This is a genomic window from Moorena bouillonii PNG (assembly GCF_001942495.1).
GTDB classification, from domain to species: domain Bacteria; phylum Cyanobacteriota; class Cyanobacteriia; order Cyanobacteriales; family Coleofasciculaceae; genus Moorena; species Moorena bouillonii.
In genome coordinates, this window is the sequence record NZ_MKZS01000001.1 from 6,535,201 (window position 1) to 6,592,871 (window position 57,671).

Consider the following 57,671-nt stretch of genomic DNA (forward strand, 5'->3'; position numbering starts at 1 on the left):
CCGATCAAATTAGAAGTACCCATTGTGCTTGACCTAGCTGTCGCTGCTAAGCGTAAGTGCTTTACTAAGTATGAGGAAATGGAGATCGAAGAGAACGGATCGGTTCCTGAGTCAGCTGAACAAACCACTTAGTCTCTTTAGTTACTTTTGACGGCTGGCTTTTAAAATCTGGGCATAAATTAAGTCCTATATTTCCTCTTTATCCTCCATTCTGAGCTCAGGATGGAGGACTTGTTATTTATTGGATAATTACAGCCCCGTAGGGTGGGTTAGGCGGCGAGTATTTTAAAAGCTCACCTTTCCACAGATCTGTCCGCCGTAACCCACCAATAGTCAGCGACTTAAGCCGTGATTAGATTGACTTGATCAAGAGTAAATTATCCCGTAATATCATCAGTTTAAAAAAGGTACCCTCAAGGGTACTGCCAAGGCAGAGCTAGATTTGACATTATATAAATGTGTTGATTGAAATTAATTACAGCAAGAGGTAAAACCCATGCCTTACAAATACGATAAACCCTGTGTGTTCCAAGTTCCGATCAAATTAGAAGTACCCATTGTGCTTGACCTAGCTGTCGCTGCTAAGCGTAAGTGCTTTACTAAGTATGAGGAAATGGAGATCGAAGAGAACGGATCGGTTCCTGAGTCAGCTGAACAAACCACTTAGTCTCTTTAGTTACTTTTGACGGCTGGCTTTTAAAATCTGGGCATAAATTAAGTCCTATATTTCCTCTTTATCCTCCATTCTGAGCTCAGGATGGAGGACTTGTTATTTATTGGATAATTACAGCCCCGTAGGGTGGGTTAGGCGGCGAGTATTTTAAAAGCTCACCTTTCCACAGATCTGTCCGCCGTAACCCACCAATAGTCAGCGACTTAAGCCGTGATTAGATTGACTTGATCAAGAGTAAATTATCCCGTAATATCATCAGTTAAAAAAAGGTACCCTCAAGGGTACTGCCAAGGCAGAGCTAGATTTGACATTATATAAATGTGTTGATTGAAATTAATTACAGCAAGAGGTAAAACCCATGCCTTACAAATACGATAAACCCTGTGTGTTCCAAGTACCGATCAAATTAGAAGTACCCATTGTGCTTGACCTAGCTGTCGCTGCTAAGCGTAAGTGCTTTACTAAGTATGAGGAAATGGAGATCGAAGAGAACGGATCGGTTCCTGAGTCAGCTGAACAAACCACTTAATCTCTGACAATAATCTTTGACGGCTGGCTTTAAATTAGTTCATAGAAATTAGTTCCTCGAATCCCCCTAGACTTATCAAGTCAGGGGGATTTTCTTAACCAGTCTCTTGCTAAGCTTAACGTAAGCATATGCGCTACGCGCACGCGTGCGCGTTCAGCCGTCAGCTGTCAGCCGTCAGCTTAAATAAACCTCGCACGCGTGCGCGTTCAGCTTTCTGTAACTCAGATTAAACGAATGCTGACCTGTTTTATTCTTAACGGTTTCCTCCTTAACCCTGCCGATAGCGCATATGCTTTTCACGTAGCGTGGCCAAAGGCCTTTAGCTGATAGCTGATAACTGATAGCTGAACGCGTAGCGTGCGCGTAGCGCATATGCTTACAAGTTAACTAAAAGGTACCCTTAAGGGTACCGCAACCTGTTAGTAAATTATGAGACCATTGGGAGAGATTAACACTACCTGCAAAACTACCTGATGGAGGGCAAATCATGCCTGACGAAAATATCCACGAATCCGCTTACAACTGTGAGTTTGAGATTCCGATCAATTTTTTAGTTCCCTTCTCATTCAAGCCCACATTTGCTCCACAAAAGTGTACTTTCCAACTTTGCAATCACCCTGGTGCTAGTGCCAGTCCACCACCCTATGGCTTGCGTCTTGATGGACTGCTCACTGGTAATCCCAGAGATATCTATACCTTTGATTTTGAGTACGAGGGGGCAGAGGTATTCCTCGACTACACCAGCACAGGTGAGATCCGCATCTACGGAAAAGCCTTTGGTGGACAAAAACAAGGGAGGAATTACAAACAAGGGACAACTGACTACTGGGATATCAACTTTACTTACAAAGTTGTGGGACATAAAGACAACGATGCCTATGTCACGGAGAAAGCCTATGGCAAGTACAACATTGGCATGGGTAAGGGGACAATCAAGTCTAAGAAGTTCAAGTCCTTTGATTTAGTAGACTACTTCGGTAAACATGAATACTCCTTCCGGTTTGGTGATGATACGGAGCACCGGGGCTATAAAGGTATCTCTGGCTGGGGCTGGCTGAATCATAGTGGTGCCAAAGATGGTATCTATGAGCACCTAGATTACTCTGACTGGCTATTCGTTGCTAAAATTCCTAAACTATCCATGGCTAAATGGAAGATGATCTGCTGGAGTGGCTTAGCCAGTGCAGTCTGGTCTGAGGATGATCATAAGAAGTCCGATTATTAGCGATTATTTATAGCGCCGCGCCCAGTGTGGGGAGATGGGGAGATGGGGAGATGGGGAGATGGGAAGTGTGAGAAGTGTGGGAAGTGTGGGAAGTGTGGGGAGATGGGGAGATGGGGAGATGAAGAGATGGGGAGATGGGGAGATGAAGAGATGGGGAGATGAAGAGATGGGGAGATGGGGAGATCAGCAACTGACTCCCCAAGACGGCGCTATCTCCCGACTCCCGACTCCCGACTCCCGACTCCGGACTCCGGACTCCCGACTCCCGACTCCCCACTTTGAAGCTCCCTAAAACCAATAATGACTAACCACTAACAAATTTCTTGATCTGTTCCAGTTTGTCTTTGTAGGGAGCATAGCGCAACTGCAAATCCAGCCAGAAGGACTTCTTCAGCACGCTTTTTTGGTGAGAAAAGGTATCAAAACCAGCTTTACCATGATAAGCACCCATGCCACTATCACCAACTCCACCAAATGGTAAGGAAGGAACATTTAGATGCATAACTGTTTCATTCAAGCAAACAGCACCAGCAGAGGTCTGTTGCAAAACCTGCTGTTGCTTTGATTTGTCTCTGGAGAAAAAATATAGGGCTAAGGGTTTTGGTCTTTGGTTAACTATCCCAATCGCTTCATCTAAATTACTGTATTCAATCACAGGTAGAATCGGACCAAAGATTTCCTCTTCCATCACTTTATCCTCTAAGGAAATATTGTCGATGACCGTTGGAGCAATATAGCGGTCTTCTGCATTAGTTTGTCCACCAATTATAATCTCACCATCGTTGAGTAAGCTACTCAAACGCTGATAATGTTTATCACTGATAATTCGAGCATAATCTGGACTTGTGGCGGGATCATCTCCATAAAATTTATGGATACAGGCTTTGATTTCCTGGAGTAAATCAGATTTAATCTCCCGATTGACCAGCAGATAGTCTGGTGCAACGCAGGTTTGACCGGCATTGATAAACTTACCCCAAACAATTCGTTTTGCTGTAGTCTCTATCGGCACATCTGTCTCCACAATGCAGGGACTTTTACCCCCCAACTCTAGGGTGACTGGGGTTAGGTGTTTGGCAGCAGCAGTCATGATAATTCTGCCAACTTGGGTGCTGCCAGTGAATAAGATATGGTCGAATTTTTCTGCTAACAGTTCCTGACTGGTTTCTACTCCCCCTTCCACTACAGCAATATAGCTAGGGTCAAAGTTTTTCTGGATAATCTCTGCGATCGCACCAGAGGTGTGAGGGGAGATTTCAGAGGGTTTGATCACGCAACAGTTTCCGGCTGCGATCGCACCCACTAAAGGAGCAATGGCTAGAGCAAATGGATAGTTCCAGGGACTGATAATCAGTACTACTCCCAAGGGTTCGGGATAAATTTGACCCGAGCCTGGAAAATTTGCCATTGAGACCGGGACTCTTTTGGGCTTGACCCAGGATTTAATATGCTTGAGGGTGTGATCAATTTCCTGCACCAGGATAATTTCGGTAGCATAAGATTCAAATTCCGCCTTGTGCAGGTCGGCTTTCAAGCCTTCTAAAATGGCAGCATCATTTTCTAAAATAACTTGCTTGAGGCGCTTGAGTTGGGCGATCCGGAATGCCACATCTTTGGTTTTACCGGTGCTGAAAAAATTGCGCTGCTGAGCCAAAATATCTTTGACTTGACTGGTTTGTAGTTCAAGCATCTTAAAATTTAACCCCTGAACGGAAAAAAAAAATCATTTTCTTCTGGTTCAAGGTTAGCAATTATTTGATAGGATAGTTTATTGCTAAAGACTTGCAAGAGTTGAATCAATTCAGCTCCCTGAAACCATTAAGTACATGACTTACCCATTGCCCCCTAAATCCCCCAACTTTGGGGGACTTTCGTGACTTTGTCCCCCCCAGATTTGGGGGGTTAGGGGGGCAAAACCAACGAAACTTCGTAAGTCCTAAAGTAATCATTACGTCTGAAAACTCCCGATGCCACTAAAAATTTCAGCACTATTGAGCGGTAACAAACCATGGCATCGTCTGGGTTTGCCTGGTTGGACAGTCTCGGTAATTGCGATCGCACTCCTAATTTGCGCACCAGTCCTATTTGTGCTGGGCAGTATGTTCTCCGATTCTTCAGAAGTATGGAGTCATTTAGTCTCCACTGTCTTAGGCAGTTACATTGCCAACTCCGTTTGGTTAATCCTAGGTGTAGGTAGTGGAGTATTAATCCTTGGGGTTTCAACAGCATGGCTAGTAACCATGTGTCGCTTCTGGGGAAGCCGGGTGTTTGAATGGGCGCTACTACTGCCTCTGGCAGCACCAGCCTATTTACTTGCCTATACTTACACCAATATGCTGGACTTTTTTGGACCCGTACAGACCTGGCTGCGGCAGCTGTTTGGCTGGACTAGCGTGCAGGATTATTGGTTTCCCAATGTCCGGTCTCTGTGGGGTGCGATCGCAATGTTGTCTCTAGTACTCTATCCCTACGTTTACCTGATCACCAGGGTAGCGTTCCTAGAGCAATCCGTGCGTACCCTAGAAGCTGCTCGTTCCCTCGGATGCAGCCCTTGGCGTGGCTTCTTCACCGTGGCTCTACCCCTAGCTAGACCAGCGATCATGGCAGGTTTGGCCTTAGCACTGATGGAAACCCTAAGCGACTTTGGGACAGTAGAGTATTTCGGTGTCAGTACCTTCACGACAGGGATATATCGTACCTGGTTAGGTATGGGTGAGAGGTCAGCCGCTGCTCAACTAGCCGCCTGTTTGCTACTATTCATAATTGTTTTAATTCTACTAGAACGCTGGTCTCGTAAGCAATCTCGCTACTATGAGACTGGCAGTAGTTACCAACCAATCAAGCCATTTTCACTAACTGGGGGTCGAGGTATCCTCGCGCTGTTAGCCTGTTTGCTTCCTATTGCTCTTGGATTTTTAGCACCCGCAGCATTTTTGCTGCACATGACCATTAAAAATGCTGAGGAAACCTTAGATGATAATTTTTTGCAGCTAGCTACAAATAGTTTACTATTAGCCATTACAACAGCTGCCATTGCCATGGTCTTAGCATTAGTCATGGCTTATGGGCAACGTCTAGTGCCCAAACTAGGGATGCGCTTAGCAGTACGCACTGCTGCCATGGGTTACGCTATCCCTGGTTCAGTGATTGCAGTTGGTGTCTTAATGCCCTTAGGTCAGTTGGACAATACCATTGACAGCTGGATGCGGGCAACCTTTGGCTTATCCACTGGTTTACTTTTCAGTGGCACTATCATTGCTTTAGTATACGCCTATCTTGTACGCTTCCTAGCAATTTCATTTAATACCGTTGAATCCAGCCTAGGTAAGATCAAGCCTAGTTTAGATGATGCCTCTCGCAGTCTCGGTTATGGACCTACGCTGACCCTAATTAAAGTTCACGCCCCATTAATGTGGGGAGGATTGTTGACAGCAGCCATGTTAGTGTTTGTGGATGTCATGAAAGAGTTACCAGCAACTCTGATCATGCGACCGTTTAATTTTGACACCCTGGCAGTACGAGTTTACCAGTATGCCTCCGATGAACGATTAATACAGGCATCAGCACCAGCCTTAGCGATTGTTTTAGTAGGAATTATTCCAGTAATTTTATTGAGTTTAAAGATTGCTAAATCTCAGAAATAATTTTAATGCAGAATTCTAAATTCTAAATTCTAAATTCTAAATTATTCATGGTGTTGGAATCAAAAAAAAGGGAACAGGGAACAGAGAAAAGAGGAGTTTTTGCTTTCTGCGCGCTACTCCCGACTCCCTACTCCCTACTCCCTAATACGACAGTACTTCACCTAATTTACAACTGTTATACCCAACCAGCAATATCCATCAGTTGAACTGCTGTAGCACTATTGGGACCATATTGGGAAACACTGGTTGGATCTTCCTTAAAAGGAAAACCAAAGCCCGCAAGTACCGGATCAATCGGTGTTCCAGGAACCACTGGATATTCGCTATTAGCTTGAGCAAAGAAGGTCTGAGCCGTAGGGCTAGTTAGATACTCTAAGAATTTGATAGCATTTCCTGGATTAGGAGCTGTTTTCACCAAGCCGCCACCACTGATATTAATGTGGGCACCCCGGTTTTGCTGATTGGGGAAAAATACACCAACTTTCTTGAATATCGCCTGCTTGGCAGGTTCATCGGATTTAATATAGCGAGGTAGATAATAAGTATTTGCGATCGCAATATCTGCAATCCCAGCAGCAACCGCTTCAATTTGGGCTCGATCATTACCCTGAGGCTTGCGAGCAAAGTTACCCACAAAGCTCTCGACCCATGATTTTACTGCTGGTACACCCAGGCTAGCAATCAGTGACGCCACCAGAGACTGATTATAGACGTTGCTCGATGAGCGGATAGCAATGCGACCTTGCCATTTGGGATCAGCCAAATTTTCGTAGGTTGACAGATCCGCAGGGTTGACTCTGTCTTTGTTATACATAATCACCCGCGCTCGCTTAGTGAAGCCAAACCAGTGATTGTCAGGGTGTCGCAGGTTAGCGGGAATCTTGGAGTTGAGTTCCGATGAATTAACCGGGGCAAAAATACCAGCCTGGTCAGCTTTCCACAGACGACCAGCGTCAACAGTGATTAAGACATCAGCAGGGCTATTGGCTCCCTCACTTTTAATCCGTTCTATTAATGGATTTGCTTTCCCCTCAATCAGATTCACTTTAATACCAGTGATGCGGGTGAAGTTGTCGTACAAGTCATCATCCGTCTTGTAGTGACGAGAGGAGTAGACATTGACTACCTCATTCTGGGCGACTGCTCTACGAGGTTTACCCAGTTCACCCAAGGTGTAAGCCGCCATGGCTGTACCACCTGCTAGTAAGATATTTCTTCTATTGATGTTCATCAGCAACTACTACTTTCTCTCCTTAGGATTATCGCTAAACTTATGCAGTAGGTATGGTAATCCAGCACCTGAGTTACCATACCTACTGCTATCGAAATAAATTATCGATTAGTTTGGGAATTTTGTAAACTACCTTAGACGGTCGAATGCCAGATAAATCCTTTCAATTACCTGATTTGACTATATACTTGACCCTATAGTAGATGATTAGGTCAGTGTGTAGAAGAGGAACTTTACTCATTATAATAGAATATTTTTAATGGCTTATCAGAAATTTATCCAAAAATTTTTCAGAGGAATAGAGCTGAAAGTTATAGCGCTGCACCCAGGATGGAACTTCCGCCCTTAGGAAACAGGGACTGAAAAACCTTTTGAGATAAAGGGTTTAGCAATTCTTCGTGCCTGAAATTTGGCAACACCCTTACCAGCCTTACTACAATTGATAAGATTTAGCGGCTACTGACTACTGAGCGAGTCGGGAGTCGGGAGTCGGAGTAAGAATGTGGGGAGTGGGGGGAGTGGTAAAAAATCCGGCGTTGCTTAATAATGGAATGATTTTAAAAGTTTTGTGCAATGGGCATCTTGCCGTAGAATGGGCATCTTGGTGGAACGGGCATCTTGGTGGAACGGGCATCTTGCCGTGGAATGGGCATCTTGGTGGAACGGGCATCTTGCCCGTTTCCTCTCCGCGCGGGCAGGATGCCCACTCTACTCCTATTCATTCAAAGATTCAGCAACACCAAAAATCCTGTGTACCTCACTCGTGATGAGAATTGCGATATCTCAAGTTTAGTTAATAACTTCGTTTATGACCGCTTGTTTTTTGTTATTTATTATTAACTGAAGTGTGTTTTATATCACCGATATGATAACGTTTATGATAACGTTTATAGTCACATTATAGGGTTTTAATTTGAGATGTGAAACTAGGATTCATGGAAAAAGCGATGCAAGGCGATATAGCATTTATAAAAATATCATGAAAACCAATGCTAATTTCTGATCACATCAAAAACTCTTTGGATCTCTTTCCTACTGCTCCCTACTCCCTACTCCCTGCTCCGAAGCTCCGAACGCGCCCCGCGTGGCCCACGGCCTCAGCTCCCTGCTCCCTTTCACCATCAATCCTATGTTTACATCTCAAATAAAAATGCTATAGCGTTTTTCCTAGCTATGAGGTACACAGAATTTTTGCCCTATTCCCTATTCCCTGTTCCCTATTCCCTGTTCCCTATTCCCTACCTATTTCGTGAGCGCTGCCCTATAACCCGTCGCCGAGTCTGAAACCACATAGAAATACCTGTAATTGCTAAGGTTAATAAACCAAAGGCATTGAGAAAGGGATAAATCATTTGTAAGTTAATGGCACCAAATTTTCCTTTGTGCAGATCCAAAAGCCAAATAAATTCACTACTTTTATCAGTAAGAACTGCCACCTGAAACAAGGAACCTGTAATCACAGTCAACAACACTGGCAATACCATAATTGGGGCAAACCAAGCGTGCAATTGACGTAAACGGAATCTATTAATAGTCATAGTAATTATCAATTATCAGGGCACTTTAAGTACAAATATCTGGGTTGTAGGGAGCAGGGAGCAGGGAGCAGGGAGCAGGGAGCAGGGAGCAGGTAATAGGCAAGAGGCAAGAGGCAAGAGGCAATAGGGAAAAAATAATGTGTAGGTCATAGCTATGATAAACGCTATCTAATAGTAATATAATAGTAATCTAAATTCTAGAGAGTAGCTCAATGAATTGTGATAATTTTTGATTCCCTACTCCCTACTCCCTACTCCCTACTCCCTACTCCCTTTGTTATAGTAATAGTATTAGAATAATGGTTGCCAAGTTTTGCCGCTATCTTTAGATTGTAAAATTCCATTCTGATCATTAGCAGCGTATAAAAAATCGGGATTAGACGGGGCGATCGCCATATACAAAAATAAGTCTCCTGTTTCTGCGCTTATGGCTTCCCAAGTCTTACCCCCATCGGTACTTTTAAAGAATCCTCCGGAATCTTCTGAAAGGATGTGAAATCCATAAATTACTGTTTTTTCTGCTTCGGATTTCAGAGCCAGACTAGCAACCAGTGACTCTTGAGAATTGGGGACTAAAATCCAGCTTTTTCCACCATCCCTACTCTCAAATAATCCCAGAGTTGTAGCGGCAAACACCTGATCAGGATTGCGCGGGTCAACTACTAAGTTATGGGGATTATCTTCCAGTCCCTGGGCTGGTAATTGATTCCAGGTTTTGCCACCATCCTTTGAAACCAACAAGCCTTGTTTTCCAGAAACCGCCCATCCATAAATTACTTTGGGGTTAGCTGGTGCGATCGCTAAACTCAGAAAATCTACCCCAAGCAGGGATTGGAGCTGCCAATGTTGCCCTTGATTGTAGCTAGTCAGAAAACCGAGCTTGCCTCCTGATGGTGGATGTAAGCTAGCATAAAAGCGTCCGCTATCCTTGGGATGAGCCACAAAGCTGGTGAAATTAGAACGAGTTTTGCCAACTTGCAGCCATTTCCCTGCTTCAGAACGCTGGAGTAACCCATGATGGGTGGCTACGTAGAGGATTTCTGGATTCTCTGGACTGACAGCCATAGCGTGAATATTAGTCTTCTGCCACCAGTTATCAGGAGCATCACTAAGAATAACGTTGTTATTAGTGACATCATTGGTCACTCCTGTTATGGTTGACTGAGTGATATTGGTTTTAATTGTGGTGGGTTGACAACCCATCACCGTAATAGCGACAATACTGTAAATAAACCAATTTTTAACCATATCGTTTATCTCTACATTCATCTATACATCAATTGCTTGATTGAAGCGGGTACAAGTGGCCCTACCACCAGTAATCCTAAGATGAATTCTCCCAATCCCACGGGTGGACTGGTAATTTCAAATCTGGTAGTTAACGTTTTACTATCCACTGTTGCTGCTTCGGAAACTGTAGCGGTTGCCACAGGAAGAGTTATTGGTACTGATACAGATTCTAGACCAAGCCGGTTTGATGATGATGGCGTAGTTGCTGCTCCTGGGGTTTGTTTAGCTATGGTTGTTGGTTAGAATGTCCGGTGTGGGCAAACAAAGGTTCTTTAATGTATTATAGGTCTGGTGTATAACTCCATTATTTGGGAGTTGTCGGTCAGGAGTGGCGAGCTACAATATCTTAAAATATTAGTTAGACATTCCTTGTCTTTCTGTATCCCTTAGGATACAAGCCATGATCGAAATCCGGCAGACCGAAGCTTATTCCAAGTGGTTCAGTGGCTTGCGCGATCGACAAGCAAGGGCACGTATTGATATTCGTATTCGTCGTTTGTCGATGGGCAACCCCGGTGATGTGAAACCAGTGGGAAGAGGAGTTTCGGAACTGCGTATTGACTATGGACCTGGCTACCGGGTGTATTTCTTGCACCGTGGGAGTTGTGTCCTGGACAATAATTTTCCCGACATAGTTGACATTTCCCGACATTTTCTTTGATGATGTAAGTGTAACAACCAAGGCACGCGCTAATGAATGGATCAGTCAACTATGTCCCTCCAAGGGTCGCTGCCGCTAGACTTGGGGTCAGTACAAAAACACTCGAAAGATGGCTCAATGAAGGCAAGATACAAGGTATCAGAACCCCTGGAGGTCAAAGACGATACGACCTGGACTCGGTCGTCTCTATTCCTTGCACAAAAACAACAACAGACAACAGGGCGACAATTCTATATGCAAGAGTTTCAAGTCGCTCTCAAAAAAATGACCTTGAGCAACAAGTACAGTTTCTTAAGTCTCGTTACCCAGACGCAGAAATCATTCGAGATATTGGAAGTGGACTCAACTTCAGCAGAAAAGGTCTTCGTACCTTACTGGACAGAGTTCTCGACGGTACTTGCAAATATATTGTCGTTGCCCACAAAGATAGGCTTTGCCGTTTTGGGTTCGATCTTGTCTCATGGTTGTGCTCTAAATTCGAAACTAAAATACTGGTTCTCGACGAAAAGAACCTCAGCCCAGAACAGGAGATGGTTGAAGATGTTCTGGCAGTCATCCACGTCTTCAGTTGCCGATTGTACGGACTTAGGAAGTACAAGCTGCATATTATTAAAGACTGTGAGTTACCAAGTTTACCCAAGCAAAGAACTTGAGGATATTTGGAAGAAATGGATGGCCGCTGTTCGTCAGGTGTATAACATTTCTATTGAACAATTAAACAAGAACCAAGGTTATACAAAAGTAGGAAAAAAAGGGGGAAAATATGGTTTTAGAACTTGGTTAAAACAATCGGGACTTATCCCACAATGGTGTAAAGACCTAAATGTCTCCAAAATTCTAGACAACGCTTCCATGGAAGCTTATCGCGCTTGGAAGGAAACGGCTAAACTGCCCTTATTTGTGGGAAAAGGGAAGAAACGCAAACCATTACCACAAGCTGGACTAAAGATAGCTAAATTTCGCAGTGTACGGGATCATAAACAGACAATCCAGTTTGATCCTACGGCTTACAAGGCTGGCAGATGGATGGTTTCTACGACCAAGCATTTACCAAAACCCGAATTCAAAGGTCATGACTTCTGTATACTTACCGATGGTGCTACAGAACTTACTTATAACAAGGGTCGGTGGTTTGCGCACTTTCCTGTAGAATTTGACCTTGAGCCTACTGAAACTAAAAAAGTGATAGCTCTAGACCCCGGAGTCAGAACCTTCATGACTGGTTTTGACGGTACTGAATTCCTGGAGTTTGGCGACAACGATTTTCAGCGAATAGCTAAACTTTGTTCGCATTTAGATAAATTAAAAAGTAAGCATGATAAATCGAAAGGACATATATACAAACATCGTCGATACAAGTTAAAAGCAGCGATGGAAAAGCTTAGGACTAGGATTAAAAATCTTAGAGCTGAACTACACAAACAAGTAGCTTCCTATTTAGCAAGGAACTACGATGTGATTGTTTTACCAACTTTTAACACATCACAAATGGTTCCACGAAAGAAGCGAAAGTTAAAGACTAAAACAGCTAGAGCGATGATGACCTGGGGATTTTATCAGTTCTCTCAAATATTGGAACACTTGTGTAACCGTTATGGTTCCAAGTTAGTGAGAATAACTGAAGAATACACATCTAAAACTTGCACAAAATGTGGCCATATTCATAGAAAACTTGGTAGTTCTAAGAATTTTTTGTGTCCACATTGCGGTTATGAGATCCCCAGAGATTTTAATGGAGCCGTCGGGATTTTCCTGTTCGCGTAGCGTCGGCTTTGCCGAAAGGCGATGTGGGATAACACCTTCCTCAATGCAGTTGGGGATGTAGTACTCAGCTTTTCTGACTCGGAAGATATCCCAGATCTCGAAGATGTCACGATTTGTCCGGGTTAAAAGTATCAGTACCTTGATAATCCTCCTTGCAGGTGGTGACAAGCGCACCCAAGACCGGGACATCAAGACAGCCCTAGATCTAGCACAAAAGTTATAGGAGATGGTCATGACCAACATCAAAACCCATCCCTGGGATGTGGCAGAACATCTGGAGACCAAAGAAGATATGGCTGCCTATCTTGAAGCTGCTCTTGAAGATGGGGATCCTGCGTTGGTCGTGGCTGCTCTAGGAGATATTGCTCGTTCCAAAGGAATGAGACAAATTGCTCGCGAAACCGGTCTCGGCCATGAAAGTCTTGATCAGGCGTTGTCGATGGAAGGTAATCCAGACTTGGCCACTGTTCTCAAGGTAATACAGGCACTTGGTCTACGGTTGCGGGCTACTCCAATATGAAGTATTGCATTATAAGATGGGTTTACCCTGGATCAGGCACGAGATAATAGGTCTTGACCCTGCAGCTTGCTTATTTCCATGGAAACCACCACTCAAGATATGCGTTCGCGTAGCGTCGGCTTAGCCGAATCGCTTCCATTGCCCCCTGGTAATGTCTGTTTACCCATTATCGGTGAAACGATCAGCTTTTTAACCGATCGAAATTTCCACAAAAAGCGGTTAGACAAGTATGGGCGCATCTACAAAACCCACATTTTTGGTAGCAGTAGAGTGGGCATCCTGCCCGCTCGCAAATATTGATAACAGGCAAGATGCCCGTTCCACCAAGATGCCCATAGCACCTATCGGGTCAAACCGTAAAAATGGGATGCACTCAACCGGGATTGATGATCGTGATATTTTTGGCATCATGGAAATAACTCCTTTTTAGGAGGGAGGAAAGCTGCGCTGGTCGTGGTTAACAGTTATTACCAGCGCAGCTATTAGTTTCAGTCGTCACCTTCTATACTATACATAACTATTCCAAAAAATGCAAGGGTTAATTAAAATTATTTACATTTATTTACAACTATTTTTTTTAGCCATTTATGAACTAAATTATGTATACTATTTATAGTATTTTTTATTGGATACTTTTTATATAGCAGACAATAGTTAAGTTTTAAAAAACGGTTTATCTGATAGAACATCTAAGCTTTTTTTGAGTTAAATTGGATATTAATCAGTTATCATAAAAAACTCACACTCTATCTCCAAAATCCGGACTTACTGCTCCCTTTACTAAAGTACATCGCCGAATGGATAAATGCTTTAAAATAGTTAACTATCAATATAATTCAATAAATAATCATCATGAATTGGAGAGAATACATTGATTCCAATCCCAACATTTTATTAGGTAAGCCAGTCCTTGCTCACGTGTTTGAGATTGGTGAAGAAGAAGATTTTGACGAGGAAATTAAACTAACTCGTCAGAATCTGGAACTGATGAATTTTCGCCATGGAACGTTCCGCTAATGTCAAACCTGGTGCAGGTATCTCCATCGAAGAGATTAGGCAGCACCTTGATGAATAATTCTGGTGTATAACTCCATGATTGAGGAGTTGTGCGTCAGGAGTGGTGACATCAAGACAGCCCTAGATCTAGCACAAGAGTTATATAGCAATCCGTGTAGGAATTGAGATAATTTTGATGCCATATTCCCTACTCCCTGTTCCCTGTTCCCTGTTCCCTTCCAGTAGGCATTTCAAAATAAGATGGGTTTACCCTGGATCAGGCACGAGATAATAGGTCTTGACCCTGCAGCTTGCTTATTTCCATGGAAACCACTACTCAAGATATGCAATCGCTTCCATTGCCCCCTGGTAATGTCTATTTACCGATTATCGGTGAGACCATCAGCTTTTTAACGGATCGAAATTTCCACAAAAAGCGGTCAGAAAAGTATGGGCCCATCTACAAAACCCACATTTTTGGTAGTCCTGCGGTGACGATGAATACTGCAGAAGCGAATCAATTTCTGTTTACGAATGAAAATCAGTATGTTGCTTCTATCTGGCCCAAAAGCACGCAAATCTTACTTGGAGCCGCCTCACTGGCCAACCAAACGGGAGTTTTCCACCAGAAGCGCCGTAAGTTAATGTCCCAGGCGTTTCAACCGAGAGCATTAGCTAGTTATATTCCCACCATGGCCAACATTACTAGCAATTATCTCAAGAAATGGGAAGAGATAGGAACCTTAACCTGGTATCCTCAACTGCAGGACTATACCTTTGAGATCGCTAGTACCTTGCTGATGGGAACTGATGGCGGTTCCGAAACCCCTCTGGCTCAACTATTTAATAACTTTTCTGAGGGAGTGTTCAGTATCCCGATCTCTCTACCTTGGACAAGGTTTGGTAAAGCCTTGCGTGCTCGTCAAGGATTGCTGACCTATATCGAAACCATTGTCCAACAGCGACAGCAACAGAAAAATCCCGGAGAGGACGCCTTAGGATTATTGTTAAAAGCCGAGGATGACCAGGGGAAGTCCTTGAGTTTGGATGAAATCAAAGACCAAGTGCTTCTGTTGTTGTGGGCAGGCCACGAAACCTTAACCTCTGCGATCGCATCTTTTTGTCTGTTGACAGCGCAGCATCCAGATGTTCTTGCCCATCTCCGTGCTGAACAACAGCAGTTTTCTGGTTCAGAACCCCTAACTATGGAACATCTCAAGCAGATGACGTATCTAGAGCAAGTGCTCAAAGAAGTGCTGCGCATAATTCCTCCTGTTAGTGGTCTTTTTCGGAAGGTTATTCAGTCTTTTGAATTTAATGGTTACTTGATTCCTCAAGGTTGGACTGTACTGTGCCAAATTACCCAAACCCACAAAGATCAGGAAGTTTATCGAGATCATCAACGCTTTGACCCAGATCGGTTTGGTCGAGATCGGACAGAAGATAAACAAAAAACCTTTGGATATATCCCCTTTGGTGGTGGTTTACGGGAATGTTTAGGCAGGGAGTTTGCCAAATTAGAAATGAGGATTTTCGCGGCTCAATTGCTCCGGGATTATGAATGGAAATTAGTGCCAGGTCAAGATTTAGAAATGGTGGTGATTCCAACTCCCCATCCCCGGGATGGACTTAAGGTTAAGTTTAGCCGTAAAGTAGGCTCTTAAGGTAAGCATTCAGCCGTCAGCCATCAGCTTATTTTATTCAAAAACTATTCCCGTAGCGTAGCCACAGGCCAAAAGCTGATATAGCGCTACGGGAAAGGCAAGAGGCATGCATGCAAGAGGCAAAGGTGCGCTTGATCCATTAAGAATTAAATTCGCTACGGGTCGCACCTTTTGCTGCTTGTATCAATGTCAAACACCTTAATGCTTAGTGCTATATCATCACTTTCTTAAGTTAAGCTTAAATCTCAGGTTATTTAGACTTGATGTGGTAATACAATGTAGTTTGTGTGCTTAAAAATGGCTAGTCTTGCCTAACCATTGCCATGGAGTGATCCAACACTGAAGATTTTAGTTTCACTGATGATCAATTCAATGTCGAAAGCTGACCATAGCCTTTCTACGAAAAATTCCGGTGATTTATGGTATTCAGAGCAAGAACTTTTGGCTCCATATTTATATCTCGAAAAAGATGGATACCTGGTTTATGTCATGGGTGTTAATGACCAGACTAAAAATTGGACTGAACAGGTTCGCGAAGTGCATAAAATGCACTTAAAAAAAGCAGGATATGATGGATTTAGTAATCGAATCGACAATGAATATCATTTAGTAGGAACCTATTTTTTTGTCATCAAAGACAATGAAATAGTACTAACATCACGAATTAACGATAGAACCAAGTCGAGTAGGTTCCCTTTTGAAATGGGGCAAAGACCTAATGGTGAACATTACGTTTTTCAAGACAAGATTCCGGCAGTCGATATCAATACATACAGCGTGATGCTCAGACACTACAGGCGAGCCATGCCATTACTATTAGCAGCTTTTGGTAAATATATTGATGACTTAGGAGCTAAAAGGGCTTTCTGTTTGGTTGATCGTGAAAACAAAGTTACTCAGAGGATGTATCATGATGATTTCCACTTCTTATACTCAACTACATTTGAGGAGCCGATAGTGTTCCCTTCTTTCCTCAATGGATTGAACCAGCAGCCAGTTGAATGGAAGATGATGGAATGGAATGAACAAACGATTAAGTATTATTCTGAATTGCACCGAATGATAACTATAGAAACGAAATAAAGCACCTAATAGTAAGTATTTATATGGCGGTGGTGCCCAGAAAACATCGTAAGGATTCAGTTCAATAGCTGTAAGTATATCCCTGACGTATTGTTCAATAATTTGCTGAATTTGAACTCAGCTGGTAATGCCATCGATGTAGCACAAAGATTATTTTGTGAAGGCAAAAAATTAACGAGACTATGGTAGTATAGTTTTGTCAGCTAAAGGTTTAGAAGTTCTTTATGCTGAACAGTAGCAATGCTGTTGTGTAGTAGTAATTTACCTAGCCTTGAAGCTACCTTGGTGAATTGCACCAGTCAAATATTACTTTTTTATTGATGGAGATTAGCCAACATGCTTACTGAATTTCAAACCAAGAAATGGACGCATTTGTTTAATATTTATGATACTAATAATGATGGTGTTGTAACCAAAGAAGACTTTGAGATTAAAGCCCAGACAGTGGCTAAATTACATAATCTTGAGCCAGGCTCAGCTGATTATGACAAGATGTATGCCGAAGTCATGGCTGATTGGGATCATCTCCAAAAAGATGTAGATAAAAACAATAATGGTGAAATTAGTTTAGATGAGTGGCTCGAACATGGTTACACTCGCATTACCAGCAACGAAATGTACGAGACTGTAAAAAAAGAAGCTGATGAGGTTTTCGAGCTGTTTGATCAGAATGGAGATGGTGTTATAAGTCCTGAAGAATTTTCTAATTTGATCAAAGCCTGGGGAGTTAGCGATGAAGAATTAGAGATTGCTTGCTCTAAGCTAAATCTGAAAGCAGGTAACACTTTGTCTAAGGATCAGTTTAAAGACTTACTTGAACAATTTCACAAAAGTGATGACCCAGATTCTCCTGGTAATTATCTTTTCGGTTCTTTCTAAGTTCGATTATTTGATATTATAGATATCGTAGGGTGCGTTAGGCGAAGCCGTAACGCACCATTATTTTTTGTTCTACAATCTAAGCTCGATTATTTGATATTATAGATATCGTAGGGTGCGTTAGGCGAAGCCGTAACGCACCATTATTTTTTGTTCTACAATCCCCTCTCCCCAAATGAGGTGCATCTCAATGCATGCTGTTTGACCCAGTGGTGCGTTACGGGCCGCAACCTAACCCTGGCTACGAGGCGGAAAATTACGGCTCCCCTAACGCACCCTACGGAACTTCCGGATAAAAAATCGATGCTAAAATTCTACTACAATACCCTCTCGCCCAATGTTCGTCGTGTCTGGCTCACGTTACTAGAAAAAAACCTTACCTTTGAAACAGTATTACTTAAATTAGATGGCGATCAATTTGAACCAGAGTTTTTAGAAATTAACCCATTTCATCACATTCCAGTTCTGGAAGATAATGGGTTGCGGTTAGTAGAATCCTTGGCAATTATGGACTACTTGGAAGCAAAATATCCCACACCTGCGCTGCTGCCAACTTCACCAGAAGCATTAGCCAAGGTACGCATGGTACAATTGTTGACTGCTAATGAGCTATTTTCCCCAGTAGTTCAACTAATCTGTCAAAAGGAAGATTCACCACAATTTAAACTAGCCAAGCGGAAGCTAGATAAAGTACTCAAATTTTTCTCCGAGTTATTAGGAAATAGCCCTTACTTTGCTTCGGAGCAGTTAACCTTAGGAGATATCGTTGCGGTCGCCGCAATATCGTTATTGCCGAAGTTAGAGATTAATCTTACTGATTATCCTAACATGGATCAGTGGTTTAAAAGATTGATGCAACGAGAACCATGGCAGAAAACAGACATGAGTGCAGAGGATTTTGAAGAATTCAAGCGGCGAATCAAATTTATCGTAAAACTGCGTGCTCGTGAACTGATTGGAGAAAATAAAACACAGTAAACGTAAGCTATCAGCGGTCAGCGGTCAGCGGTCAGCGGTCAGCGGTCAGCTGACCTAACAGAGATTAAACAAATGTTTAGCTGTTTTATTCAAAAGCTGATAGTTTTTAGCTTGTAGGGTGGGCAAAAAGCGATGCAGCGCGGTCTTGGGGGAAACCCCCACTCGCGCTTTGCATCAAGACACAGTTTGGTTGAAATGAGTCTTCTAGATAATATTACTTTGCCCACCCTACTTGAATTGGTATTTTTTTTACACGCAAGTCCCTAAGCTGACGGCTGACCACTGACCACTGACCACTGACTGCTGACCGCTGATAGCTTACCCACTAAAACTCATCCCCTTGACTCTCCACTATACTAGAGAGTTTATCCTTTAACCATAGGGTGAGGATAAATAATGACACAACAAAACTTTCGTTTACAAGGAATGAGCTGCGCTGGTTGCGCCAGACGCATAGAAACGCTGATTCAAAGGGTTCCAGATGTAGTAGAGTGCAGGGTCAATTTTGGTACAGAAGAAGCTAGTATTACCTACAATACCGAGGAAACTAACCCCGAAAAAACTAACCAGCAACTAACCAAACTGATTGAACAGACAGTGAGTGATGCTGGCTACCAAGCTTACCCGATCGAGGATATCAGTGATCAGCCTGATGATATCGAATCGCAACGTCAAGGGGAAACCCTTGACCTAAAACGAAAATTCATTGTCGGTGCCGTGCTTAGTACTGTGTTAGTGATTGGTTCACTACCGATGATGACAGGATTATCTATCCCCTGGATTCCATCTTGGTTACATCACCCTTGGCTACAGCTGGTATTAACCACACCGGTTCTGTTTTGGTGTGGACATTCCTTTTTGATTGGAGCATGGAAAGCCTGGAAACACAAAACAGCAGATATGAATACTCTAGTCACCCTTGGGACTAGTGCTGCCTATGTCTATTCTCTGTTTCCCACGATGTTGCCCCCGGTTGTTTTGAAATCTTTCCTACCCCAAGGGGTAACTCTCCCTGTGTACTATGAAACCACTGCTGTAGTGATTACCCTGATTTTGCTAGGGCGATTGCTGGAACACCGGGCTAAAGGACAGACATCTCAAGCAATTCGTAAGTTGATGGGATTACAAGCTAAAACCGCTCGTGTGATTCGCCATGGTCAAGCCCAGGATATTCCCTTGGCTCAGGTGCAAGTTGGAGACGTGGTCTTAGTGCGTCCAGGAGAAACTATTCCGGTAGACGGCATAGTGATGGAAGGGGCTTCTAGTGTAGATGAAGCCATGGTCACAGGAGAAAGTGTTGCGGTCAAGAAACAGCCGGGGGATGAAGTGATTGGAGCAACGATTAATAAAACCGGTAGCTTCCAGTTCCAGGCGACTCGGGTCGGGAAAGATACCGTACTAGCACAGATTGTTAAATTAGTACACCAGGCTCAAGGGTCTAAAGCACCGATTGAAACCTTAGCGGATCAGGTGACAGGGTGGTTTGTGCCGGTAGTGATTGCGATCGCAATGGTCACTTTTGGGGTTTGGTGGATGACCACAGGAAATCCTACCCTAGCCATGATTAATATGGTGGCGGTGTTAGTCATTGCTTGTCCCTGTGCTTTAGGTCTAGCTACTCCAACCGCAGTGATGGTAGGAACCGGTAAAGGCGCAGAAAACGGGATTTTAATTAAAAATGCCGAGAGTCTGGAATTGATTCATCAACTGCAAACTATCGTGCTAGATAAAACCGGAACCCTAACGGAAGGGAAACCTACGGTCACCGATTTTATTACAGTTGGAGGCATCTATGACTCCTCGTCAGAACTGGGCAGCTTTACCGGCAGCAATGAAATCAACTTGCTGCAACTAGCGGCAGTGGTAGAGAGTCATTCGGAACATCCCTTAGCTGAAGCAGTGGTGCGCTATGCCCAATCTCAGGGAATAAAATTGCAGTTACCAACACCAGAGAATTTTACTGCTGTTGCTGGCAGTGGGGTACAGGCAATGGTTGATCACGATCATCCCCTCTTCTCTCCCGAACCGGCGGGAGGTGGGCTTACAGCAAGTTTCGCCCCCCTAGCCCCCCAATTCTGGGGGGAAATTGAGTTAAAGTCCCCCAGAATTGGGGGATTTAGGGGGCTTGCAGCTAAAGGTAGTGAGGTCAATCCATCTGAAAACGGCTGTAACGGTAAAGACCGCAAAAATGGCCAGGGAGAGATAACCGAGATTTCGGGATTTCCCATTTCAGGGATTCAGTTGGGAAATGTGTTTGTAGGGATTCAACCGTCTCGGGGTTATGATCTTGACCCAGCGTTGAATTATCATGCTCCCGATTTGGAACCCACTGATGGGTATTTGGCATTTTATTATTGGTTGCGGAAGTGTTTTGGTGCCCAAGCAATTGTTCATGTGGGCAAGCATGGGAATTTGGAGTGGTTACCGGGTAAGAGTTTGGCCTTGTCAGAGTGCTGTTATCCAGAAGTAGCCTTAGCAGCCATGCCTCATTTGTATCCATTTATTGTCAATGATCCGGGGGAGGGTGCTCAAGCAAAGCGTCGCGCTCAAGGGGTGATTATTGATCATTTAACCCCTCCCATGACTCGTGCTGAACTTTATGGTCCTCTGCAACAGTTGGAGGGATTGGTTGATGAGTATTATGAAGCGCAGAGTTTGGATTTGTCTCGGTTGCCAATTATTCGCGATCGCATTGTTAAACTTATCCTTGAGGAGCACTTGCACGAAGATTTAGGGATTGCGGTAGACGACATCGAAGCTGGAGAATCGGAAATTACTAATCAAATTGATGCTTATCTTTGTGAATTGAAAGAAGCTCAAATTCGAGATGGATTACATGTATTTAGTCAATGTCCCCAAGGACGTCAATTGCAGGATTTAATAATAGCAATTGCTCGTCATCCTGGAAAGAATCGCATCGGCTTAACTCGTGCTTTGGCTCAGGATTTAGGTTGGGATTTTGATCCCCTAACGGAAGAGTTTTCAGTGGTTAAGGAGATAGCAAAAAGCAGTATAGAAAGGGAACAGGGAACAGAGAATAAGGAACAGGGAACAGAGGAATGCTATAGTGGTAAATATACTGTTGGTGATTTGGTTGAAGTATTGGAAGAAAAAGCGTCTAAATTAGTAGAACAAATCATCACGAATTCCCCAATAGCGATTACTGATGATCGATTACCGATTAGTCAAACAACAAAACAAGAATTAGATTGGATACGCGATCGGCTTTTACCAGCACTACAACAAACTAATCAGGAACTCACCCAATTGTTAAGGGGATTAGATGGGAGATATGTACCCAGTGGGCCATCTGGTGCGCCGACTAGAGGACGACCGGATGTTCTGCCCACAGGTCGCAATTTTTACTCTGTTGATATCCGTGCCATTCCTACAGAAACAGCGTGGGATGTAGGCAGAAAGGCAGCTGAGGTGCTAGTGGAGCGCTATACCCAGGAAAATGGTGAGTATCCCAAAACCCTAGGAATTTCCGTATGGGGCACATCGACCATGCGTACCGGGGGAGATGATATTTCCGAAGCTCTAGCGTTGTTGGGAGTGCGACCGATTTGGGATGGGTCCTCACGGCGGGTAGTAGACTTTGAAATATTGCCAGTGTCTGTGTTACAACGTCCTCGGGTGGATGTGACCCTGCGCATCTCTGGCTTCTTTAGAGATAGTTTCCCCAATTTAATCGACCTATTTCACAATGCAGTAGTTGCTGTGGCAAGCCTGGATGAATCACCATCAGACAATCCTCTAGCAGCCCAGGTGAAACAGGAAACAGACTATTGGTTACAGGTAGGGTTGAGTCAGTCCCAAGCCCAAATGCGATCGCACTACCGCATCTTTGGCTCAAAACCAGGAGCCTATGGTGCCGGGTTACAGGGTTTGATTGAATCTCAAAACTGGCAAGATGAGCAGGATTTAGCTCGCGCTTACATTAACTGGAGTAGTTACGCCTACAGCTCATCTTCCCCCAAGGGAGCCCCAGAAGCCTTTGAGCAGCGCCTCAAACAGATGCAAATTGTATTACACAATCAGGATAATCGGGAACATGATTTACTTGATTCAGATGATTATTACCAGTTTCAAGGGGGGTTAACCGTAGCGGTGCGGGGGTTAACTGGCAAAAATCCTCAAACCTACTTTGGTGATAATTCTATCCCTGAAAAGCCCAAAGTTCGACAGCTAAAGGAAGAGATTGCCCGAGTGTACCGTTCTCGTGTCGTGAATCCTAAGTGGATTGAAGGAGTGATGCGCCATGGTTACAAAGGAGCATTTGAAATGGCAGCAACAGTAGATTATTTGTTTGCCTATGATGCTACCGCTAATTGTGTCGCAGACCATATGTATCAAGGAGTAGCTCAGGGGTATTTATTTGACCCAGACGTCCAAGAGTTTGTCCAACAAAAGAATCCATGGGCATTGCGAGATATGGCAGAACGCTTACTCGAAGCCAATCAGCGGGGATTGTGGCAGTCAGTTGCACCAGAGACTTTAGAGAAATTGAGAGCGATCGCATTACAAGCAGAAGCAGTGATTGAAGGAGAAAATTTTGGAATTATATAGCTAGGGAATAGGGAATAGCGGATCTGGGAATAGGGAATAGAAATATGTTTTAACCTTTACTTCGACTGCTATAGCATTTCTATTCTAATGAGGTACATAAATTTTTTTACCACTTCCGACTTTCAACTTCCGACTTCCCTCTTATGAATTGATTGCTCCTTTCGCGTAGCCTGGCCTACGGCCTCAGTCCCTGCTCCCTGCTCCCTAAAATACAAAAAAATTTGTACCTCACCTAAGAGGTTGTCTGAGAAGTCCCATTTGCTACATCCAAGCCCCCGTTGGTCCCCCAATTTTGGGGGACTTTTAGAAGCAAATGGACTCTTGTTCCCCCCAAAGTTGGGGGGCTAGGGGGGCAAAATTCAGTATCAAAAAACTTTTCAGATATCCTCTAATTAAAAATCGCTATATAGCGTTTATGCCAGTTATGAGGTATAGTCTTCTTTGACGTTGATTCCCTGTTAGGTGCGCTTGACCTATTAAGAATTAAATTCGCCACGGGTCGCACCTCTTGATGCAGCCCATCGCTATTCCCTATTCCCTATTCCCTATTCCCTATTCCCTCTTCCCTCTTCTTTCTTCTCTCTTGCCTGTTCCCTGTTCCCTGTTCCCTGTTCCCTAAAATCCCGAAATTATGTACATCATACCTATGATAAACGCTATATGAGCTTACGTCTATTTAACATAAAATTGCTTTAACTTAGAAGCTACATCTTCTGGATTTGTCCGATCAGGAAATACTAAAATAGCCTTAATTTTGTTGTTAGCTACTATTTCTGGCAAGCGATGGAATTGTTTATCAGTAATAGCAATTCCATCATAGGTTTCGGCATAATCTACTTCTTTGGTAAAATTTTTATCATTATAAGCTTGAATAAAAACTCGATCTACATTCCATTTTGGCCAGTCAGCAGCAAAATATTTTTTAGCCCAATAAGGATTATGATGACAAAGATCAAAACTAACCTTTGGGTTAGCTTGTTTCATAGCACCGATCATTTCTTGTGAAAAAGCGGTTAGCTTATTAGTGCGATTTACTTTACCTGGCAACTCGGCATGGTAACCCAGATAATCGTCCCATTGGACTGCATCAATTTTAGGATATTTTTGGACAAATTCTACTAAAATATCTCTAAAAAAATTAGCAACTTCAGGAATTTCCACATCAAGAATATAATGCTCGATTCCTGGATAGGTGCGGTCAACACCGGGTACCACCCATTTGCGTTCAATAGCTAAATCAAAAATCGGGCTATTTTTATCTATTTTGATACCTTTTTCAAAGTAAGCATGAACTTCCATGCCGTGTTTGTGTGCTTCATCAATTAGCCAAGTTAACCAGCGGTCGCGAAACAGATTGGGACAACTTTTATAACCAAACGTTTTTTGCATCACTTCACTAGTGTACATAGGACAAGCATTACCCCATACACCATGAATAATCGTATTAATCCCTTGAGAATGATAATGACGAACTTGTTTTCTAATCTTTTCTTCACTGGCATTATTAGTTACGTTATAACGACCGATATAAATTCCTCTGATTGCTTTTTTCTCCCGAGGAATTTGAGATTTTTGAGTTGTTTGAGGTGTTTGAAGTTTTTGAGCTGTTATTGATGTTGGTGAAGCTGCCCGATGATTAGGTTTAACAATTGGTGTTTGAGGTTTTTGAGCTGTTTGAGGTTTTTGAGCTGTTATTGGTGTTGGTGAAGCTGGCTGATTATTAAGTTTAACAATTGGCGAATTTGGTAAGGAAGGTGCAGTGGTTACAGGAGGCTTAGTAGGAGCCGAAGGTTCTGCTTCGGCGGTCCTCGAATTTAAACCAGGAATAGTTATTGGTAGATTTTGAGGAATAGCTATGGGGAGATTTTGAGGTAATTTGCTAATCATGGATAAACCTCCTTGATGGTTCAACCACCAATAGCCACCTCCTAAAACCAGTAAGATTAGAGAAATAGGAATATTTGCGCATCCACATCCACTGTTTTCATTCTTATTATTCGACATAGTAAAATTGTTTCCTAGCAAGAGTTTGGTAAATTATTTTAATTTAGTATAAGCGACTGAAGCAAAACATTTAGGTATCCCTGGCGTTTTAGTCGCTTATAGTAACAGTATAAACAATAAATCCAGAAGAGCCATAAATTGAAACCTCGTACTAATTCAATAACCACTGATTTGTACCACTAAATAAAGTGTAAAAATATTTTATTTACTGGAATTGTAAGCTTATGCGCTACGCGCACGCTACGCGAACATATTTAAGCTAGATAACGGGTAAATTAATATCGGCGAAAAGAGAATTATATCAAGTCCAGTTAATCATTTTTAAAATAGCCGATTTAGCAGCAATAGCAATCAAGAGGTTTGATTTTCCGGAATAGACCCACAACCTAACGAAAAAAGATTTAACCAAGGAATTTAACTGGGCTTTCCCTAGGTCGAGCTTAGATTAAATCCAGTTGACTAATCATCCTATGGCTGAGTTTGACCCGGTGGGTGGAACGGGCATCTTGCCTGTTTCGGGCATCTTGGTGGAACGGGCATTTTGCCCGTTACAATCTTCCGGACAGCAACCTAACACTGGCGGTGCGTTACGGGGCGGACTATCCCAAGGCTGGCGGTCGAGGCGAACAATAAGGGCAAGTCCGCCCCTAACGCACCCTACGCACCCTACGCAAGTAATTACCAACATTTAATAACAAGAAATTATGTATCAGCGCATCAATAACACCGTTTTCTTAGCTTTAGTGTCCAGCATTATGGCACTGACCAATCCAACTAAAGAGGCTTATCTTGATCATGCGGCATGGCACTTACACGATACTTACTGCCAGCAGAAATCCCTTCCTGTTGGGGTAAAAGCAGCTTGTTTTGTCGGTAAACCTTTACCACCTGATGCAGTTAAGCCAGTAATCGAAAGCTACACTCGTCACCAAAACTATTTCCTTTTCAGTATCTATACCACCAACTTCTGGGGTAAAAAATTCCACACTGTTGGGCTAGGGGGGAAATTTTTGGTGTTTTAATTATATCAGCTAATGCCCGTAGCACATTAGCTGTTTTATTTAGTTTTATTTAGCTGAAAATTATCGTGGAAAATCTTCTATATCAACGGATTCATAGTCTAATTCAGAAACTGTAAATTTATATCTTTTACCTCGTTCTAAACTCCTGGTTTTGATAGTACATTCTTTAGCATTGCTTCCATCCTTTGTTACTACAGAGCAAGATTGAAACTTTAGGTTTAAAAAGTTATTGGTATAGATTCTATCGCTTCCTGATGACAAGTTTTGTATCCTATCATTGATCCAATACTTTACCGAGTAGAGAGTCTGATTGGATATAAGTGTACCAACTTCAGTGGTCTTTGGCTTGAGAAAGCTTCGGATAACGCCGCTCCCACATTTGTACTCAGTAAGAGTCCTGATATCAGCACACAAAGACATAGGAACTTCTGAGTTCATACAAACTGATTTCGTAATAGGATAGGAATCTCTTTGTCTGACATCAACATTTCTTTTAATTACAGCAGTGAACACTCCAGACTCAAGTACACGATCGCGTTCTTTAATCTCGTACTCAAATGTATTCTCGCCGTCTAAAACATGAAAATATTTACTATGATGTCTTTTTCCAAAACTCATCTCTGTCCCTTCTGAAGATCTGCCTTCATAGTACTCTCTGTCAGTGTAAGGATATGGGTCACTAGCCACTCCTCTGGTAATATTTCTAACAATTACACGTCTTTTACGAGCTGGTGGAGTAGTACTGGAAGTAAACCGAGCCTCCCGAGAGGACCAGCTGTAACCTGGGCACTCACCTTTATACTTAGTTTCGTTAATTTCTACTTGATTGAGTTCTCGGCTACCTAAGAACTCCCATCCGATTTCCGGTGCAGGTTCTGTTTCCAAATCCTCTTCAATTCCGATTTCCGGTGGAGGTTGTATTTCCAAACCCTCTTTAATTCTGATTTGCAGTGGAGGTTGTGTTTCCGAACCCTCTTCAATTCCTGTTTCCGGTACAGGTTGTGTTTCCGAACCCTCTTCAATGGGCAATTGTTTTAGTGGCGGCAACTGTGCTAGTGAGGGTGCTCTAAAAAATATCAAAATCACACTAATGCTCAAAGCAGCGAGCAAAACAAATTTGCTAGTTGATGTAATTTTAGGAACTATTTTGTTCCAGGATAGCTTGAAGTTAAACATAAGAACACATTACTTGAATCAAAGTATTTAAGTTGTCATCAAAGACTTGTTAGATTGTGCAATTAAATTAATCGGATCAATTGGATATGAATTTGGATCTGGATAATTTTCCGAGCACTTCGGATCAGGAATTGATCCGTTTAGGGAGTAGGGCTATTGATTCTAAACAAGTCCTTGAGTGTATTAAGGTGAGAACCAATAAGAGGCTGAACCTGAGTCATAGGATCAAATCTATGCTGATGATAGAAGTTGATACCAGAGTTTCGGGCAATGGCTCAAATCTTTCCCAGTGCAATACTAGCAAGGCATATCACTAACGAAATCAGAATGAAATAGCCCTGAATGATCAGCACTAGTGAGGAAAGTAGTTTACCATCTTCCTGACCTATCTAATCGTTAGCGAAGACGATGGTAAGTAATTTGCTTGAGGAGTTATCTGTTGAGTGCTGCTATCTTCTTTTTGGTTTAATTCACTTATTGTACCTCCAATTAAAATCATAAATAAAAATCATGGTTATCCAAATGATACATGGGACATTATTTGTCCTAAATAACTCCTAAGGGCTAGAGCCTGTTTTCTTGCCTCGGAGATCCCCCATTATCCCCCTTAAAAAAGGGGGACTTTGAGTATGGCTCCCCCCTTCCGCGCGGGGGGCTGGGGGGGATCATAATCTTGCGGAAAACTTTGAAGACACGCCCTAGCCCGAACCTAGGATCAAATCCATAGTCAATATGCCAATTACCTTGGTCATCTTGATAGACGTCTTTAACTTTAATAAGTTTCCTTACTCATCCAATAAATTATAAAAATAACTACAAACCTTATAGATAAAATTCCGCACTCCAAAGCAAAAATAGTTTGATAAATACCAGGAAAATATAGCACTAACCATTAAGGGTATGACAACGTCCTAAGTACAGGACAAAAAATGTAAAGATTGCCGAAAGTCGAACTGATGAAGGGATTGAGGATTAAGGATAAGATGACGCAGATGGTCAAAACCTAGACGGAAAAGACTCTTGGCCCTACGTCCGTGATTCTTAATGGGAATAGGTTGAAACTGATGAAGTACGCTTTCCGGTGAGCATCGACCAACACAAAGCTAAGGTTAAAAGAGCAAAAAGTTTTCGCTTTCGTTCTGGCACGGTCATTTGAGTAGATTCGAGACAAAAGCCACGAGTCTTGAAAATGCCAAAAAGAGTCTCAATGCCCCAACGGGAAGCATAATCTTTTACAAGCTCTTCACTCGCATCAGGACTGATGACAACGAGCAACTTGCCATCATCAAGACGTAGAGCTTCCACACTAACGGGGCACCCCCAAACTCGACAGAATCCCTTGAGTCTTTGAGATTGACCCTTCTGTAGATGAGCAAAAACCACTCGAGCAGCCAAGGATACCCCATTGCGTTCAATCCGATCTGTAGCTCGAATCCTCAATCGGAAAGCCATTGATGGTTCTAGTAGCAGGTATCGCACCCAGGCTTGTCCCACGAACTCGCGATCCCCACACACAAAGGAAATCCTAGCATCAGGAAAGATTTGGCAAAATTCCTCAATGAACCTCATCCTCTCGTCACTATTACTGTTCCCTTTCTGATCAAGAATCCACCACAGCACCGGAAATGCCACTCCTTGATGGACTATCCCTAAGGTCAGAATATTGTAGCAATGTTTGCCCAACTCCCAAGTGGTACGGTCATTACTCAATATCCAAGGCTCGGGGATTTGCATCCAACTGACCACGATTTTCCCAATCGCCTTGTAGTCCAAGTCAAACCCACGAAAAAATCGTTGCAGTCGTTTGTAATTTGACTGAGGTCGAACCAATACTCGAAACCCAATGCTAGTTCACGCTCGGTTGACCGTTTTCACTTTCAGCAATGCTAACAAGAACAGAGCAAGAAACGAAACTCTTGCTCCGTGCCATCCCAAATGGGGTTGGAGAGCTTTCTTTAATTCGCGCTTCTTGGTTCATGGGGTTTCTGATGGCTATCCTCAATTCTGATGAAACCCCATCCTGTTCTTCTTTTCAACTTTTTTGTCCTGTACTGAGGACAACGTCTAACCCGATGTAATCAAGCTACAAATGCAATCTAGGAATTGTAGTTTATTTAGATAGCAAAAACCCAAGACTTACAAAGTGTTTGTACCCTAAACTTTAATCGCTACCCTTTAGTGTCTCAAGGTTGATACCTATTAAGAGCTACAGGTAGTTTAGTATAGCACTACGCATTAAAGTTAGGACATTGCTAAAAGCTCAAAAGCTTTTTTAGTAAGCTATTGCCTGTTGCCGTCTTGATGCAGTCGCTCATGGGGGAAACCCCCGCATGAAGGCGCTGCATCGCTATTGCCTGTTGCCTTGCGCGTAGCGCTATATATAGTCACTGAGCTACTCCCCAAATTGATTCGTTAACCTCTATTTACTAATCAGGGCTGGCTCAGAAATTTATGAAATCGGATATTTTTTGGGTAAGGGCAGTGGCCAGGAATGCCTTAGCTTAGCGGCTCCTAAGTCCCATCCCATCCGCGTTGACTGATAAGCTGTGTTAATTGTGTCGCTGTTAATCAAATCACAATCATGGTGGCTTAATCATCAAAAATATCCAACTGCTCGATGGTCACCTCTCGGTCTGTCAACTTTTGGCCAGTTGTATTCCTAGCTGACAATTGTTTGCCAATCCCCTTGCGCAACCCCAGGGCAATTTTACTGTGCTTCTCAATTTGCTTCATCACCTGTTTCGCCCGATTAATCACTGAGGTTGGTAAACCCGCTAAACGTCCTGCCTCAATCCCATAAGAACGGTTAGCTCCTCCTGGCTGCACCTGATGCAAAAAGATGATTTCATCGGCTAACTCTTTTACCGTCACTTGATAATTAGCGACATTGGGCAAAATCGACGCTAACTCATTCAACTCATGATAATGGGTGGCAAAAATCGTCCGTGCCTTAATTTCCATAGCCAGATACTCCCCCACCGCCCAAGCGATGGAAAGACCATCAAAGGTTGCTGTCCCTCGACCAATCTCATCCAACAACACTAAAGACTTATCGGTAGCATGATTGAGAATATTCGCTGTCTCGTTCATTTCCACCATAAACGTAGACTGGCCTGTTGCTAAATCATCCACTGCACCGACTCTGGTAAAAATGCGATCGCATATCCCCAAACTTGCTTCCGATGCTGGCACAAAACTTCCCACCTGTGCCATCAACTGAATCAATCCTACCTGACGCAAATAACAACTTTTCCCACTCGCATTCGGTCCGGTCAAAATAATCAAATCAGGATTATCCGTTTCGGTTGAAGGTTGAAGGTTAGCAGGTTGAAGGTTAGCAGGTTGTTCGTTATCGGGTTGTTCGTTATCGGGTTGAAGGTTAGAAGGTTGAAGGTTAGCAGGTTGTTCGTTATCGGGTTGCTCGTTAGAACTTTCAACCTTAAACTCGGAAGAACCGTCAACCTTCAACTCCCCGTCAACCTTCAACTCCTCTTCAACCTTCAACCTTCCAACGTTCAACTCCCCTTCAACCTTCAACTCCCCGTCAACCTTCAACTCCCCGTCAACCTTCAACTTGTTTTGACCTAAAGACGCGGAATTCGGCACAAACAAGCCACTGGGCAAGGACTGCTCCACCACTGGATGCCGTCCATCTATAATCCGAATTTCCCGGCTTTGATCCATATCGGGACGACAATATCCCTGATAAACAGCGACCTCTGCTAATCCACACAACACATCCAACGCTGCTACTGCCCGAGACACACCCCGAATCCTGTCAGCTTCCAGCGCTACCTCATGGCGCAAACCTACAAAAATTTCATACTCTAAACGATTCAAATCCTCCCGCGCCGTGAGAATTCGTGCTTCCCGTTCCTTCAGCTCTGGGGTTATGTAGCGCTCTTCATTAACTAACGTCTGCTTCCGAATATAGTTATCTGGTACCTGAGCTGTTTTAGCACGAGGGACACTAATGTAATATCCAAAAGTCTTATTAAACCCTACCTTCAGCTTGGGAATATCTGTCTTTTCTCGCTCCGTCACTTCCAAATTGGCAATCCACTGTTGATCCTCCTCGGCTTGAGCACGCATTTCATCCAACTGCTGGTTGACCTGAGGCCGAATTAATTTCCCCTCAGTCAGATGCAACGGTGGTGACTCTACCAGATGCTCCTGGATTGTGTGCCCTAACTCTTCCAATTGTGGCGGTACATTCTGCATCACTTTCAGATAGGGAGAAGAGCCATAAGCCGCTAGGTCAGCTAATTCCGGTAACCTCAACAGAGAATCCCCTAAGGCGACTAAATTTCTGGCATTCGCTCTACCAGAACTTGCTTTACCTGTCAACCGCTCCAAGTCATAAATTTTCCGAAGCAGCTGCTGTAAGTCCTGGCGCAGTCCAGTATTTTCCACCAATTCCGCGATCGTATCATGTCGTGCCCGGATTCCCTTAATCTCTAGTAATGGTTGCAGTAGCCAGCGCCGCAATGCTCTACCTCCCATGGCTGTACTAGTTCTATCTAAAGCCCAAAGCAGGGAACCATTAAAGGTGTTATCTCGGACAGTAGCAGTAATTTCCAGATTGCGGCGAGTCTGGTGGTCAAGAATTAAATAATCAGCAATGGTATAGGTACGTAATATCTGTAACGCTACATAATTTTCTTTTTGGGTATCTTTGAGATATTCCAACAACCCACCAGCAGCACGGACACCAAGGGGCAGATGTTCACACCCTAACCCTTCTAGCGATCGCACTTTGAACTGTTCCAACAGTCGCTGTCGGGCTTCGGCCAAGGTAAAGTGTCGTTGGGGACGGAGTGCATAACAAAATGAATTTGGTAAACAATCCGGTAAACTCTCAGAGGTCTGACCAGGTCGTAGCATACTCCCCAAATCGGGAGCATTGGTGGGAATTAATACCTCAGAAGGCTGCAAGCGCATCAATTCCTGAACCAGCAGGTCTAACTCTCGGTCTTGAGTAGTCAGAAATTCCCCAGTGGAAATATCTGCATAGGCTAAACCCCAATGATTCTTAGCAATCACTACTGCTGCCAGGAAATTGTTACGACGAGCATGGAGCATCTCCTCTTCCATCAAGGTACCGGGGGTAAGGACACGGGTGACTTCCCGGCGCACCTGACGTCCTTCTTTGGCTGCTACTGAGGCATCTTCCACTTGGTCACAAATTGCGATCGCATAGCCTTTTTCCACGAGCATGGTGCTGTAGCGGTCCAAAGCATGGTGAGGAACCCCCGTCATTGGCACCCGTCCCACTCCCTTACCAGCTTCTTTGCTGGTTAAGACCAGTTCCAGGGCTTCAGAAATTATCCTGGCATCCTGAAAGAAGGTTTCATAGAAGTCCCCAACTCGGTAGAGCAGCACAGCATGGGAATACTGGTCTTTTAGTTCAGCAAAATGCTGCATCATCGGTGTCAGCTTACTGCGGTCCACTGTCCGATGGTCAGTATTCTCAGGCGCAACTTTCCTTGCTGCTTCAGTTGCCCTTTTCGGAAGGTTATCGTTGGATTCGGGAGTAGATGCTTGAGGGGATCTGCTCATTTACTAAGCTAGAAATACCAATATTCTATCCTAATCGGTAAATCTAACTTACCCTCGGTTTGTTAGATTCATTTCCACTGGGCTTCTATTACTATATCGCCATAGTTTTATTAAGACTAGCTAGTTGAATACTCTAGTCAAAAATGCCACTTAGGTTTTATAATACTCCCGAATTAGGGTACATACTGCTTTGATCCTCAGGGTGCATCTATATTATTGGATTTTCTTTGATCTTATTGGTCAAGTTTTTGGATCTGAGTCTCGTCAGGGAAAAAACATCAAACAGCATTTAACACAAAAAAAAAGCAAATTAACAGCAATTAGGGAGCTTGATAACTACTTTATCTATGTCTGAACCATCAATCACTGTTACAGTCAAGCTTTTTGCTGCCTATCAAGAAACCTATGGCTTGCCAGAACTCCAGTTAGGATTTCCTCCTCAAACATCAGTATCAGCCGTGCTAGACCGTTTACTGAGTGAACACCCAGAGCTGGAGCAATGGCGTGAAGTGACGCGCTTTGGCATCAATCTCCAATTCGTTCCCCCCGATACCCCCTTGCAAGATGGGGATGAAGTGGTTCTGATTCCTCCTGTTAGCGGTGGTTAATCGATTATTGTGCCTGCAAGCCTTTTGCCTCCAAGGGTTGTGTTTTTAGTCAGAACTCAGAACAGGATGCCTCGCCAAAGGGCATTGCTTAAAGTAGGAGTAATTTTTCGGTGGCAAATAGCTGTTCGCGTAGCGTGCGCGTAGCGCATTAGCTGATAGCTGATAGCTGATAGCTGATAGCTGATAGCTGATAGCTGATAGCTTACTTAAAAAATAAACACAAGTTGCAGCTGCCATTCTTTTACCTGACGCAGGATGATAATTTTTTGAATAAACTCCCGAAAGTAGAACCGACGCTCTGATTCTGATAAATCAATCCAGAATTGAGGAATGGATACTGTCTTAGCGATCGCTTTTAAATTCACTGGCGGCAAAGCAGCTAGCTGCTGCTGTAATTGGGAAATTTCTGTCCGTAGTTTGTATGCTCGTAAATCAGCCGTGTCTTGATCAAGCACACCACTAGACGTTAACAGGGGTAGCTGCTCTAAATTATCTTTTTTTTGAGTAATTTTACCCTTAAGGGATTCCTTGACCCCATCCAAGCTGGGAGCATTCATAGCAGCAACAGCACGGGGTAATTCCTGACAGATCAGTTGAATAGTCTGCTCCAAGACCTGTTCATAACTAAGAGCACGGCATTTGGGATGCTTAGGACAATTGATCGGACGTAGGTAGAGATATTGTTTGTTTTTACGATATTGAGTAACACTAACAACGGTCATCCCCGACTGACATTCCTGACAAACCACCAACCCGGCCAAAGAACGGGGAGCACTGGCGGTACGAGGAGGTAATTGTCGGTTGCGCCTGAGCAGTCGGTCAATCTGTGCCGCTTCTTCCCGATTCAAAATGGCGCTATGGGTATCGGAAATAACCTCACCATTTTTTTGATAGCCAAGGTCTCCCCGATAAACCGGATTTGTGAGCCAACGACGCCCGGTAGTCACGGAAATCCGTTTACCATATTTTTGCTCTAAATACCGTACTGCACCCCGCAAGGAACCATAAAGCAGAAACTGTTCAAAAAAATCCTTAACCACCGGTGCAGTACTGCGGTCAATTAGATAGCGGTCTTTGCCCCGCCGATAGCCATAGGGGGCTTTTCCTGGTGGGGGTAAGGCTTTGAGGCGATTACGAGCGTGCCCTTGCCGAAGGCGGCGGCTGTTGACTTCCTGCTGGATTTCGTGTAAGAGCTTCAGTAAACTAGCGCGAATCGTAGTGTAGTTGGTAGCATCCGTTAGCTGAGCAGAATTGTAAGATTGCTCTGTGGCAATCAAACAAATACCGAGGGTTTCAATTTGGGTAATGCGATCGCTAATTTCAGCTAAACACTCTCCCAGTTCTTCCAGACGACGAATTAGCAAGTAATCAGGGGGTTGAGCTTGGCAATCCGCAACTAACTGCTGCCACTGCTGACGTCCTCCCAAATCTAGATAGACCTGATCCACCTCCAAACCCCAAACTGCTGGGTCAGGTACCGGGTCAAGTAGGGGATTGCTGTACAGGTAGGCAATGGTTTTCATCTATTTTCCCGAGCCCTACCTTAAACCCCTAACTGCTAATCTGACTAATCTGACTAATCTCAATAATATTACCATCTGGATCTCGGGTAAACAATGCCGCACGACCAGATGAGCTCAATTTAATCGGGTAACCATGAGCTTGTAGAGATTCCTTAGCTTCATCTAAATTTACGACACTAAAGGCAATGTGGGGATTACGACCCCATTTTTCAGGATTTTTTAGGTCAACTTTAGCATTAGGATTAACCATCAAGTGAATTTGGAATTGACCAACTTGGTACCAAGCACCAGGAAATCTCAGCTCTCGTTCAACTTTAGATAATCCCAAAATCTTACCGTAAAAATCCTCTGCCTTTTCCAAATCAGAAACTAAAACAGCAACATGAAGACACTGATTAATTTCCATAATCTTTTAATTAAAGTTACAGGTTATGCTAATAGCTATCAGCTATCAGCTATCAGCTATCAGCTATCAGCTTTTAAATAAGCGATGCAGCGCGGTCTTGGGGGTTTCCCCCATGAGCGACTGCATCAAGACAACAAGTAAGCATTTTTTTAATCTTTGTTACATCAGCTGTTCCCGTAGCGTGGGCCTTTAGCCCACGGCTGACGGCTGACGGCTGAATGCTGACGGCTGTTCGCGAAGCGTGCGGTATGCGCATATGCTAACCTTCAAGGTAGCCAACGAGCATTAAATCCAGTTAGGAGTGGTTCCGCTTCCAGCTTCACTGGAGTATCTGAAGATGTATCATCCACTAAAGGTAATAGCCAGAGTCTAGCATTGGCAATTATTTGTCCTTCATCAGTGATCAAACCTTCATCAGATGACCGTTCAGGGACTATTTGATCAAAGAGTATACCTAAGTCATCTGGGGACAAACTCATATGAACTTCCTGTTGCTCCGGTAAAAGTACCAAGCGCTTTAAGGTATACTCATTCTTGTCATTAGGTTTAAGGCTAATCGCTGCTAGGAAAGGTTCTTCTTTGAATTCTTCCCCAGCAATGAGTTGGCTGAGCAGACAATAGAGAATCTGGTTTTGCGCCGAGAATTCACAACTATGGACAGAACCAGTGGTGCGCAGTATCTCTTGCTCAGAGCCCTGGTTTTTGACTAAAAATAGCGATCGCGTATAGTCACTATTAAACTTCACCATCACTGCTGCTGAACCATCCTTAGCAAAGTTTAGAACCATGCCAAACTTCGGTAAAAAGTCTAGGGGTTGAGCATTTGGTGTCAAGGGTAAAATGCCCACTCCCTGACCTTGAGCCATGGCTATTGCGTTGCTATCAGGAGTAATTATAAAATCTCCTCCTGGTTCATGGTCTAATGGTTTCGGTTTAGTACCAGTTTGTATGGTCCACAGCCCAAATTCCGAAGGATTACTGCGACTGACCCGCTGTACCACAATCGTTTTACCATCAGCAGACAAATCAAACTTCAGATTCTGGTAGTCTTTGCTATCGAGAACCAGCTCAACTTTACCACCAGAGTCTGAGGATACGGTCTCTTGAGCTGGGGCACGAGTAGATATGCCCGTGGTCACAGTATATAATTTTGCAGAGAGCAAGTCCTGTTCTTTATTCTGACTTCTAACAGCAGAGAAAAGAATTCGGCTGCCATCAGGATAGAACTTAAAGTCCATAACCAGCAAATCTGGAGGCGTTAAGATAGTTTTTTGTTGGCGAGTGAGATTATAGAAAATTAATCGCCCCTGTTCTTCTGCTTTAACACCCACATAGGCAAAGGCTCGGTCACGGGTACGGAAGGATGCCTTAAACGGTTCGATGGCAGTCTTATTGCCAGGCTTAGCGAATTGCTCTACTGCCCCAGTGAGCTGGAATTGATACTCGGTGCCATAGGGTAAAGGGAGCAGCGGAGTATAAGCCATTTTGCGTCCAGCCCAGCTAATTTTGCCCGGGATTGGTGGAACAATGTTCAGATTCGCTTCCACACTAGTCTGATCCATAGGACGGCTGAAGGTTAGGATAAATGCTTTATCCTCCGCACCGATTTGTTTATCTTGCCAGGAAAATTCCCGTACCCTGGGGGCAGTGCGATCGCCAGTCCACAGTAATATACCAATCAGTAGACTCAGTATAACTATGACTACCCCAGCAGTACGGTCAATGGGTTGAAGAAAAGTTTGAATCTTCACGGTTTGAGCTGCTACTGATAGTTTAATCGGTTGAACTCTACTACCTCAGTCATTGATTTCTATGGGGGGCTTTACCCCCAATTTTATTTACCAACCGTATCATAGATTTCTTGCCTAGGTGCTGACTAAATAATCAGTATAGCCAATCTGTCATTGTAGCCAATCTGTCATCGCCTCACGCCAATACCCCAGTATTACTCAGTCCAATCCTCACTAACAGGCGGATTGACCCAAAAAATCGGGTATAAGTTCAAAAATTGGTAATTTTCGACTTATAGCATTTTCTAGTCAAAGTAGAAAAACAAAAGTGCTATCACTAATCTTATCAAATGATTAAACTCTGATTAATTGCAAATTAACTGAGAAGTTAATTTATACTGACTTGAAGCTCCTCACTCGAAGCTCCTGATTCCTGAGGTGCGCTTACAGTCGTCGAATTAAATTCGCCACGGGTCGCACCTCGATAACGTTGCTTATGTCGAAATCACCTTGGCACGATATCGAAGGAAAACCATAAGTAAAATTACTCAACAGTTCTAGCCTATAGTTTCCAAAGCCAATCCCCTTCAATTTATACAGTTAATACTTTATCTAGCGGTTATAATAGTAATTATGGATACATTTTTTTACCTATTCCCTATTCCAAAGTTTCCTACTCCCTACTCCCTGTTCCCTTTTACCTGATCCAAATTTACCTTTGCTATAACAATACAAATCGTCAAAGTCAGATAAGACAAATTGTCAACATTTTTGGCTTTGTAATAAATCTTAAAACTTCCTGAAAAATCTACTAATACTAAGGGTTAGCTGGCTATAGTAAAACCAGGTGATATATCTAAAGTCAGGTATCGCTATCCTTGCTATATATAGTTTATATCTACTAACTGGAGCAAGCTGCTTGCTTTGTAAACCCTGTCATTTGAGTCAATCAATTTGACAAAGTTAGTTGTTTGCTTAAAAATTAGCAGTCACTAACTAGATATCTGCTCAAGTCTAAGTAAATCCTCAGTTAATGAGGATTTATATCTAGGTAAAAACTAAAAAATAGGAGAATCGCAGTGTTTTTTTTAAAAGGAATAAAGCCCCAACAATTTTATGTTATTTTATTGCTGATCAGCCTGAATATAATTGTTTTTATGGCTCTAATGTCAAAGATGCCTAATAATTTGATACTAGCGTTTTAGTTAGTATATTATTTTACTATTATTTGAGTAGTATAATTCAAACTTAGTAAGTTAGTGGTAAATATGTAGTGATTTTGCTACGGTAAGCGTGAAGGTTTCGGATGTTAAAATCACTACTTGTTTACCACTACCAACAATTCCTCATTGAAACCTCATTGAGAACAATATGCTAGAGTATCTCCCCCCACTCAACGATCACAACTTGCCGTATCCCGATACCATTCATCCGATCGTGGTTCATTTTGTGATTGCCATGGTATTGTTTGCTGTTTTGTGTGACGCTATCGGCTACTTTAGCCGTAATTATCGCCTGTATGAGGTAAGTTGGTGGAATTTATTTTTTGCGACTATTTCTATCTTTATTGCTGTTATTTTTGGGCAAATTGAAGCCGGATTAGCAGAGCCTTACACAGCAGCAGAGGGAACATTGAACCTGCATACGCTGATTGGTTGGTCTCTATCTGGCATCATTGCAGGGGTGACAGCATGGCGCTACATCATTCGTTCTCGCAATCCCAAAGAGTTACCCATACCTTTTTTGGGGGTGGGGGTGTTGTTAGTAGGGTTAGTGTTTGTCCAGGTCTACCTGGGTGACTTACTCGTTTGGGTCTATGGATTACATACTGTTCCGGTAGTAGAAGGGACTAGGGAGGGCTTGTTGCAATGAGTTCAAACCTAATTGACCAACTAGGGAGCCAATTGGGAGCCAATGGCTTGCCTTACCCGATTCCGATTCATCCCAATCTGGTACATCTAACCCTTGGGTTATTTATCGTGGCCATCGGCTTTGATATTGTTGGGGTCTTGTTTCCCCTGGAAAAGCCAGTCTTTAAGATACTGGCAATTCCTGCCACAAGATCCAATTTTTTTGATGTCGGCTGGTACAACATGCTGGCAGCAGCAGTGGTTACTTTCTTCACCGTTGCAGCCGGTTTCTATGAAATCATGCTGGCAGACCCACCCACAGAGGTTAGAAGTGCCTGGGGATTACAAGCCATGGAAACCATGCTTTGGCATGGAGTTGGCGGAGTCTTGCTGCTGCTGCTGATTGTAGCAATGACAGTATGGCGCGGATTTCAGCGATTTGTTTGGAATAAGGATAGGGCCAGACAAGTACAATGGACCTATTTGTTAGCGGGACTAGGGATTTTTGCACTGATGTTTGTTCACGGTACCCTGGGAGCGCAACTGGCGGCAGATTTTGGCCTACACATTAGCGCTGATCGCCTGTTGAGACTGGGAGAAGATCCAAACTTACTGTTGAAATAGATAGGCTTATGAATATTCGCAGGATTTTGACCTTGGTTGTCGTTGCGATCGCATTAGCCGGGATTAGTCTGTGGATGGGTCAACAGGCTTACTCTTGGTTTCCTCCCCAAGCTTCAGCTGAATCCCTGCTAGTTGACGATTTATTCAGTTTCCTAGTGACACTGGGAACCTTTATTTTCTTAGGAGTAGTAGGAACCCTAACCTATTCAGTCTTGTTTCAGCAAGCAGGCAAGTATGACTTAAGCGATGGTCCAGCAATTGAAGGAAACATCACCCTGGAAATCGTCTGGACAGCAATTCCCTTAGCTTTAGTAATTTGGATTGCAGCCTACAGCTACCAGGTCTACGACCAGATGTCGATTCTCGGTCCGATGGAGCATGTTCATCTAGAAATGGCAACCGCTGAGGCTGCACCAATCGAACCAAGCCCTGACTCACAAATGCCTGACTCCAACGAACCGATAGAGCGTATTGAAGTCTTGTCTCGTCAGTGGGCGTGGGAATTTCGCTATCCCGAGCAAAGTATCAGCAGCACAGAACTGCATTTACCCAACAACCATCGCATCAAGCTTACCCTCAAATCAGAGGATGTGATACATGGGTTTTATATTCCAGCCTTTCGAGTTAAGCAGGATATTATCCCAAATCAGGCGATCGAGTTTGAATTTACTCCCATTCGCGAAGGCAACTATCGGTTGCGGGATTCTCAATACAGTGGGACTTACTTTGCAGCAATGCAGGCGGATGTGGTGGTACAATCCCCGGAATCCTATCAGCAGTGGCTTGCTCAAGCAGCGGTTCAACCCCCCAAAGCAGCCTACAATCAAGCCTTCGAGGAATATCGTCGAGCCTCTGAAACAGCAATTAATGCAGGCTGGAAAACGGTGGTTCCAGCTGCGCCTCCTATGGTTAATTACTCTGGTTCAAATCAGCAAAACAAAGGGTTATGACCAATCTTTCTTCGGTTGACGCGATCGCATCCTTGGGCAAACAGCCCTCGCCAGGTACCCCTGAAGACTGGAAACGGTTTTTCAGCTTCAGCACCGATCACAAAGTGATTGGGATTCAGTATATTGTCACCTCTTTTTTCTTTTTTCTCATTGGTGGAATCTTTGCCATGATCGTCCGGGGTGAACTGATTACCCCAGAAGCCGATCTGGTTGATCGCACCGTCTACAATGCTATGTTTACCCTCCACGGAACAGTAATGCTGTTCTTGTGGACCTTTCCAGTGTTGGCCGGGCTGGCCAATTACCTAGTACCCCTGATGATTGGCGCACGGGATATGGCATTTCCCCGGCTGAATGCCCTGGCCTTCTGGATGGTGCCCGTCTTTGGGGTTGTCCTGATGGGAAGCTTTTTAGCTCCAGGAGGCCCAGCCCAGGCAGGTTGGTGGTCTTATCCACCCGTGAGCCTGCAAAACCCTACTGGTGCTTTGATTAACGGTCAATTTCTCTGGCTACTAGCCGTGGCGCTTTCGGGGGTATCCTCTATTCTAGGAGCTGTCAATATCGTAACCACCATTATTCGGATGCGATCGCCCGGAATGACCTTTTTCCGAATGCCTGTGTTTGTCTGGGCTGTACTCAGTGCCCAGATTATTCAATTATTTGGCTTACCTGCCCTGACTGCTGGAGCCATCATGCTGTTGTTTGATTTAACCCTAGGCACCAGCTTTTTTGACCCTGCCAAAGGGGGCGATCCCATTCTGTTCCAGCACTTTTTCTGGTTCTACTCTCACCCAGCCGTTTACGTAATTATCCTGCCGATTTTTGGCATTTTTTCAGAAATATTCCCAGTTTACGCCCGCAAGCCCCTTTTTGGTTACAAAGTAGTTGCTATTTCATCCCTAATTATTGTTGGGTTGAGCGCTATAGTCTGGGTGCATCACATGTTTGCTAGCGGCACCCCCGGATGGATGCGGATGCTGTTTATGTTCTCCACAATGCTGATTTCCGTGCCAACTGGCATCAAAGTGTTTGCTTGGGTAGCAACCATTTGGGGAGGTAAACTCAGACTCACCAGCGCCATGCTTTTCGGACTAGGTGGCTTAGTGATGTTCGTATTTGCGGGCATTACTGGCATTATGTTAGCAGCCGTTCCAGTAGATATTCACGTCAACAACACCTATTTCGTTGTTGGTCACTTTCACTACGTTATCTATGGCGCAACAGTTATGGGAATTTATGCCGCCTTCTACCATTGGTTCCCCAAAATGACAGGGCGGATGTATAATGAAGGGTTGGGTAAACTGCACTTTGCCCTAACCTTTATTGGAGCCAATCTCAATTTCTTCCCCATGCACCCATTAGGACTGCAAGGAATGCCCCGCCGAGTTGCGTCCTACGATCCCGAATTTGCCTTTTGGAATGTGGTTGCTAGCATTGGAGCCTTCCTGTTGGGCATGTCTACTTTGCCCTTTATCCTCAATATGGTCGGTTCCTGGGTACAAGGAGAAAAAGCACCAGCCAATCCCTGGCGGGCGATCGGGATAGAATGGCTTGTCTCCTCCCCGCCCAGTCACGAGAACTTTGAACAGTTGCCTGTGGTGATTGCCGAACCCTATGGCTATGGCAAATCTGAACCTTTGGTGTCTAACCCTGATGCGCTAGAAGTTACCCATGAACCCAACTGAAATCGATCCATCACTCACCTCTGGTGTAATACCGAGTCAGACCCATACCTCTGATGGGACGGCAGAACATAGCCATGATGAAGCAGGCAACAGCATGTTTGGCTTCATCATTTTCTTGCTTTCGGAAAGTGTGATCTTCCTGAGCTTCTTTGCTGGATACATTGTTTACAAGACTACCACAGCCGACTGGCTCCCTGCCGGTGTCACAGGGCTAGAGATCAAAGAGCCAGCTATTAATACTGTAGTCCTAGTGTCTAGTAGTTTCGTAATTTATATTGCTGAACGATATCTCCATGCCAAAAATCTGTGGGGCTTTCGGGCATTTTGGCTCTTGACCATGGCAATGGGGAGCTACTTTTTATATGGTCAGGCAGTGGAATGGAGCAGTCTCCCCTTTGGGTTTACCGATGGCGTATTTGGCGGCACCTTTTATTTGCTCACCGGGTTTCATGGTTTGCACGTGCTGACAGGAGTCTTGCTGCAATTGATTATGCTGGGACGCTCCTTCATTCCCGGTAACTACAACAACGGTGAGTTTGGGGTTGCTGCCACCTCCCTGTTCTGGCATTTTGTCGATGTGATCTGGATTATTTTGTTTGTGCTGATTTACATCTGGCAGTAGCCTTATTCCTAGGTTGGGTGAGCAGGAGCGTAACCCAACCAGGTAATGCTTTCGTCATGTTTAGTGAGATTTCCAAGAACAAAATGCTCTATGAAACTGACATCATCAAATGGGTTGAACAACAAGTTTCCCTGATCAAAGAACAACGGTATAGTGAAGTAGACTGGGTTAATCTCCTAGAAGAGATTGAAGACTTGGGTAAACGAGAGCGAGACCGCTTTTTATCTTCTATTCGTTTAACGATTCAACATCTGTTGAAATGGGAATATCAACCTGAAAAACGGTCTATATCTTGGGAAATCACCATTAAACGAGAGCGCAATAACCTTAAACGCTATCTCAGAGATACTCCTAGTTTAAAGCGATACTGGGCAGATTTATCAAAAGTTTATGGTGATGCGAGAGCCGACGCTGCTAATGAAACCGGAATTTCCGATTGGGACTTTCCTGACAAATGTCCCTATTCCCCTGAGCAAATCCAATCAGATTGGTTTCCTCCAAATTAGAGGTAAAACAATGGATACCCAAACGACCTATCGAGAAATAATAAAACAAGTTATTCTAAAATACGCTCAATTTCGTCCCTCTCATGGAGACATCCGACTTGATCCCATTTTTGACGAAACACGAGAGCACTATGGATTAATGCAGGTAGGATGGTCACAGGGAAAAAGAATCAGAGGAAACCTAATATATATTACTCTAAAAAATACGAAAATTTATATTGAATATGATGGAATAGAAACGGGTATCACTACTGATTTAATTAATGCTGGCATCAAGAAAGAAAATATTGTTTTAGCTTTCTATCCTCCCGAAATGCGTCAGCAAACTGAATTTGCCGTCAATTAAAATTTATTCGTGTTTGATAAAATCAAGGCTATAACAAATTTAATTTTAAATGACCATGGATAGAAAAGACAGGTTACCGCTTCTAGGAGTAGGGTTGACTATTAGCTTAATCTTAATGGGTTGTAATCCCTCTGATGATTCGTTAGAAAAATCTCGTTATCAACCCTTGAATCTAGCTGAGATAAAAGGTAAGGGAATAGGAGATGATCCGAAAGCGATCGCATTAGACTTATTTGGTAACAAAGAAACGGTCGAGAGTGAGTTTACTGAAGAAATCAAGGTTATAGATCAGCAAGCTTTTGAGAAAATCGTGATTCTAACCCAGATGAATCTACCTGATGACAAAATTAGGGGCAAGCGTTATCGACTTGAGTTTCAATTCGATCAATCTACCGGTAAATGGAATTTAAAGGAAGCAGGTCGTCAACAGTCCTGTTATAAAAGTGAGAAACCTAAAGATTGGACAATTGAGCCTTGTCCCTAAACTTGTCGATAGCGTTAACTCCTGTAACTTCTGAACTCCTGTAACTTCGGACTTTTACTATGATTATCGACGACCAATATTACGACTTTATTATTATCGGCACAGGGGCTGGCGGCGGAACCTTAGCCTATAAACTTGCGCCAACAGGAAAGAAAATTCTGATCCTAGAACGAGGCGATTTTATGCCTCTAGAAGAGCAAAATCGCAGTAATGTCGATATTTTTAAGCGAGAACGCTATCACGCTCCTGAAATTTGGTATGACACTGCTGAAGAACCCTTTTTCCCCCAAATGAATTACGCTATCGGTGGCAATACTAAAATCTATGGTGCAGCATTGCTACGACTGCGGGAGCGGGATTTTGAGAAAGTGCAACATCAAGAGGGAGTGTCGCCGGAGTGGTGTTTGAAATATTCCGACTTTGAACCCTATTACACTGAAGCGGAACAGCTTTATAAGGTTCACGGTCAGGCAACCAGCGATCCCACCGAGCCATTTCATAGTCAAGACTATCCCTTTGAAGCAATCCCCCAAGAGCCTCAAATTGCGGAAATTTACAATGCGATCGCTCAGCAAGGTCTGCATCCATCTTACCTACCGTTAGGACTGACGCGCCAAGACGACGACCCAACCAATGATTCCGAGGTCAGCGGAATTGTGCCAGCTTTGAAACATTCCAACGTGACCTTAAAAACCAATGCGAAAGTGGTCTGTTTGCACACTAACCCCTCAGGTTTAGCAGTTAAAGGGGTCGAAGCCGAAATTGCAGGACAATCCTACTTGTTTATGGGGGAAATTGTCGTGGTTGCTTGTGGTGCCGTGAATTCAGCAGCATTACTATTACACTCTGCCAATGATCGACACCCCCAAGGACTTGCTAACAGTTCGGGGCAAGTGGGACGGAATTTGATGAAAAGCCTAATGACTGCTGTAGTGCAACTGAGCACTAAGCCCAATTCAGGTGCTTTTCAAAGAAGTATTTATCTCAATGATTTTTATTGGGGTGATCCCGATTTTCCTTACCCAATGGGTCACATTCAAAATTCCGGTGGATTGCTGACAGATATTATTTTTGCTGAAGCACCACCACTGTTATCAGTTCTGGCAAAATTTATGCCAGGATTTGGACTGAAGCAGTTAGCTACTCGTTCCATTGGCTGGTGGGTGCAGACGGAGGATTTGCCCGATCCCAATAATCGAGTACGAATTGATGGAAACAAGTTGTATATTGACTACACTCCCAATAATATCGAAGCCCACGATCGCCTAGTTTATCGCTTGACTGAAGTGCTAAAAACCATTGAAAAACGGCTGGATAGTTTTCAGAGCGGTAAAATATATCCTCGTGGGGAAGTACCGATTCAAGTAATGGCAAATCAGTGTGGCACCTGCCGTTTTGGGGACGATCCTGCTACTACTGTGCTCGATCGCAACTGCCGCACTCATGATCTGGAAAATCTTTACGTAGTCGATGGCAGTTTCTTTCCATCCAATGCTAGTGTTAGCCCAGCTTTAACCATTATTGCCAATGCTCTACGGGTGGGGGATCATCTGATTGAACGGTTTGGGTAAGTGCTAGTGGTGCTTCAGGGGCGGGCTTGCCCTCATTTTCACAGTCGCCAGTTTTAGGTTGCTGCCCCTAACGCACCACTGGGTCAAACAGCAAATGGGTTTCGATTGCCAAAGCGCGATATTAATTATTGTAACTATACGTCAAAATCTAAGACTTGATCCCAGTTAACTTGGTACTATAATTAACATAAGTCTCAAAAAAGAATATATCCTGGACTAGGCTATAATACGATGGGATCCTATGGAATTCCACACCAGCCCTAACCCTTGTATTATCAGTAATATCCTCAGTAAATCATAACAACAATGAGCGACTTGATCCCTCCTCAGGGTAGGAAAACTACTGAACAAATAATTTCCGAAATCTTAGTCAACTATCAAGAGTATCATGATCGAGATAATATTCAACATTTTTGTAAGGATGTTATCGAGAAGCGTCAAGGAATAAAAGACAAAACCAAAACCCTTACTGATCTCAACAATGCGTTAGATACTATCGACCTGATTGATAGTTATCATCAAAGCTTAATCAGTGCTCAAGAACAAGGTAAATCAAAAGTAAATTGGCTTGAATCTACCCTTGAAGAAATCACCGATAGAGAAAGTGAGAGAAAAAGAGGTGAAATTGTTCAAGAGATTCAAGAAGCCTTAGTTTTAGCCAATAATCAGCAATTAGCGTCATTGTCTGGTGAACCAACGGGCGTATATACTCCTCTGAAGGAAATTGAAGTTGAAGGCATCAACAAGCCTAGAGTTATGGAACAACAAGTATTAGATGATATTCAGAACAACTCCATGCTATCTTCAATTTCCATGGCCCAGCAGTTTGATACACTTTTAGACCCTTTAAATCTAGATTATTTTAATAATTTTTCCTTTCTGGACGTTGCTGATAATTATTTAAATCAATACCTTGAGCCCTTAGATAATACCTTCAAACAACTAGTTACCTTAGGCACAGTAGTTGCTAAAGAAGAGGGTCACTTAGGCATACTTGATGAAGTAGATATAGCCCAAATTGCTGCCATGATTGATATGGGACTGACGCTTCCCCAAATCGGCTATAAACTTGGCAAAGGCGAGATTACACTGATTGAGGCTGTAGAAGATTTATATGATAGAGAAGTTGCAGCTACCTGTACCTTAGTGAGTCTAAACACCAAGGCTGTCGGTTGGTTATCCGGTACAAGTATCGGAGCTACTGTTGGAACTGTATTTGGACCAATTGGCACAGCAGTTGGAGGGATGCTAGGAAGCTTTACAGGTAAAATTGCTGGAAAAAACATTGGTCAACCTATTGCCACTGGTATCAAAAAAGTAGCCAATTTTGCTAAAAAAGCAGTAACCAAAACAGTAAAAAAAGCCTGGGCAGGAGCAAAATCTTTTGGGCGAGCTTTTACTAAAAGTAAATTAAATCCATTGAATTGGTAGCCCTTGACAGCCAAATTAAATTATTAAAATTAAATTATTGAGGTGGATAAAGATGGCAAAGACAATTAAGTTTAGTCTTATTTTGGATAATACTCCAGTCAGAGATTTAGATGGTGTTAGGGAAAATTTTAATATCGATGATATCTTGGGATATTACAAAAGTGGTCTATTGCAAAAGTGGCTTGCTGTTAGGGGATTTACAGATATCTTCTCAAAAATAAAGGATATCTCAGCCGAAAGTGACCTAGAGATTAGCAAGGAACTAGTGAAAATTTTCGAGATGGAAATTGAAGCAACTAAACTAGAGGAATCCTTGTATAGTATCCAATTCCATGAAGAATTCCAGAACAAGGTAAATAATTATGCTAAGAACAATTTTAATCGCAAAGCCATTATTAAGGATTATCACCAGGGTTACTATAGAGTATTGACAGGGATGTTGGAGGATCCCGATAATATTGCGTTGATTAAAAGTAGTGTAGCACAAATTGCTAAAAACTATTTCTGGATATTTAAGTTTCACTTACCAGGCTTGTATGATGAATTTTTTGACAAAGTCCCCTTATCTCTTTTTGTATCATTCATGAATCCCACTTTGAGAAGATTAGTGTTAGGGTCTGACATGATGGCTGAAAGAATAGAAAATTTGACAAATAAAATTAATCCTAATACAGCCAAAATGTTATCTGAAGGATTTTTAAAACATCCTGATATACTTAGTCTAAAACCTATTCAGCATAAAGCAGACACTAATCGTAGGTGGCAGAAACTTGTTACTCCAGAAAAAAAGTGTTTAATTCTGGATTTAACTGAGAGTGATGATGTGATGGTATCTCATTCAGAACCAAGTTTGAGGTCCGATCAATTTAAAAAAGAAGATGCAGTGGGAAAAATCATGAATGGTTTAATGTTTTATTCTGATAGTTCTAATGATTATGTGGAATACATGATATTTCCTTCCGAACAAAATTTGGTACTTTCAGAAAAAGAATTTGCAATTCATAAAATGTTTTATTTAGTCAGGAATCATCTAAAAATATTTAAAGGTGAGACAAAAGAGTTTTGGAAAGATATTGAACCCAAGGGTAAGCGTTTTATGATTTTAGGTATGAACGATGGAAATTATGTAAGAAACTCTGGTAAACATGGTGAAGAGTTATCAGCCGATGATGTTAATGGTAAATTTGTCATTCTAGATGGGATAGATTACAAGAGTAGAAATCCTGACCATGTAATTGGTTATTTGGAAGTTTGAGATTATATAGCATTTCTCATGTTAGCTGTCAGCTGTCAACTGTCAGCCGTCAGCTTGTGAGTGATAGCTGACTGAATGCTTACCTTTCTTCCCCACTCCCCATTCCCGATTCCCGATTCCCGATTCCCGATTCCCGATTCCCGATTCCCGATTCCCGATTAACAATTATCATGAACAATACAATTCATAAACTTTCTTCCTATGTTGATTCCTTAAGACCAATCATTTATATCAACGATTTTGATTTCCATTCTACTGATTTGCTGATTAAGGAGATTGCTACAACAGCTGACGTTTATGAATATAATGATGCTGGTGGTCATGTTGATTTTGAGACCAAAAATTCTAAGTCTAACTTTGACTTAGAAACGTTTTTGTCAGCTTTTGATAATAATGAAAGTGGGGATAGTTTTCTGGTACTCAAGGATATTCACTTTTATTTAGATAATCCCAAAGTCATTGCTCTGCTCAAATCAATTGCCCTCAAGACCCTATACAAGGATAATTTTTATACCACTAGTTTTATTGTTTCTAGTCAATTAATCATTCCGGCTGAACTTGATAAATTTATTACGGTCTTTGAAGTCCCTATTCCCAATCTTAATCAAATTAGAGGAATAATTAAACAATTTTTGCAGGATTTACAATTTGATATGACTGACAATGTCATTGAAGAATTATCCTTATCCTTTAAAGGATTAAGTAAATTTGAAATTATCCAGATCTTAAACCTAGCCTATCAACAGGGTGGCTGTATAGACAAAAATGATAAGCACCTAATCATCCAAGAAAAAAAACAAATTATCAAAAAATCTGGCACCCTTGAAATTCTTAATTTCAAAGAAACACTAGATGACGTTGGAGGGCTTGATAATCTCAAGTCCTGGCTGACTAAAAAAGCTAACATATTCAAAAATCTCGACCAAGCTATCAAATTTGGAGTGGATATACCTAAAGGTATTATGCTAATTGGGATGCCTGGGTGTGGCAAAAGTTTAGTGGCCAAAGCTACTTCTCATCTGTTTGAAGTTCCTCTACTTCGGCTAGATATTGGTAAACTACTTGGTAAGTATGTGGGAGAGAGTGAAGAAAACTTAAGTCGGGCAATTAAAATAGCTGAGGCGGTTAGTCCTTGTATTTTATGGATAGATGAAATTGAAAAAGCCTTTGCTGGCATTGGCGAAACTGGAGGCGGAAGTGATATCACCACCAGATTATTTGGTAATATTTTAACTTGGATTCAAGAGAAAGAAAACACTGTCTTCATTGTGGCTACCTCTAATGATATTGCCAAACTTCCGGCTGAATTTCTCAGAAAAGGAAGATTTGATGAACTGTTCTTTGTAGATTTTCCTAATGGGGATGAGCGCAAAAAAATATTTGAAATCCATCTAAAAAGGAGAAATAAATGGAATAGGATGATTGATATAATTAGCTTGCTAAAAGAAACCGATGGTTATAGTGGTGCTGACATTGAAGCTGTTGTTAAAGAAACCATAGAAAATGTTTTCCTTGATCCAGAAAAAGATACAGTGACAACAGATGATTTGCTTGCTGTTATTAAAACCACCAAATGTCTTTCAGAATCCCTCAAAGATAAAATAGATAAAATCAGAAAGTCTTTATCTAAGATGAATGTCAAGCCAGCAAGTGAGATTAAGAAAGTAAAGCCAGGAAGTAAAAAAAAATAATCCCTGATTACCTATATAGCGCTACGCGCAAGTCAGAAGTTAGAAGTTAGAAGTCAGAAGTCAAAAGTAAGCTAGAACTAGGTTTGCTGAGTTTAGGAATGTCCTAATCTAAATCCGTAGTGCTATATAATCATAAATGAATTGTGGTAATTTTTGTTCCCTATTGCTAGCATGCCTATTGCTAGCATGCCTATTGCTAGCATGCCTACTCCTTACTCCCTACTCCCTGCGCTATATTACCAAAAACCCCGCTTACCAGTAGGGAGTACTGTTGTCCAATTAGTCTTAGCTTGAGCCAACTGTTCCTTAGTAATTTTAGCATTAGCAAGATTGGCTCCACACAAATTTGCTCCCCGTAGATTAGCATTTTCGAGATGAGCATAACTAAGATTTGCCCCACGCAAGTCTGCTCCTGCCAAAATAGCTTTTTTCAGGTAAGCTCGACCCAAATTGGCATTGCGTAAGTCGGCTTGATGGAGATTCGCTTCACCAAAATTAGCACTAGATAAATCCGCTCCCTTCAAACTAATATTTAACAGTTTGCCCTGGCGGAAAATTATCCCAGATAACTGGGCATTATTAAGGTTAAGTCCCCTCAAATCTTTAGCCGCAAAGTCTCTTCTGCCAGAGCCGTAAGCTTTTAATAACGTTTCCGCCTCCAACTTGCCATTACCCTTCGACTTGCCTGTAATGCTATTCCTACTACCGCTCACAGCTGTAGAATCCCTGTTGGTAAAACCTCCACCGTTTTTAGGTTCTGATCTTCGACCATTGCTCAATCCCCGACGCTCCCGCCATTCTCTAATTTGCTCTGCCATTCTTCGGGATTGAACTGACGACGGGGATGAATAACCATTCACAGGACCCAAATTCTCTGAGTTGAAGTGAGAATTAGCGTCATCCATCCGTTGCGACACTAAGCTTTTGTTTAAACTCTCCAGATATGGCTCTAGGTCAAGAGCTCTCAGGATGTCTTCTGAGCACTGATAGCGATAACGGACAGAAGACTCCAGCATTTTTCTTAAAACCTTAGCAAAGTGGTCACTAACGTTGACATTAGTCTGCCAGACTATTTCTCCGGTTGAAGGATTATAATCGAGGTCTTTGGGAGATTTACCCGTCAACAGATAAAGGCAAGTAACCCCCACTGCATAGATATCGCTAGCAATTACAGGTCGCAATGCCATTTGTTCAGGAGGGGCAAAGCCTGGAGTTCCTATGGCATAGTTGGTCAATACTGTGTCTGAGGAATTGGAGGGATTGGTTTGGCTGTTTTTCACAGCCCCAAAATCAATCAGTACCAGTTTGCGGTCTTGGTCACGACGAATTATATTCGCTGGTTTAATGTCCCGGTGAATTACGTTTTTCTGATGAATATATTGCAGGAGTGGTAGAATTTCACTTAAAAATTGTTTAACTCCCTCTTCCGAGAATGAACCAGACCGTCTGACTTGCTGTTGCAGTGTCAAACCGCTAATGTATTCCTGAACCAGATAAAAATGCTCATTGTCTTGAAAGTAATCGAATAACTGTGGGAATTGGGGATGATTCCCTATTTCTCCCAAGGTTCGGGCTTCTCGCTCAAACAGATCCCTTGCCATCGGTGAAATCTCTGAGCCTTTGGCGCTTGGGCGGAGTTGTTTGATTACACGGGTCGGCTTACCGGGCAAGGATTGATCTGTTGCTAAGAAAGTTGCTCCAAATCCGCCTTGACCGAGTGGTTTGATCACACGATAGCGGTCAACTAATAATAATTTAGAACTGCACGCCTGACAAAAGTCGGCGTGTTCTGGGTTTTTTGCCTGAGTGCAGGTAGGATTTAGACAGTAGCTCATTCAGCCTTACTGATGTTCCTTTGCCCATACTGGAACTAAAACTTTTGCTCGGAGCACCTGAGCAGGAAAGATGATTTATAGTCTTTTACTTTTCTTTATTTTATGCAAAATGCCTCTTACTACCCCCTTAGTTAGACAACTATTCCGGTGAAACCTGATCCTCAACCAGGATACCTTATTTTTTGTATCCACCTAAGGGTACAAAGGACAATTTTGAGTTAAGTAAAGGGTGATTAAAGTAAAACGTATATGAAGCTACCTATATTTTAGAGCGTTTATTTAGCATTGACCATAGATAGTGTACTTTTGTCAAGCGTTAAGGGGTTAGGCCCATCACAATAGAAAAATGTTTTCGTGGAAGTAACGGGCAACTTGCACCTTATTTATTACCTTATATTAGAGTTCAGCAAAAAAATTTAGGAGTCCATGCGTATATCGTTAAACTGGCTGCGAGAACTAGTAGAGGTAACTCTGACACCAGAAGAGCTAGCTCAAACCCTAACTATGGCTGGGTTTGAGGTAGAAGATATTGAAGACCTGGGAACCCTGGCCGATGGCGTGGTGATTGGCAAGGTTCTGGAGGTAGAGCCTCACCCTAATGCCAATAAGCTTCGGGTCTGTCAAGTTGATATTGGTGGCAGTGACCCATTGAATATTGTTTGTGGTGCGTCCAATGTCCGACCAGACATTTACGTGCCGGTCGCCACCATCGGAACCTACCTACCAACTATTGATTTGAAAATTCGCGCCTCAAAACTGCGCGGTGTTCGCTCAGAAGGGATGATTTGTTCCTTAGCAGAAGTGGGCTTGGCCAAGGAATCCGCTGGCATTCATATTTTCGAGGCAGAAACTATACCCCTAGGCAGTGATGCTCGTCCCTTACTGGGGTTAACTGATATCATTCTTGATGTTACGTCTACGGCTAATCGGGCAGATGCTCTAAGTATGGTGGGCGTGGCCAGAGAAGTAGTCGCCTTAACTGGGGTATCCTTAAGCTTGCCAGAAGCTGTTGAGGTGTCTATTCCAAAAACAAAGGCCGTAGGCCACGCTACGCGAACGGATGCCTTGACCTTGAAAGTATCTGAACCGAAAGCTTGCCCCGCCTATATTGGCACTGTGATTGAAGGGGTGAAGATTGCTCCTTCTCCCGATTGGTTACAACAGCGATTGAAAGCCGCTGGAGTGCGACCGATTAATAATGTAGTGGATGTCACTAATTTGGTTCTCTTGGAATGGGGTCAGCCCCTCCATGCTTTTGACCGGGAACGCTTGCAAGCTGTTGCTGGGGTCGAAAACCTCACCATTGGTGTCCGCTTTGCTAACAGTGGGGAATCCCTGACTACTCTTGATGGTCAAACCCGTTCCCTGGAACCACAAGCGTTACTGATCACAGCTAACGACCAACCCGTTGCTATGGCTGGGGTTATGGGTGGGGAAGCCACAGAAGTGAACGACAACACCCAAAGTATTGTTTTGGAAGCAGCACTGTTTGATCCAGTGACTGTTCGTCGTTCTTCCCGTAGTCAAAGCATACGAACAGAATCATCTACCCGTTATGAGCGTGGTGTTAATAAAGCAGAATTGGATATTGCTTGTAAAAGAGCGATCGCATTAATTACTGAGTTAGCTGGTGGTACCCCCATAACCCAGAGTATTGCTGACCAGCGCCCTGACCCCTCTACTTGGGCACGTTCCATTGAGTTACGTCTTGACCGTGTCAATCAGATTTTAGGACCAGTTCATAAGTCAGAGGAGCTTGGGCAAATCCTGCCAGAAGATGTGGAACGAATCCTGACTGCCCTCGGATGTCAACTACAACCGATAGGATCGGAGGATTCTTCCCAATGGAAAGTGACTGTACCCCCCTACCGCTACCGGGATTTAGAGCGGGAAATTGATTTAATTGAGGAAATTGCCCGTCTCTACGGCTATGACAACTTCTGTGATAGCTTACCAGACAAGACTGAACCAGGTTATCTATCTGCTGAGGAATTTTTAAAGCGAAAACTGCGATCGCAATTCCGTGCAGTTGGGTTGACCGAATTAGTCCAGTATTCCTTGGTCAAGCCAGAGGAACAGAACCAAATTTGTCTTGATAATCCCCTGTTTACAGAATACTCATCCCTACGCACGGATTTACTATCAGGGCTTATTGATGCCTGTCAGTACAATATCGAGCAAGGCAACGGTGTACTCAACGGTTTTGAAATTGGTCGGATCTTCTGGCGAGCAGAAGAGGGTTTCGCAGAAGCTGATGCTATTGCCGGGATTTTAGGGGGAAATATCACCCAAGGTAACTGGGTCACGGGAGGGCGTTCCGAACCCATGACCTGGTATGAGGCTAAGGGAGTACTAGAGAGAGTGTTTTCCCGTTGCGGTCTGACAGTAGAATACCAACCAGACCACAGCGATCCCCGTCTTCACCCAGGACGCACTGCATCCTTGTGGTTGCAAGGTGAGAAATTAGGAAAATTTGGGCAGTTGCACCCCCAGCTACGCTCAGAAAGAGGTTTTCCCGATCAGGTTTATGTATTTGATTTGGACTTGGATCTAATTCTAGAAGCTCTTGATCGCGATGAAATTCTTACTCCCCGGTTCCAAGTCTATTCCACCTACCCAGCCATTGACCGGGATATTGCGTTCTTTGCCCCACTACAAGTCTCTGTGGCAGAAATCGAACGTTCAACCCGGAAAGCTGCGGGGAATTTGTTGGAGTCAGTGCAATTGTTTGATGAATATAAAGGAGAGTCTGTTCCTGAGGCACAGAGAAGTTTGGCATTTCGGCTAATCTACCGTGCTAGCGATCGCACTCTTACTGATGCAGAAGTCGAGCCAGTGCATCAGAAAGTGCGAGAAGCCCTAGAGGAAAAATTTGGGGTTAGCCTTAGAAGTTAAACGGAGAACTTAAACGGTTGAAGGATGAAGTATGAATACTTCATCCTTCATTCATATCGTCATAAAGTTCATCTAGGGTCTGGTGCTGAGTACGGCGGGAGCGACGGCGGTATTTTTTTGTTTCTAGCTTTGGTTCGTATTGACGCCGACCAGAAGCTTTAATTTTTAACTTCATAGTCGATTCTATATCAGCTTTTTGGTTCAAAGCCTCTTGTCGTGCAATCACTTCTGCTAAAAAATCCAGATAATGCTGGTACCGTTCCCAATCTCCTCGCACAGCACAGTTTGGCTCATTCCGATGTAGGCAATTACTGAATTGACAGCGGTGTTGGGCTAAACGCTCTCTTGCTTCTGGAAAGTAATGGATTAAATCCTCAGGAGAACAAGTCAAGTCAGGCTGATTGAATCCGGGGGTATCTGCCAAAAAACCACCTTTAGGCAACTCAAATAATTCCACGTGCCGAGTGGTGTGGCGTCCTCGACCCAGTTTACCAGTCACTTCTGCCACCCGCACCCTTGTTGCTGGAATCAGATAATTAATTAGACTGGATTTCCCGACACCGGAAAGACCAGCCATAACGCTGATTGTCTGACTCAACAGGTCAGTCAATTGTGCTAAACAAGTACCATTATGAACGCTGATCAAGACTGGCTGATAACCCCATGCTTCCAGACGCTGTTGCCAATGCTGCTGTTGCTGTTGTGTTACTAAATCACGTTTATTCAGACACAAACATACCTTGAAACCAGTAGATTCTGCCTTCACCAAAAACCGACTCAGCTGATAAGCATCCAGGGTCGGTTCTTCCAGAGCAAAAACTACCAGAATTTGCTGAGCATTGGCGATTGGTGGGCGGTCGAGCTGGGTTGTCCGGGGCAGCACTTCAGCAATCACCCCTCGTCCACCAGCCCAGTCAGGTTCATCTACTACAACCCGGTCTCCCACCATCACCTGCTGGCCAATTTTTTTTAACCGGGCTCTACGGGTACATAAGAGGGTTGAAGGTTGTAGGTTATTTGCTTGAAGGTTATCTTCACAACCTACAACCTCCAACTTGTCAACCTTCAATTGATCTAAACGCACCTGATAGAAATTTGCCTGAACCGCCAGCACGGTACCCAGCCAACGGGTTGACAAGTTTGACGAATTAGTGTATTCTAATTCAATCATGAAGATGCTGGTGTGGACGACGCACCTTCATAGCAAAATAGCGATCGCGTTCTTCAACACCCTCTATGGGGTAACCCTCCATAGTCAGACTATCAGGAACCTGTTCAATGGGTTCTCCTGGGTCGAGCCACACTTCTAATAGGGCACCTGGAGCCATTTTCTCCAGATAGAGTTTAGTGCGAACAAAGTTAATCGGGCAAGGGGTGCCGCGCAGATCCAGCTGCTCATCAGGTAATGAACTCATCTGCGAGGAGGCTAGTTTACTCATGAGCCAAACAAGCCTCCCAAGAATCCTTCTATACCACCTTTACCAGTGCGCTCACCCTTTATTTTCGCTAGCTTCTCTAGCAATTCCCTTTCGTCAGGGCTAATCCGAGTGGGGATATCCACCAAAATCGTGATTAGGTGATCGCCCCGACTGACTGGGTTACCCAATTTGGGGACACCGTGATTCTCTAAAGTTAATACAGTATTGGGTTGAGTACCGGGTGGAATAGTTAATTCCACTGGACCGTCTACTGTCTCTGCTTCGATAATACAGCCTAAAATTGCTTGTAAATAGCTAATTTTCATTTCAGACAGAATGTTAATGCCATCCCGCTGAAACTGGCTGTCTTCGTTTACAAATAGATAAACGTATAGGTCTCCTGGTGGACCAGCACGTAATCCTGCATCCCCTTCTTTAGAAACCCGTAGCCTGGTGCCATTATCCACCCCTGCTGGAATGGTGATTTTCAGTTTTTTGGTTTCTTGTTTACGACCAGCACCACCACAGGCTTCACACTTATCCTCAATGATTTGACCTTCACCGTTACAGGTAGGACAGACTGAGACTTGGGTGAAACTACCAAAAGGGGTACGAGTAGCACGCCTTACTTGACCTGTACCGTTACAGGTTGGGCAAGTGCGGGCTCGAGTTCCTGGCTTTGCCCCTGTGCTGTTACAGACTTTACAAGTTTCTAGGTGAGGAATGCGGATTTCCTTTTCACCACCGAATATAGCTTCCTTGAAAGCCAGCTTCAAGTCTAGTCGCAGGTCGTCACCACGCACCGGGCCACTACGCCTACGACCAGTTTGCTGACCCATACCACCAGCAAAGCCGCTGAAGAAGCTTTCAAAAATATCAGCAAAGCCCATATCGCCAAAATCTGAGTAGGCTGCTCCCGCACCTGAGGAAACACCAGCTTCCCCAAAACGGTCATATCTTGCTCGAGTTTCTGGTTCTGAGAGGACTTCGTAAGCCCGGTTAATTTCCTTAAAGCGCTCTTCAGCTCCTGTTTCTTTGTTAACATCTGGGTGGTACTTCCGTGCCAAGCGACGGTAAGCACGTTTAATTTCATCTTTGTCGGCATCACGAGAGACACCAAGCAGATCATAATAGTCAGCCATAGAGCGCTGATCGGTCTTCCATTTATATAGTGGGGGCTCTTGTTATTCCTCAGGTTATTGCTATAAAAGCACAAAGAGCGCATTCCAGCATTAC

The 57,671-nt window shown here is 43.3% G+C and carries 54 protein-coding genes and 2 pseudogenes; 37 read left to right on the forward strand and 19 right to left on the reverse strand.

Annotated elements, in window-relative coordinates:
* Window positions 1-496: 496 nt before the first annotated feature.
* The 4 genes from BJP37_RS41555 (at window position 497) to BJP37_RS41565 (ending at window position 2,719) form a co-directional block, all read left to right on the forward strand.
* Window positions 497-667 carry a hypothetical protein gene (locus tag BJP37_RS41555; RefSeq protein WP_198954192.1) on the forward strand — a complete coding sequence of 57 codons (171 nt, stop codon included), beginning with the start codon at window positions 497-499 and terminating at the stop codon, window positions 665-667.
* Between the two features lie 364 nt (window positions 668-1,031).
* Entirely contained in the window at window positions 1,032-1,202 is a 171-nt protein-coding gene (locus BJP37_RS41560) for a hypothetical protein (protein WP_198954192.1), read from the forward strand.
* A gap of 487 nt (window positions 1,203-1,689) precedes the next feature.
* A complete protein-coding gene (locus BJP37_RS26605; RefSeq protein WP_075903360.1) occupies window positions 1,690-2,427 on the forward strand; it encodes a hypothetical protein in 738 nt (245 codons plus the stop codon).
* A gap of 34 nt (window positions 2,428-2,461) precedes the next feature.
* Entirely contained in the window at window positions 2,462-2,719 is a 258-nt protein-coding gene (locus tag BJP37_RS41565) for a hypothetical protein (protein WP_198954193.1), read from the forward strand.
* Window positions 2,720-2,731: 12 nt separating this feature from the next.
* Here BJP37_RS41565 and BJP37_RS26610 read toward each other — a convergent pair whose 3' ends face one another.
* Window positions 2,732-4,117, reverse strand: a complete 1,386-nt coding sequence (locus tag BJP37_RS26610) for an aldehyde dehydrogenase (RefSeq protein ID WP_075903362.1) — start codon at window positions 4,115-4,117, stop codon at window positions 2,732-2,734.
* Between the two features lie 277 nt (window positions 4,118-4,394).
* On the opposite strand from BJP37_RS26610, the gene BJP37_RS26615 reads away from it, so the two are divergent.
* On the forward strand, window positions 4,395-6,071 hold the full coding sequence (locus BJP37_RS26615; RefSeq protein ID WP_075903364.1) for an ABC transporter permease: 1,677 nt from the start codon (window positions 4,395-4,397) through the stop codon (window positions 6,069-6,071).
* A 47-nt stretch (window positions 6,072-6,118) separates the two neighbouring features.
* Window positions 6,119-6,277 (forward strand): hypothetical protein, encoded by a 159-nt coding sequence (locus BJP37_RS40140; RefSeq protein WP_158069795.1) that lies wholly within the window; start codon window positions 6,119-6,121, stop codon window positions 6,275-6,277.
* On the opposite strand, the gene BJP37_RS26620 is transcribed toward BJP37_RS40140, so the two are convergent.
* Together BJP37_RS26620 and BJP37_RS37495 are read right to left on the reverse strand one after the other, a co-directional pair.
* On the reverse strand, window positions 6,247-7,302 hold the full coding sequence (locus BJP37_RS26620; RefSeq protein ID WP_075903366.1) for a Fe(3+) ABC transporter substrate-binding protein: 1,056 nt from the start codon (window positions 7,300-7,302) through the stop codon (window positions 6,247-6,249). The genes BJP37_RS40140 and BJP37_RS26620 overlap by 31 nt on opposite strands.
* Window positions 7,303-7,765: 463 nt before the next feature.
* Window positions 7,766-7,972: a hypothetical protein gene (locus BJP37_RS37495; protein WP_143727810.1), complete on the reverse strand. Its 207-nt coding sequence runs from the start codon at window positions 7,970-7,972 to the stop codon at window positions 7,766-7,768.
* Window positions 7,973-8,291: 319 nt separating this feature from the next.
* Between BJP37_RS37495 and BJP37_RS40145 the strand changes: the two genes are divergently transcribed.
* Complete coding sequence (locus BJP37_RS40145) at window positions 8,292-8,450, forward strand: hypothetical protein (RefSeq protein WP_158069796.1); 159 nt, start codon at window positions 8,292-8,294, stop codon at window positions 8,448-8,450.
* Between the two features lie 90 nt (window positions 8,451-8,540).
* Here the strand turns inward: BJP37_RS40145 and BJP37_RS26630 are convergent, their stop codons facing one another.
* The 3 genes from BJP37_RS26630 to BJP37_RS26635 all read right to left on the reverse strand — a co-directional run bounded on the left by BJP37_RS26630 (window position 8,541) and on the right by BJP37_RS26635 (window position 10,088).
* Window positions 8,541-8,840 carry a hypothetical protein gene (locus BJP37_RS26630; RefSeq protein ID WP_075903370.1) on the reverse strand — a complete coding sequence of 100 codons (300 nt, stop codon included), beginning with the start codon at window positions 8,838-8,840 and terminating at the stop codon, window positions 8,541-8,543.
* Between the two features lie 15 nt (window positions 8,841-8,855).
* Window positions 8,856-8,990, reverse strand: coding sequence for a hypothetical protein (locus BJP37_RS43975; RefSeq protein ID WP_269087074.1), 135 nt, complete (start codon window positions 8,988-8,990; stop codon window positions 8,856-8,858).
* 141 nt (window positions 8,991-9,131) lie between these two features.
* Complete coding sequence (locus BJP37_RS26635) at window positions 9,132-10,088, reverse strand: F510_1955 family glycosylhydrolase (protein WP_229415455.1); 957 nt, start codon at window positions 10,086-10,088, stop codon at window positions 9,132-9,134.
* An 81-nt stretch (window positions 10,089-10,169) separates the two neighbouring features.
* Between BJP37_RS26635 and BJP37_RS26640 the strand changes: the two genes are divergently transcribed.
* The 13 genes and pseudogenes from BJP37_RS26640 (at window position 10,170) to cobN (ending at window position 23,244) form a co-directional block, all read left to right on the forward strand.
* Window positions 10,170-10,373: a hypothetical protein gene (locus tag BJP37_RS26640; RefSeq protein WP_075903374.1), complete on the forward strand. Its 204-nt coding sequence runs from the start codon at window positions 10,170-10,172 to the stop codon at window positions 10,371-10,373.
* 157 nt (window positions 10,374-10,530) lie between these two features.
* Window positions 10,531-10,791 (forward strand): type II toxin-antitoxin system RelE/ParE family toxin, encoded by a 261-nt coding sequence (locus tag BJP37_RS26645; protein ID WP_075903376.1) that lies wholly within the window; start codon window positions 10,531-10,533, stop codon window positions 10,789-10,791.
* A gap of 32 nt (window positions 10,792-10,823) precedes the next feature.
* Complete coding sequence (locus BJP37_RS26650) at window positions 10,824-11,444, forward strand: IS607 family transposase (protein WP_075903378.1); 621 nt, start codon at window positions 10,824-10,826, stop codon at window positions 11,442-11,444.
* Window positions 11,410-12,555 (forward strand): RNA-guided endonuclease InsQ/TnpB family protein, encoded by a 1,146-nt coding sequence (locus BJP37_RS26655; RefSeq protein WP_198954194.1) that lies wholly within the window; start codon window positions 11,410-11,412, stop codon window positions 12,553-12,555. The genes BJP37_RS26650 and BJP37_RS26655 overlap by 35 nt, the downstream gene beginning before the upstream one ends.
* A gap of 136 nt (window positions 12,556-12,691) precedes the next feature.
* Window positions 12,692-12,778 (forward strand): annotated as a pseudogene (locus BJP37_RS45165) (type II toxin-antitoxin system RelE/ParE family toxin); the annotation flags it as partial.
* A 9-nt stretch (window positions 12,779-12,787) separates the two neighbouring features.
* Window positions 12,788-13,075: an addiction module antidote protein gene (locus BJP37_RS26660; RefSeq protein WP_075903380.1), complete on the forward strand. Its 288-nt coding sequence runs from the start codon at window positions 12,788-12,790 to the stop codon at window positions 13,073-13,075.
* Between the two features lie 78 nt (window positions 13,076-13,153).
* Window positions 13,154-13,375 carry a hypothetical protein gene (locus BJP37_RS26665; protein WP_075903382.1) on the forward strand — a complete coding sequence of 74 codons (222 nt, stop codon included), beginning with the start codon at window positions 13,154-13,156 and terminating at the stop codon, window positions 13,373-13,375.
* A gap of 552 nt (window positions 13,376-13,927) precedes the next feature.
* Window positions 13,928-14,092, forward strand: a complete 165-nt coding sequence (locus BJP37_RS40150) for a hypothetical protein (RefSeq protein WP_158069690.1) — start codon at window positions 13,928-13,930, stop codon at window positions 14,090-14,092.
* A 323-nt stretch (window positions 14,093-14,415) separates the two neighbouring features.
* Window positions 14,416-15,735, forward strand: a complete 1,320-nt coding sequence (locus BJP37_RS26670; RefSeq protein ID WP_229415393.1) for a cytochrome P450 — start codon at window positions 14,416-14,418, stop codon at window positions 15,733-15,735.
* A gap of 372 nt (window positions 15,736-16,107) precedes the next feature.
* Entirely contained in the window at window positions 16,108-16,818 is a 711-nt protein-coding gene (locus BJP37_RS26675) for a hypothetical protein (RefSeq protein ID WP_214607767.1), read from the forward strand.
* A 336-nt stretch (window positions 16,819-17,154) separates the two neighbouring features.
* Window positions 17,155-17,697 carry an EF-hand domain-containing protein gene (locus BJP37_RS26680; protein WP_075901594.1) on the forward strand — a complete coding sequence of 181 codons (543 nt, stop codon included), beginning with the start codon at window positions 17,155-17,157 and terminating at the stop codon, window positions 17,695-17,697.
* Between the two features lie 303 nt (window positions 17,698-18,000).
* Complete coding sequence (locus BJP37_RS26685) at window positions 18,001-18,675, forward strand: glutathione S-transferase family protein (RefSeq protein WP_075901592.1); 675 nt, start codon at window positions 18,001-18,003, stop codon at window positions 18,673-18,675.
* A gap of 396 nt (window positions 18,676-19,071) precedes the next feature.
* Complete coding sequence (gene cobN, locus BJP37_RS42880; protein ID WP_081431344.1) at window positions 19,072-23,244, forward strand: cobaltochelatase subunit CobN; 4,173 nt, start codon at window positions 19,072-19,074, stop codon at window positions 23,242-23,244.
* 672 nt (window positions 23,245-23,916) lie between these two features.
* Here the strand turns inward: cobN and BJP37_RS26705 are convergent.
* Window positions 23,917-25,248: a family 10 glycosylhydrolase gene (locus BJP37_RS26705; protein ID WP_075903384.1), complete on the reverse strand. Its 1,332-nt coding sequence runs from the start codon at window positions 25,246-25,248 to the stop codon at window positions 23,917-23,919.
* Window positions 25,249-25,728: 480 nt separating this feature from the next.
* On the opposite strand from BJP37_RS26705, the gene BJP37_RS40155 reads away from it, so the two are divergent.
* Window positions 25,729-25,881 carry a hypothetical protein gene (locus tag BJP37_RS40155; RefSeq protein WP_158069797.1) on the forward strand — a complete coding sequence of 51 codons (153 nt, stop codon included), beginning with the start codon at window positions 25,729-25,731 and terminating at the stop codon, window positions 25,879-25,881.
* Window positions 25,882-25,952: 71 nt separating this feature from the next.
* A complete protein-coding gene (locus BJP37_RS26710; protein WP_075903386.1) occupies window positions 25,953-26,270 on the forward strand; it encodes a DUF4359 domain-containing protein in 318 nt (105 codons plus the stop codon).
* Window positions 26,271-26,330: 60 nt separating this feature from the next.
* Here BJP37_RS26710 and BJP37_RS26715 read toward each other — a convergent pair whose 3' ends face one another.
* Window positions 26,331-27,446 carry a hypothetical protein gene (locus tag BJP37_RS26715; protein ID WP_075903388.1) on the reverse strand — a complete coding sequence of 372 codons (1,116 nt, stop codon included), beginning with the start codon at window positions 27,444-27,446 and terminating at the stop codon, window positions 26,331-26,333.
* Between the two features lie 911 nt (window positions 27,447-28,357).
* Window positions 28,358-29,381 (reverse strand): annotated as a pseudogene (locus BJP37_RS26720) (IS4 family transposase).
* Here BJP37_RS26720 and BJP37_RS41580 point away from each other — a divergent pair.
* Complete coding sequence (locus tag BJP37_RS41580; protein WP_198954365.1) at window positions 29,330-29,524, forward strand: hypothetical protein; 195 nt, start codon at window positions 29,330-29,332, stop codon at window positions 29,522-29,524. The pseudogene BJP37_RS26720 and the gene BJP37_RS41580 overlap by 52 nt on opposite strands.
* Before the next feature lie 511 nt (window positions 29,525-30,035).
* On the opposite strand, the gene mutS is transcribed toward BJP37_RS41580, so the two are convergent.
* Window positions 30,036-33,005, reverse strand: a complete 2,970-nt coding sequence (mutS, locus tag BJP37_RS26725) for a DNA mismatch repair protein MutS (RefSeq protein ID WP_075903390.1) — start codon at window positions 33,003-33,005, stop codon at window positions 30,036-30,038.
* A gap of 347 nt (window positions 33,006-33,352) precedes the next feature.
* Between mutS and BJP37_RS26730 the strand changes: the two genes are divergently transcribed.
* On the forward strand, window positions 33,353-33,613 hold the full coding sequence (locus tag BJP37_RS26730; protein WP_009149283.1) for a MoaD/ThiS family protein: 261 nt from the start codon (window positions 33,353-33,355) through the stop codon (window positions 33,611-33,613).
* A gap of 45 nt (window positions 33,614-33,658) precedes the next feature.
* On the opposite strand, the gene BJP37_RS37505 is transcribed toward BJP37_RS26730, so the two are convergent.
* The 5 genes from BJP37_RS37505 to BJP37_RS26745 form a co-directional block, all read right to left on the reverse strand.
* Complete coding sequence (locus BJP37_RS37505) at window positions 33,659-33,850, reverse strand: hypothetical protein (RefSeq protein WP_143727811.1); 192 nt, start codon at window positions 33,848-33,850, stop codon at window positions 33,659-33,661.
* Entirely contained in the window at window positions 33,820-35,136 is a 1,317-nt protein-coding gene (locus BJP37_RS26735) for a recombinase family protein (RefSeq protein WP_075903392.1), read from the reverse strand. The genes BJP37_RS37505 and BJP37_RS26735 overlap by 31 nt, the downstream gene beginning before the upstream one ends.
* 28 nt (window positions 35,137-35,164) lie before the next feature.
* Complete coding sequence (locus BJP37_RS26740) at window positions 35,165-35,542, reverse strand: VOC family protein (RefSeq protein WP_075903394.1); 378 nt, start codon at window positions 35,540-35,542, stop codon at window positions 35,165-35,167.
* 73 nt (window positions 35,543-35,615) lie between these two features.
* Entirely contained in the window at window positions 35,616-35,798 is a 183-nt protein-coding gene (locus BJP37_RS37510; RefSeq protein ID WP_143727812.1) for a hypothetical protein, read from the reverse strand.
* A 10-nt stretch (window positions 35,799-35,808) separates the two neighbouring features.
* The gene (locus tag BJP37_RS26745) at window positions 35,809-37,293 is read right to left on the reverse strand and encodes an Ig-like domain-containing domain (protein WP_075903396.1); all 1,485 of its coding nucleotides are present in this window, start codon (window positions 37,291-37,293) and stop codon (window positions 35,809-35,811) included.
* Window positions 37,294-38,643: 1,350 nt separating this feature from the next.
* On the opposite strand from BJP37_RS26745, the gene BJP37_RS26750 reads away from it, so the two are divergent.
* From BJP37_RS26750 to BJP37_RS26805, 12 genes are all read left to right on the forward strand, one after another.
* Window positions 38,644-39,144, forward strand: coding sequence for a DUF2231 domain-containing protein (locus BJP37_RS26750; protein ID WP_075903398.1), 501 nt, complete (start codon window positions 38,644-38,646; stop codon window positions 39,142-39,144).
* Complete coding sequence (locus BJP37_RS26755) at window positions 39,141-39,746, forward strand: DUF2231 domain-containing protein (protein ID WP_070395150.1); 606 nt, start codon at window positions 39,141-39,143, stop codon at window positions 39,744-39,746. Before BJP37_RS26750 ends, BJP37_RS26755 begins: the two co-directional genes overlap by 4 nt.
* A gap of 8 nt (window positions 39,747-39,754) precedes the next feature.
* Entirely contained in the window at window positions 39,755-40,696 is a 942-nt protein-coding gene (locus tag BJP37_RS26760) for a cytochrome c oxidase subunit II transmembrane domain-containing protein (RefSeq protein WP_075903400.1), read from the forward strand.
* Window positions 40,693-42,381 carry a cytochrome c oxidase subunit I gene (ctaD, locus tag BJP37_RS26765; RefSeq protein WP_075903402.1) on the forward strand — a complete coding sequence of 563 codons (1,689 nt, stop codon included), beginning with the start codon at window positions 40,693-40,695 and terminating at the stop codon, window positions 42,379-42,381. Before BJP37_RS26760 ends, ctaD begins: the two co-directional genes overlap by 4 nt.
* A complete protein-coding gene (locus BJP37_RS26770; protein ID WP_075903404.1) occupies window positions 42,368-43,003 on the forward strand; it encodes a cytochrome c oxidase subunit 3 in 636 nt (211 codons plus the stop codon). The genes ctaD and BJP37_RS26770 overlap by 14 nt, the downstream gene beginning before the upstream one ends.
* Before the next feature lie 83 nt (window positions 43,004-43,086).
* Window positions 43,087-43,509 carry a DUF29 domain-containing protein gene (locus BJP37_RS26775; protein WP_075906503.1) on the forward strand — a complete coding sequence of 141 codons (423 nt, stop codon included), beginning with the start codon at window positions 43,087-43,089 and terminating at the stop codon, window positions 43,507-43,509.
* A gap of 10 nt (window positions 43,510-43,519) precedes the next feature.
* Complete coding sequence (locus BJP37_RS26780) at window positions 43,520-43,855, forward strand: XisI protein (protein ID WP_075903406.1); 336 nt, start codon at window positions 43,520-43,522, stop codon at window positions 43,853-43,855.
* A gap of 55 nt (window positions 43,856-43,910) precedes the next feature.
* Window positions 43,911-44,339, forward strand: coding sequence for a hypothetical protein (locus tag BJP37_RS26785; protein WP_229415456.1), 429 nt, complete (start codon window positions 43,911-43,913; stop codon window positions 44,337-44,339).
* A gap of 59 nt (window positions 44,340-44,398) precedes the next feature.
* On the forward strand, window positions 44,399-45,910 hold the full coding sequence (locus BJP37_RS26790; RefSeq protein WP_075903410.1) for a GMC oxidoreductase: 1,512 nt from the start codon (window positions 44,399-44,401) through the stop codon (window positions 45,908-45,910).
* A gap of 306 nt (window positions 45,911-46,216) precedes the next feature.
* Window positions 46,217-47,341, forward strand: coding sequence for a hypothetical protein (locus BJP37_RS26795; protein ID WP_075903412.1), 1,125 nt, complete (start codon window positions 46,217-46,219; stop codon window positions 47,339-47,341).
* A gap of 52 nt (window positions 47,342-47,393) precedes the next feature.
* Window positions 47,394-48,596 (forward strand): hypothetical protein, encoded by a 1,203-nt coding sequence (locus BJP37_RS26800; RefSeq protein WP_075903414.1) that lies wholly within the window; start codon window positions 47,394-47,396, stop codon window positions 48,594-48,596.
* A gap of 170 nt (window positions 48,597-48,766) precedes the next feature.
* A complete protein-coding gene (locus BJP37_RS26805) occupies window positions 48,767-50,287 on the forward strand; it encodes an AAA family ATPase (protein ID WP_075903416.1) in 1,521 nt (506 codons plus the stop codon).
* 236 nt (window positions 50,288-50,523) lie between these two features.
* Here BJP37_RS26805 and BJP37_RS26810 read toward each other — a convergent pair whose 3' ends face one another.
* Window positions 50,524-52,122, reverse strand: coding sequence for a serine/threonine-protein kinase (locus BJP37_RS26810; protein WP_075903418.1), 1,599 nt, complete (start codon window positions 52,120-52,122; stop codon window positions 50,524-50,526).
* A 426-nt stretch (window positions 52,123-52,548) separates the two neighbouring features.
* On the opposite strand from BJP37_RS26810, the gene pheT reads away from it, so the two are divergent.
* Entirely contained in the window at window positions 52,549-55,017 is a 2,469-nt protein-coding gene (gene pheT, locus BJP37_RS26815; protein WP_075903420.1) for a phenylalanine--tRNA ligase subunit beta, read from the forward strand.
* Window positions 55,018-55,057: 40 nt separating this feature from the next.
* Here pheT and rsgA read toward each other — a convergent pair whose 3' ends face one another.
* From rsgA to dnaJ, 3 genes are read right to left on the reverse strand one after another with little or no spacing between them, the layout of a single operon-like run.
* On the reverse strand, window positions 55,058-56,188 hold the full coding sequence (gene rsgA / locus BJP37_RS26820; RefSeq protein WP_075903422.1) for a small ribosomal subunit biogenesis GTPase RsgA: 1,131 nt from the start codon (window positions 56,186-56,188) through the stop codon (window positions 55,058-55,060).
* The gene (locus tag BJP37_RS26825) at window positions 56,181-56,456 is read right to left on the reverse strand and encodes a sulfurtransferase TusA family protein (protein WP_198954196.1); all 276 of its coding nucleotides are present in this window, start codon (window positions 56,454-56,456) and stop codon (window positions 56,181-56,183) included. Before BJP37_RS26825 ends, rsgA begins: the two co-directional genes overlap by 8 nt.
* The gene (dnaJ, locus tag BJP37_RS26830; protein WP_075903424.1) at window positions 56,453-57,577 is read right to left on the reverse strand and encodes a molecular chaperone DnaJ; all 1,125 of its coding nucleotides are present in this window, start codon (window positions 57,575-57,577) and stop codon (window positions 56,453-56,455) included. Before dnaJ ends, BJP37_RS26825 begins: the two co-directional genes overlap by 4 nt.
* Between the last annotated feature and the right edge of the window lie 94 nt (window positions 57,578-57,671).

Excerpts from the sequence above, each read along its gene's own strand:
- BJP37_RS40150 (WP_158069690.1), top strand. The coding sequence starts at position 13,928 with ATGAATTGGAGAGAATACATTGATTCCAATCCCAACATTTTATTAGGT.
- BJP37_RS26630 (WP_075903370.1), bottom strand. The coding sequence starts at position 8,840 with ATGACTATTAATAGATTCCGTTTACGTCAATTGCACGCTTGGTTTGCC.
- BJP37_RS26645 (WP_075903376.1), top strand. The coding sequence starts at position 10,531 with ATGATCGAAATCCGGCAGACCGAAGCTTATTCCAAGTGGTTCAGTGGC.
- BJP37_RS26685 (WP_075901592.1), top strand. The coding sequence starts at position 18,001 with ATGCTAAAATTCTACTACAATACCCTCTCGCCCAATGTTCGTCGTGTC.
- BJP37_RS37505 (WP_143727811.1), bottom strand. The coding sequence starts at position 33,850 with ATGGCAGCTGCAACTTGTGTTTATTTTTTAAGTAAGCTATCAGCTATC.
- BJP37_RS26650 (WP_075903378.1), top strand. The coding sequence starts at position 10,824 with ATGAATGGATCAGTCAACTATGTCCCTCCAAGGGTCGCTGCCGCTAGA.
- rsgA (WP_075903422.1), bottom strand. The coding sequence starts at position 56,188 with ATGATTGAATTAGAATACACTAATTCGTCAAACTTGTCAACCCGTTGG.
- BJP37_RS26755 (WP_070395150.1), top strand. The coding sequence starts at position 39,141 with ATGAGTTCAAACCTAATTGACCAACTAGGGAGCCAATTGGGAGCCAAT.
- BJP37_RS26635 (WP_229415455.1), bottom strand. The coding sequence starts at position 10,088 with ATGGTTAAAAATTGGTTTATTTACAGTATTGTCGCTATTACGGTGATG.
- BJP37_RS26780 (WP_075903406.1), top strand. The coding sequence starts at position 43,520 with ATGGATACCCAAACGACCTATCGAGAAATAATAAAACAAGTTATTCTA.
- BJP37_RS41560 (WP_198954192.1), top strand. The coding sequence starts at position 1,032 with ATGCCTTACAAATACGATAAACCCTGTGTGTTCCAAGTACCGATCAAA.
- BJP37_RS26675 (WP_214607767.1), top strand. The coding sequence starts at position 16,108 with ATGTCGAAAGCTGACCATAGCCTTTCTACGAAAAATTCCGGTGATTTA.
- BJP37_RS41580 (WP_198954365.1), top strand. The coding sequence starts at position 29,330 with ATGCTAACAAGAACAGAGCAAGAAACGAAACTCTTGCTCCGTGCCATC.
- BJP37_RS26705 (WP_075903384.1), bottom strand. The coding sequence starts at position 25,248 with ATGTCGAATAATAAGAATGAAAACAGTGGATGTGGATGCGCAAATATT.
- BJP37_RS26620 (WP_075903366.1), bottom strand. The coding sequence starts at position 7,302 with ATGAACATCAATAGAAGAAATATCTTACTAGCAGGTGGTACAGCCATG.
- BJP37_RS43975 (WP_269087074.1), bottom strand. The coding sequence starts at position 8,990 with ATGACCTACACATTATTTTTTCCCTATTGCCTCTTGCCTCTTGCCTCT.
- BJP37_RS26760 (WP_075903400.1), top strand. The coding sequence starts at position 39,755 with ATGAATATTCGCAGGATTTTGACCTTGGTTGTCGTTGCGATCGCATTA.
- BJP37_RS41555 (WP_198954192.1), top strand. The coding sequence starts at position 497 with ATGCCTTACAAATACGATAAACCCTGTGTGTTCCAAGTTCCGATCAAA.
- BJP37_RS26800 (WP_075903414.1), top strand. The coding sequence starts at position 47,394 with ATGGCAAAGACAATTAAGTTTAGTCTTATTTTGGATAATACTCCAGTC.
- cobN (WP_081431344.1), top strand. The coding sequence starts at position 19,072 with ATGACACAACAAAACTTTCGTTTACAAGGAATGAGCTGCGCTGGTTGC.
- mutS (WP_075903390.1), bottom strand. The coding sequence starts at position 33,005 with ATGAGCAGATCCCCTCAAGCATCTACTCCCGAATCCAACGATAACCTT.
- BJP37_RS40145 (WP_158069796.1), top strand. The coding sequence starts at position 8,292 with ATGCTAATTTCTGATCACATCAAAAACTCTTTGGATCTCTTTCCTACT.
- BJP37_RS26740 (WP_075903394.1), bottom strand. The coding sequence starts at position 35,542 with ATGGAAATTAATCAGTGTCTTCATGTTGCTGTTTTAGTTTCTGATTTG.
- pheT (WP_075903420.1), top strand. The coding sequence starts at position 52,549 with ATGCGTATATCGTTAAACTGGCTGCGAGAACTAGTAGAGGTAACTCTG.
- BJP37_RS26775 (WP_075906503.1), top strand. The coding sequence starts at position 43,087 with ATGCTCTATGAAACTGACATCATCAAATGGGTTGAACAACAAGTTTCC.
- BJP37_RS26750 (WP_075903398.1), top strand. The coding sequence starts at position 38,644 with ATGCTAGAGTATCTCCCCCCACTCAACGATCACAACTTGCCGTATCCC.
- BJP37_RS26710 (WP_075903386.1), top strand. The coding sequence starts at position 25,953 with ATGTATCAGCGCATCAATAACACCGTTTTCTTAGCTTTAGTGTCCAGC.
- BJP37_RS37495 (WP_143727810.1), bottom strand. The coding sequence starts at position 7,972 with ATGCCCGTTCCACCAAGATGCCCATTCCACGGCAAGATGCCCGTTCCA.
- BJP37_RS37510 (WP_143727812.1), bottom strand. The coding sequence starts at position 35,798 with ATGCGCATACCGCACGCTTCGCGAACAGCCGTCAGCATTCAGCCGTCA.
- BJP37_RS40140 (WP_158069795.1), top strand. The coding sequence starts at position 6,119 with ATGGTGTTGGAATCAAAAAAAAGGGAACAGGGAACAGAGAAAAGAGGA.
- BJP37_RS41565 (WP_198954193.1), top strand. The coding sequence starts at position 2,462 with ATGGGGAGATGGGGAGATGGGGAGATGGGAAGTGTGAGAAGTGTGGGA.
- BJP37_RS26795 (WP_075903412.1), top strand. The coding sequence starts at position 46,217 with ATGAGCGACTTGATCCCTCCTCAGGGTAGGAAAACTACTGAACAAATA.
- BJP37_RS26790 (WP_075903410.1), top strand. The coding sequence starts at position 44,399 with ATGATTATCGACGACCAATATTACGACTTTATTATTATCGGCACAGGG.
- BJP37_RS26665 (WP_075903382.1), top strand. The coding sequence starts at position 13,154 with ATGGAAACCACCACTCAAGATATGCGTTCGCGTAGCGTCGGCTTAGCC.
- BJP37_RS26660 (WP_075903380.1), top strand. The coding sequence starts at position 12,788 with ATGACCAACATCAAAACCCATCCCTGGGATGTGGCAGAACATCTGGAG.
- BJP37_RS26770 (WP_075903404.1), top strand. The coding sequence starts at position 42,368 with ATGAACCCAACTGAAATCGATCCATCACTCACCTCTGGTGTAATACCG.
- BJP37_RS26680 (WP_075901594.1), top strand. The coding sequence starts at position 17,155 with ATGCTTACTGAATTTCAAACCAAGAAATGGACGCATTTGTTTAATATT.
- BJP37_RS26805 (WP_075903416.1), top strand. The coding sequence starts at position 48,767 with ATGAACAATACAATTCATAAACTTTCTTCCTATGTTGATTCCTTAAGA.
- BJP37_RS26825 (WP_198954196.1), bottom strand. The coding sequence starts at position 56,456 with ATGAGTAAACTAGCCTCCTCGCAGATGAGTTCATTACCTGATGAGCAG.
- dnaJ (WP_075903424.1), bottom strand. The coding sequence starts at position 57,577 with ATGGCTGACTATTATGATCTGCTTGGTGTCTCTCGTGATGCCGACAAA.
- BJP37_RS26610 (WP_075903362.1), bottom strand. The coding sequence starts at position 4,117 with ATGCTTGAACTACAAACCAGTCAAGTCAAAGATATTTTGGCTCAGCAG.
- BJP37_RS26605 (WP_075903360.1), top strand. The coding sequence starts at position 1,690 with ATGCCTGACGAAAATATCCACGAATCCGCTTACAACTGTGAGTTTGAG.
- BJP37_RS26615 (WP_075903364.1), top strand. The coding sequence starts at position 4,395 with ATGCCACTAAAAATTTCAGCACTATTGAGCGGTAACAAACCATGGCAT.
- BJP37_RS26785 (WP_229415456.1), top strand. The coding sequence starts at position 43,911 with ATGGATAGAAAAGACAGGTTACCGCTTCTAGGAGTAGGGTTGACTATT.
- BJP37_RS26715 (WP_075903388.1), bottom strand. The coding sequence starts at position 27,446 with ATGTTTAACTTCAAGCTATCCTGGAACAAAATAGTTCCTAAAATTACA.
- BJP37_RS26730 (WP_009149283.1), top strand. The coding sequence starts at position 33,353 with ATGTCTGAACCATCAATCACTGTTACAGTCAAGCTTTTTGCTGCCTAT.
- ctaD (WP_075903402.1), top strand. The coding sequence starts at position 40,693 with ATGACCAATCTTTCTTCGGTTGACGCGATCGCATCCTTGGGCAAACAG.
- BJP37_RS26640 (WP_075903374.1), top strand. The coding sequence starts at position 10,170 with ATGAATTCTCCCAATCCCACGGGTGGACTGGTAATTTCAAATCTGGTA.
- BJP37_RS26810 (WP_075903418.1), bottom strand. The coding sequence starts at position 52,122 with ATGAGCTACTGTCTAAATCCTACCTGCACTCAGGCAAAAAACCCAGAA.
- BJP37_RS26670 (WP_229415393.1), top strand. The coding sequence starts at position 14,416 with ATGCAATCGCTTCCATTGCCCCCTGGTAATGTCTATTTACCGATTATC.
- BJP37_RS26735 (WP_075903392.1), bottom strand. The coding sequence starts at position 35,136 with ATGAAAACCATTGCCTACCTGTACAGCAATCCCCTACTTGACCCGGTA.